This window comes from Neobacillus niacini (genome assembly GCF_031456445.1).
Lineage (GTDB): Bacteria > Bacillota > Bacilli > Bacillales > Cytobacillaceae > Neobacillus > Neobacillus niacini_I.
This window is the reverse complement of record NZ_JAVDUQ010000033.1, coordinates 1-57,671: the sequence shown is the minus strand read 5'-3', so window position 1 is coordinate 57,671 and position 57,671 is coordinate 1. Positions and strand designations below refer to the sequence as shown.

Here is a 57,671-nt window from a genome sequence, read left to right as displayed (position 1 = left end):
AATGTAAACAATTTGCTTGCAAGAGGGACGGGTCCTTATTTTTACCTTCCAAAGCTTGAAAGCCATTTAGAAGCCCGCCTTTGGAATGATGTCTTTGTCTTCACACAAGATAAACTTGGTATCCCGCAAGGAACGATTAAAGCAACGGTTTTAATCGAAACCATCTTGGCGGCATTTGAAATGAATGAAATTTTGTATGAATTAAAGGAACACTCTGCCGGCTTAAACTGTGGCAGATGGGACTATATCTTCAGTTATTTGAAAAAGCTGCGTAACCAGAAGGAGGTTATTCTTCCGGACCGCTCTCAAGTAACAATGACGGTTCCATTTATGAGGTCGTACTCCCTATTGACCATCCAAACCTGTCATCGACGCAAGGCGCCGGCAATGGGAGGAATGGCTGCACAAATTCCAATTCGCAATAACCCGCAAGCGAATGAAGAAGCTTTTGCGAAGGTTCGTGCCGATAAGGAACGGGAAGCACGGGATGGTCATGACGGGACATGGGTTGCCCACCCGGGACTGGTCCCAGTTGCATTAGAAGTGTTTAACCGTGAAATGCCTACTTCTAACCAAATCAATACTGCAAAACAACAGCACATTACGGTTACAGCTAAAGACTTACTTGAAGCACCAAATGGAACCATTACCGAAGAAGGCGTCCGCGTCAACATTAATGTTGGCATACAATATGTTTCGTCATGGTTAGATGGAAGGGGAGCTGCTCCAATCCACAACCTTATGGAGGATGCAGCAACGGCTGAGATTTCGCGGGCACAGCTTTGGCAGTGGATTCGCCACCCGAAAGGTGTGTTAACGGACGGTCGTAAATTAACGGTAGAAATGTATCAAGCCTTCAAGGTGGAAGAATTAGAAAAAATCAAACAGGAAATTGGCACTGAAGCTTATGAGAATGGGCGGTTTGCTGAAGCTTCAGAACTATTTGACCAAATGATTCAAAATGATGAGTTTGCTGAGTTTCTAACCTTACCAGGTTACGAGCTTTTATAGAAAGTTTGATAAAAAATATTTTAATAAATTAATAGGGAGGAATTTAAGATGACAAATGAAAGAGCTGCAAGATTACAAGAAAGCTGGGAAATGGATAGCCGTTGGAAGGGAATTACAAGACCGTATACGGCAGAAGACGTAATTAAGCTTCGCGGTTCGATTGATATCGAACATACATTAGCGAAAAAAGGCTCAGAAAAGCTTTGGAAGCTATTAAATGAAGAAGAGTACATCAATGCCCTTGGTGCGCTGACGGGAAATCAAGCAGTTCAACAGGTTAAAGCTGGACTTAAAGCCATCTACCTAAGCGGCTGGCAGGTTGCAGCAGATGCCAACCTTTCCGGACATATGTACCCGGACCAAAGTTTGTACCCTGCAAACAGTGTACCAAGTGTGGTAAAACGAATTAACCAAGCGCTTCAGCGTGCCGACCAAATCACACATTCTGAGGGTGATGATTCGATCGATTGGTTTGCCCCAATTGTAGCCGATGCGGAAGCAGGCTTTGGAGGACAACTGAACTGCTTCGAATTGATGAAAGGCATGATTGAAGCAGGAGCTGCCGGTGTACACTTTGAGGACCAGCTTTCTTCTGAGAAAAAATGTGGTCATTTGGGCGGAAAAGTGTTGCTGCCAACTCAAACTGCTGTTCGCAACTTGATTGCAGCACGGCTGGCTGCGGATGTAATGGGTGTTCCAACTGTGCTTGTTGCCCGTACTGATGCAAATGCTGCCGATTTAATTACTAGTGATATCGACATGAACGATGCCGCATTTATTACTGGTGAACGGACTCCTGAGGGGTTTTTCCGGACAAAAGCTGGAATTGATCAAGCAATTGCCCGCGGCTTGTCGTATGCACCATATGCTGACCTGATCTGGTGTGAAACTTCTGAACCAAATATAGAGGAAGCAAGAAGGTTTGCGGAAGCCATCCAAGAACAGTTCCCTGGCAAACTACTAGCCTATAACTGCTCACCTTCCTTCAACTGGAAGAAGAAACTTGACCCAGAAACGATTGCAAAATTCCAACAAGAGCTTGGGAAAATGGGCTACAAGTTCCAATTCGTTACGCTTGCCGGCTTCCATGCCTTGAACCACAGCATGTTCGAACTTGCCCGCGGCTACAAAGAGCGCGGTATGGCAGCTTACTCCGAATTGCAGCAGGCTGAGTTTGCGAGTGAGCAATACGGTTATACGGCTACACGCCACCAACGTGAGGTTGGTACTGGTTACTTTGACCAAGTATCCATGGTTATCACGGGCGGAACCTCTTCAACAACAGCATTGAAAGGGTCAACAGAAGAAGAGCAATTTAGTTCTTCGCAAAAATAAAGAGCGGTCCTTCTCCCCGTGTGTGGGGGGAGGGATTTTTTGTTTGGCTGAGAGGATTATTTGTATGACTAATTGGGATTGGAAGGTATTTTGGGTAAAGTGGAAGATAAAGGGACGGAACCGGAATGTAAATGCTCAAAAGTGGAGGGTAAAGTGAGAAAACTGGAAGGTAAAGCGAAATTGGAATTAAATGGAGTCGAGGGGTGCGGCGTTTTTTACTGAAAATGGTAATTCCCCTTTGAAAAAGGTATTGAATGACAAAGGATAGTAGGGTTTCAGGTAGATTAAATGAGAAGTGGAAGGTATTTTTCACAAAGTGGAAGATAAAAGGTTGGAACCGGAATGTAAATGCTCAAATGTGGAAGGTAAACCTGGAATCTGCTGATATAAGGGACTAGTGGATGAAAGTTTAGTGGGGAACCTTTTTTCTCGTCCCGTCATAAAGATAAGTAGCCCTTGTAATGGAGTTGATTAGTTTTGAAAAAGCCGACTGTTGACGAGGTATTGCAACAGGGAATCTACGGCCCCCTGGAAACTAAGCCGGAAGAAAGGCGGAAATTTTTAGGAACTTTACGTGAGCGGATTATTATTGCCCTTAAGAAAGGCCAGGTAGGCGAAAGTAAAGTCCATCCCCAAGTAGAGCAGGAAATGAAAAAGTATCCAAAAGCGCATTTATTATTGAACGGTACGATGAACTATAGTCAATTATCGAAGTATGTAAAACTGGCAGCAAAATATAAAATCGAGCATACCATTGTGACCAATAAGGATCATGATACAGAGATTGGTTTAGTATTAGCTTTGGACCATGCGATTGACAAAGAAGAGATCTATATTACAAAAAAAGCACCAATACAGTTAGACATGAAAAAGAAAAAGAGCCTTTTTGCAAAGCTCTTTAAGCGGAAATAGCGCTTGGATGATGCCAAGTGCTTTTTACTATTTATGACCTACCTCGACAGGATCAGACAAGTTCCTTGTTTAACCAAACGTTTGATTAAAATGGCAGAAAAGACTCTTATTAAAGGGTTGTTTCATATTTTTTTATGAAAAAGTTGTCGGATGGGAGTAGTAATTAAATTACTGCTCCTATTCATCAGATGCTTTTTCCACCAGTGCCCGCAATTCCAACTCAACATTTCCCTTAATTGCACGGCTAATCATGCATGAGGTTTCAGCTTTTTTCGCGAGCTTTTGCGCAAGTGCAAGGTCCTTTTCAGAGGCATCATTTTTTAACACAATATGTGGACGATGAATAATTTTTTTATAGGTAAAAACTCCATTCGTCACATCGACAATAGCCTCTGAATCCATGGTTAAGCTTACTTTGTCCAAATGGCTGCGCTCCATCATTGCTGCTAGAGTGATAATGTAACAAGTTGCCGCTGCACCGAGTAGCATTTCATCAGGATTGGTGCCAACCCCTGGTCCATCCATTTCTGGAGGAATTGAGATTTTGGTTTTTAAATTCCCAACCTCAATTTCCCCCACATCATTGCGTAATCCGGGCCAGTTGGCTTTTAAAAGAAATCGATGTTCCGCCATGATGAACCTCCCTAATTTTAAAAATTAAACGATTTTTGGCTTCCGGAAGCCGGAACGCTTTCTGCCAATGATTGAATATTTTTTGATACCTTCGTACTATACGTATAATCACCATAACAATATGGGTAACGGAAATTAAATTTGTTACCGCCACAATTATAAATGGTTGGATTTCTTTTAACTTGCTGTAAAGAGAATTTTTTCGCTAGTTCCTCACTGTGCTTGCCGCCGTGCTCAGCGACATAGTCGATATACCCTGTCCCCATGTTATATGCTTGAATGATGGTTGGAAAATCTACTTTTCTTTGGTTTCCATAAATAACAGCCCGACGAAAATGTTTTACCCCGGCACGGATACTTTCCTTAGGATCTTGAATCGTATTTCGCGCTAATCCTGCCGACTCAGAGGCTTGCATTGGATCCCCGCCCTTGCCGTGACTTTCCTGCTGCATTAAAGCAACGAGGACGGGAGTGTACTTTTCCATTTTATATTGTTTTAATTCATCGTGAATTAATGGTTCATATTTTTTAACATTCGTAAAGGACTTGTTTAGATTTAGAATATCAGGGGGATTGCCTTCCACCAATTTACTGATGAGAATAATGGAAAAACAAAGCATAAACAGGAGGGTAATTACGCGGGATTTCTTTTTCCGTCTTCGTTTCATTCACTTACTCTCCCATTTGAATTTCTACCTGACTATTATAACGTAATCTTAAATAGTAAGGAAATATCAGAGGCGCATAAATAGAGGGATTTATTGGAATTATCTAGAATATAGTATTTGGATTTTAGTTAAAAACAGTGAATATACTTCCTTCGACTTTGTATGACAGATTTCGTTTTTAATCAAACGTTCAATTAAAATTCCTACTCTTGCCTATTTAATAGCTTTATTATTTCAAAACTAGTAAAAAGATTGTCAGATTAGGAGAGTGAATCTATGAATAAATCATTATTAGCAGCTTCCATCATTTTGTCCTTGGGAATCGTCATTGGATGTTCAATTATTACTTTCAAGCCTTTTCAGGAACATTCTGTTTCAAAAGTGGCAATGAATGCGGATCAAGTAGCCGTTATGATGAATATCAACGAAGCTTCTAAATTACTAGGATTAAAAACAGACGAATTAAAAATGATTATTTCAGCTGAACGCCATAGCTTGATGGAATCCGGTGAATTTAATGGCACAATGATTCCTTATATTGTTGTGAACGGAAAACAATACTTCGAACGAACAAGTCTGCTAAAATGGGCCGTTGAAAGTTCAGCCGAGCATCGGGGATATAATAATGGGAACCGGTTTCAATAACTAATTAAGCAGGTGTGGTATGGTGATTAAAGGATTAAATCATTTACTTTTTTCAGTTTCCAATTTGGAGAAATCAATAGAATTTTACCAAAATGTATTTGGTGCCAAGCTGTTAGTGAAAGGTAGAAGTACGGCTTATTTTGATTTAAATGGTATGTGGCTGGCATTAAATGTTGAGGAGAATATCCCTCGTAATGAAATAAGCGAGTCCTATACTCATATTGCTTTTTCAATCGAAGAGGAAGATTATATTAAAATATATAATAAACTGGAAGATTTGCAGGTTACTATTCTTTCAGGCAGGTCAAGGGATGAAAAGGATAAAAAATCTATCTACTTCACCGACCCGGATGGTCATAAGTTTGAATTTCATACAGGGACATTACAGGACAGATTGGATTATTATAGGCAGGAGAAACAGCATATGGAATTTTATGATGAATAGAAATGGGAACTATGGGGCCCATGATAGTGCCCGAACTCGATAAAAAATCGGAGGCGTGGGAACTATGCCCCCCTGATAGTGCCCGAACTCGTGAAAATACAGGAGGCGCGGGAACTATGCCCCCCTGATAGTGCCCGAACTCGATAAAAAATCGGAGCCGCGGGAACTAAGGAGCTCTGATAGTGCCCGAACTCGTGAAAATATCGGAGGCGCGGGAACTAAGGAGCTCTGATAGTGCCCGAACTCGTGAAAATACCGGAGGCGTGGGAACTATGCCCCCCTGATAGTGCCCGAACTCGTGAAAATACAGGAGGCGCGGGAACTAAGGAGCCCTGGTAGTGCCCGAACTCGATAAAATATCGGAGGCGCGGGAACTATGCCCCCCTGATAGTGCCCGAACTCGATAAAAAATCGGAACCACGGGAACTATGCCACTGGATTAGTACCTAAACATATGTTATTTCAATAATACGGTCACTATAATCAACTAAAATTGCCTCCGCCAGCAGGCAAACCCAGACTCCCCAAAAAATCCCCCTATCCCCAAAATTACCATTATAAGGAAAAATAATTTTATTTTTCAAAAAATATGAAATTAAAGTTAAAACTCTTGCCAATACTGATGAGGAATCATTGCGGTAAAGCAGAAAAGTTTGGTATCATCAATATTAAAATAACATTGTTAAACATAAGCAGGAGGTCCAAAGTATATGTCACGAATTTCAAGTGAGCAGGTAAAGCATGTTGCGAACCTGGCACGGCTTGCCATCACGGAAGAAGAAGCAGAAAAATTTACAAAACAGCTTGATGCGATTATTACCTTTGCAGAACAATTAAATGAGCTGGACACCGAAAATGTGAAACCAACTTATCATGTTTTGGATATGAAAAATGTGTTGCGGGAAGATATTCCGCAAAAAGGGCTGCCGCGTGAAGAGGTACTAAAAAATGCGCCGGAGCATAAGGATGGCCAAATTAAAGTACCATCAATTTTGGGAGAGTAAGGAGTGCAAGAATAGTGGGTTTATTTGATTATAAAGTTTCTGATCTTCAAGAGCTTTTACATAAAAAAGAACTGAAAGTCTCAGACCTGGTAGATGAATCGTATAAACGCATCAGCGAGGTAGAGGACAAAGTACAGGCATTTTTAACATTAGACGAAGAGAGGGCCCGTCAAACAGCCAAAGCTCTTGATGAGAAGTTAAACGCAGACACGTCAGAGGGTCTGCTATTTGGAATGCCTATCGGTGTGAAGGACAATATTGTCACAAAAGGATTAAGGACAACCTGTGCAAGTAAAATTCTCGAAAACTTTGACCCTATTTACGATGCAACCGTTGTACAAAAGCTGCAAAAAGCGGAGACTGTAACAATTGGAAAATTAAATATGGACGAGTTCGCCATGGGTTCTTCGAATGAAAATTCTGCATACAAAAAAACACGCAACCCTTGGAATTTGGAAACCGTGCCTGGCGGTTCTTCAGGTGGTTCCGCAGCCTCTGTTGCTGCTGGAGAAGTTTTGTTTTCACTGGGCTCTGATACAGGCGGTTCCATCCGTCAACCTGCATCATTTTGTGGCGTTGTTGGCTTGAAGCCAACTTACGGCCGTGTCTCACGCTTTGGGCTAGTGGCTTTTGCGTCATCACTTGATCAAATTGGTCCGATTACAAGAACGGTAGAAGACAATGCCTATCTATTACAGGCAATTTCCGGTCTTGACCCAATGGACTCCACTTCTGCGACTGTAAGTGTTCCAAATTTCACGCAAGCATTAACAGGTGATGTAAAAGGCTTACGAATTGCTGTGCCAAAAGAATACCTTGGTGAAGGTGTTAGTGAAACCGTTCGTCAATCTGTTTTAGATGCTCTAAAGGTTCTTGAAGGTTTAGGTGCTGTTTGGGAAGAGGTATCATTGCCGCATTCCAAATATGCACTTGCAACCTATTATTTGCTTTCTTCATCTGAAGCATCAGCGAACCTCTCCCGTTTTGACGGGGTTCGTTACGGATACAGGACACCGGATGCTGAAAACTTATTGGATTTATATAAAAAGACAAGAGCGGAAGGCTTCGGTGATGAAGTGAAACGCCGGATTATGCTTGGAACCTTTGCGTTAAGCTCAGGTTATTACGATGCCTATTATAAAAAGGCGCAACAGGCTCGGACATTGATTAAGAAAGACTTTGAAGATGTTTTTGAAAAATATGATGTGATTGTCGGTCCAACCACTCCAACGCCAGCATTTAAAATTGGGGAGAAAATCGACGATCCGTTAACGATGTATGTAAATGATATTTTAACGATTCCTGTGAACTTAGCAGGGGTACCTGGTATTTCTGTACCGTGCGGATTTGATGGCGGTCTGCCGCTTGGCTTGCAAATCATTGGAAAGCACTTTGATGAAGCAACGGTTTATCGTGTAGCGCATGCATTTGAGCAAGCAACAGACTTTCATAAACAGAAGCCAGGACTGTAGGGGGTGAAGAGAATGGAATTTGAAACAGTAATCGGACTTGAGGTCCATGTAGAATTAAAAACCGATTCAAAAATCTTTTCGGCAAGTCCAAACCATTTTGGTGCTGAGCCGAATACAAATACAAGTGTAATTGACCTTGGTTATCCGGGAGTTCTTCCAGTTCTTAATAAAAAGGCAGTGGAATTCGGAATGAAGGCAGCCATGGCCTTGAACTGTGAGGTTGCGACCCACACGAAATTTGACCGTAAAAACTATTTTTATCCGGACAATCCAAAGGCCTATCAAATTTCGCAATTTGACCAGCCGATTGGCGAGCATGGCTGGATTGAAATTGAAGTAAACGGATATACGAAAAAAATTGGAATTACCCGAATCCATCTTGAAGAGGATGCAGGTAAGCTAAACCATGAAAAAGGCTACTCCTTATGTGATTACAACCGTCAGGGAACACCGCTTGTTGAAATCGTCTCTGAGCCGGATATTCGTACACCGGACGAAGCCTATGCCTATCTTGAAAAATTAAAATCAATTATTCAATACACAGGCGTTTCTGATTGTAAAATGGAGGAAGGCTCGCTTCGTTGTGATGCCAATATTTCGATTCGTCCGGTTGGACAAGAGGAATTTGGTACAAAAGCGGAATTGAAAAACCTTAACTCGTTTAACTTTGTCCGTAAAGGTCTTGAATATGAAGAAAAGCGCCAAAGAGAGGTTGTTTCGGGTGGCGGAAAAATTGATCAGGAAACACGCCGCTTTGATGAGGCGAGTGGTGCAACCCTTTTAATGCGTGTGAAGGAAGGTTCGGATGATTACCGTTACTTCCCAGAACCGGACCTGCTTGAGCTTTACATTGACGATGAATGGAAAGCACGTATCCGTTCGGAAATCCCTGAACTTCCGGATCAACGCCAAAAACGTTATGTTGAAGAGCTTGGGTTACCGGTTTATGACGCCAAGGTGCTCACGGTAATAAAAGAAACGGCTGATTTCTTTGAAGCAACTGTGAATGCCGGTGCAGATGCCAAAATGGCTTCCAACTGGATTATGGGCGAGGTTTCAGGCTATTTGAATGCTGAGGGAAAAGAACTGCACGAGGTAGCCTTAACTTCAGAAGGCTTGGCAAGCATGATTAAACTAATTGAAAATGGCACGATTTCTTCTAAAATTGCTAAGACTGTTTTCAAGGAGTTAATTGAAAATGGCGGCGATGCGGAGAAGATCGTTAAGGAAAAAGGCCTTGTGCAAATTTCCGATGAGGGAACATTGCTAAAAGTCATTGCAGAAGTTCTTGATGCAAATCCACAGTCAATTGAGGACTTCAAGAATGGTAAACAGAAAGCAGTTGGCTTCCTGGTTGGTCAATTGATGAAGGCTACGAAAGGGCAAGCCAACCCTCAATTGGTCAATAAATTATTGCAACAGGAATTACAAAAAAGATAATGATTTAAGCTGGCAGTCCTCTAACTGCCAGCTATTTTTTTAGAAAATTGTCGAAGCAATGATCGACATTCTTTTTATCATTTCCCAGGAAAGAAGCCAGAAGCGAAAAGGATTATTTGGGATTTAATCAAACGTTTGGTTGATAGGAGAAAGTAAAGGATATTGTCGAGGGATGTAGAAACGGTGTTCTTTTGACATTGTTTGGCAGCGTTTTACATAATACCCTAAGGTCCATTTTAAAAATTGACAATCTTTTTAGACACCTTTTAAGAGAAGCTCTTATTTTAAAGTGTTTATAGCATTTTTAATCAAACGATTGATTGGAAAGAATGTAAGGAGAATTAGGTCGAAGTATGATGAAAAGAGGGTCGCTATGAGGGAACAAATTCAAGGGGTTCTGAAGACCTTGGAAATGAATAAAGATATGAAGGTCCTTTATGCATGTGAGTCAGGGAGCAGGGCATGGGGGCTTTCATCTGAGGCTAGCGATTATGATGTAAGATTTATTTATGTTCATAACAGGGAATGGTATTTATCCATTGACCAAGGGAAAGATGTCCTGGAGGTTCCCGGATCGGCATTGCCTTCTGGTGATTCAATTTTGGATATGAGCGGTTGGGAATTAACAAAGGCATTAAGGTTATTTCGGAAATCGAATCCTTCACTTTTGGAATGGCTGCATTCCAGTATCGTTTATACAGAGCCATTTTCAACAATAGAACGGATGAGGGAGTTAGAAAAGAAAATCTTCTCTCCTATTTCCTGCATGTATCATTATCTAAAAATGGCTAAAGGAAACTTTTGGGACATCTGTCAGGGGAAAAACATAAATGTTAAAAAGTATTTGAATGTAATCCGCCCCCTTTTGATTACAAAGTGGATTGAAATAAACCATACTTTTCCGCCTATAGAGCTTCACCTCTTAGTTGAGAGGCTTCTCCCTTCCGGAATTCTGAAAGAGGAAATCGAAGCACTCTTAAATAGAAAAATGGCTGGGGAAGAGTTAAAAGTTGAGTCAAAAATGGATCGAATTAATGAATATGTTGAGAAAGAGATTGAACATCTTGAAATTTATATAAGAGGTTTAAAGAATGAGGTCCCAAATCCAACAGAATCTCTTAATCAACTTTTTAGAGAAGCTTTGAATGAGGTTTGGGGAAAATAGGTCTATGTTCTGTAAAGTGAGGTTATGGAATGGTTTATATTGCCTTATTACGTGGAATTAATGTCGGTGGTCATAATAAGATTAAGATGGCGGATTTAAAGAATCTGTTGGAGTCGATGGGATTTAAAAAAGTAAAAACTTATATTCAAAGTGGAAATGTTGTCTTTGATTCGGAAGAGGTTGCTGGGGAACTGACTCGAAAAATAGAGGAGGCAATCCAGAAAGAGTTCGGATTTCCTGTCACAGTTGTCCTTAGGACGGCTTCGGAATTGGTCCAGATAATCCAGAAATGTCCCTACTCTCCTGAAAATCTATCAGAAGGAGAAAGTGTCCATGTGGCCTTTTTAGCAGGGGTGCCTACTGATGAAGGGATTAACTATCTTCAAAACTTTAATAAGGGCAATGATGAATATAAGATTGAAGGGCAGAATGTATACTTATTCTTCCGTCAAAGTATTCGGGATTCAAAGCTGGCGGCACAGCTACCGAAGTTAGGGGTTCAAGCCACTGTTCGGAACTGGAAAACGGTAATGAAACTGGATTCAATGGTTAAAGAAATGGAAAAATAGAAGTCTAGGAAGGCGAATCTGAGTATTAAAACTAAAATACCTTTTTCAAAAGATCGATGAAGACCAAAACTCAGTAAGAAGGCCAAAGAAATGTCCTTCATAAGGTAGATGAAGGACAAAACTGGCAAGAAAGCCAAAGAAATGTCATTCATAAGGTCGATGAAGGACAAAACTGGGCAAGAAGGCCAAAGAAATGTCCTTCATAAGGTAGATAAAGGACAAAACTGGGCAAGAAGGATAAAGAAATGTCCTTCATAAGGTAGATGAAGGACAAAACTGGGCAAGAAGGATAAAGAAATGTCCTTTATAAGGTCGATGAAGGACAAAACTGAGTAAGAAATCCAAAGAAATGTCCTTCATAAGGTAGATGAAGGACAAAACTAGGCAAGAAAGCCAAAGAAAAGTCCTTCATAAGGTAGATGAAGGACAAAACTGGGCAAGAAAGCCAAAAAAATGTCCTTCATAAGGTCGATGAAGGACAAAACTGGCAAGAAATCCAAAGAAAAGTCCTTCATAAGGTCGATGAAGGACAAAACTGGCAAGAAGGCCAAAGAAATGTCCTTCTTAAGGTAGATAAAGGACAAAACTGGGCAAGAAGGATAAAGAAATGTCCTTCATAAGGTAGATGAAGGACAAAACTGGCAAGAAATCCAAAGAAATGTCCTTCATAAGGTCGATGAAGGACAAAACTGGCAAGAAATCCAAAGAAATGTCCTTCATAAGGTCGATGAAGGACAAAACTGGCAAGAAATCCAAAGAAAAGTCCTTCATAAGGTCGATGAAGGACAAAACTGACAAGAAATCCAAAGAAAAGTCCTTCATAAGGTAGATGAAGGACAAAACTGGCAAGAAATCCAAAGAAAAGTCCTTCATGAGGTAGATGAAGGACAAAACGGGGCAAGAAAGCCAAAGAAATGTCCTTCATAACGCGCCTAGAAACCCCCTTACCAAAATAAAACCCGCCCGGATCAATTCCGAGCGGGTTGAACGATTAGGCCCCGGTTTTTAACAACCGGACACTTTCGTCAAATTCTTTTTCAATTTGATCGTTTTTCTTATGTGTAGCTAAGCTGATAATAACAGAAACGATAAAGTTAAAGACGAAGCCTGGTACGATTTCATAAAGGTTGTCACCAAGACCAACGTTTTTCCAAACGATAACTGTAACTGCACCAACAATCATGCCGAATAGGGCGCCCCAGTTGTTCATTTTTTTCCAGAATAAGCTTAATAGAATGATTGGGCCGAAAGAAGCTCCAAATCCTGCCCATGCATAGGCAACAAGGCTTAAAATGGTACTATTTTGTTTGAAGGCGAGAGCAGATGCAACAATAGCAACAAGGAGCACTGCCATTCTTCCTAAGAAAACAAGTTCTTTGTCTTTAGCATCTTTACGTACGACCACTTTGTATAAGTCCTCAATTAATGCACTGGAGGTAACGATTAATTGGGAAGAAATCGTACTCATGATTGCCGCAAGAATGGCGGCTAATGCAAAACCAGCGAATAACGGATGGAAAAAGATTTGGCTTAATGAAATAAATACTGCTTCTGGATTTTTCAAAGTATGTGCAGCATTATGATAGAAATAAGCTTTACCAATTAAACCGGTGAAAATTGTCCCAATTAATGAGATAATCATCCAGCTCATGCCGATACGGCGGGCACTTTTTGTTTCTTTGATCGTACTAATCGCCATAAAGCGAACAACGATATGAGGTTGGCCGAAGTAACCAAGACCCCAAGCCATAGCTGAGATAATCCCAATAAAAGAAGTTCCTTTAAACCAATCAAGTAATGTCGGGTCAATGTGGCGGATGGTTTCAAATGTTTCCGCAGGGCCGCCTGTTTTGAAAATTCCAAGAAGTGGAACAAATAACAAGGCAAGCAACATCATTAATCCTTGAATAAAGTCGGTATAACTTACGGCAAGGAAGCCGCCGAACAAAGTGTAGGCAACAACAACGCCGCCAACAATATAAAGACCAGTATGGTAGCTTGTCCCAAAGGAGCTTTGGAAAAAGACTGCACCGGAAACCATTCCGGATGATACATAAAAAGTAAAGAAAATAAGAATAACAATACCTGAAACAATCCGGAGTAATTTTGTGTTATCTTTAAAACGATTTTCTAAGAAGCTTGGAATGGTGATGGAATCATTTGCTACTTGTGTATATGAACGCAAGCGTGGTGCAACTAGTTTCCAGTTTAGGTAAGCACCAATTGTTAACCCGATGGCAATCCATGCGCTTGCTAAACCGGTTACATAAATACCGCCAGGCAGACCCATCAGTAACCATCCGCTCATATCTGCAGCACCGGCACTTAAGGCGGTTACAGCTGGACCCAAAGAACGGCCGCCAAGCATGTAATCCGTGAGGTTGCTGGTTTTGCGATATGCATACCAACCGATTAACAGCATCCCGGCTAGGTAAATCCCGATCGAAACTAGTTGTAAAGTTTGATTGGACATACAGTTTCCCCCTTTGTTATATTGGAAACAATTTAAAATAATATTTCCTTTATAGAAAATATTCTATCAACTTTGTATAAATATGACTAGCCTCTAATAATTATTTTTTTAGAATAGGAATATATAATTGTAAAATAATGTTAAAGGATAACGTAAGCATCTGCATTGTAATGCATTTTGTAATTGATTATCATTGAAGAAAATGGAAGGGGCGATATGAAAAATGAACTTAAATGAATGGTTTTTAAAAGGAATGAATACAGACGAATACATGAATTCAATGACCCGAAATAAAGAGGAAATGATTTCTATTTATGAGGGATATCGAGTGAGTGAAGCGGACCAAACAAAGGTCAAACCTGTAAAAGAGAAGGGTCTGCGGGCAATTGTCCTTACAGAGGATTGGTGTGGGGATGCATTATTAAACAATCCAATCTTGTTAAGAATTTCAGAGGCAGCAGACATGGATGTTCGTTTTGTTCTTCGTGATCAGAATCTTGAGCTAATGGATCAATACTTAACCAATGGGACTTCCCGTGCGATTCCGATTTTTATTTTTATTGACCAAGAGGGAAACGAAGTGGGCGTTTGGGGACCAAGGGCACCGGAAATACAGGCGCTTGTGGAAAAAGGGCGTGCAGAATTGCCGGATAAGGAGGCTCCGGACTTCCAGGAGAAACAACTGGCATTGTATAAACGATTGGCGAAATCATACCAAACAGATTCAACGATTTGGCAGACAGTGGCAAATAGCATTTTAGCAACTCTTTTAAAATAAATTGGGAAATCTCCGGCTGGAACAGTCGGAGATTTTCATTTTTTTATTGGTGGAATGCGGTCGCTTTTTATGTTTTTATCATTTATCTTTGGTTCAATTCCGAGAAGGATATTACGGATATTTGATCGGTGAAGGTAAATTAAAAAAATAGAGAATAACAGAAAGATCAGTTCAGACTCCAGCTTCGGAGACAGGAACGAATAGGTGAACATACTAAGGCCCACTGAGATGGAGCCGAAGAATACGTATTTGGTTAAAAAGATAACAGAAACGAAAGTAACATAAGCAATCAGAAATAAGGGGAAATTGGCAACCAATAACGCACCGGCAGTAGTGGCAATCGCTTTTCCACCTCTAAATCCGGCGAAAATCGGGAAGCAATGCCCTACAACGGCAGCAAACCCAAAGAAAAGAGGTTCATGGTCAAGATGAAAGTATATCGGCAGATAGGAAGCAGCCGCCCCCTTGCCGGTATCAATCAGAAGTACGAAAATGGCTGATTTTTTTCCAAGAACCCTTAGGGTATTGGTAGCTCCGGGATTTTTACTTCCATGCTCACGAATATCTACGCCGAAGATTAGCCTGCCTACAATTAAGGCGGTAGGAATACTTCCTATTAAGTAGGAAGCAGCTAGCAGCAACCAGAACAATTACATCATTCCCTTGTCAAAGTATTTATAGCATTCTATCATGATAGAGTGGTATGATTTTGATGAAATCGCAGTTTTTGGAAAAAATCAGAGCGTAATTATGAAACCAATTAATTTTGGTCAAGTTGCTAATAGCTATGCAAGGTCAAGGGAAGATATTCCGTAAATTTTAAGTTTTAAGATTAGGTTGAGTAAGACGTGTGGGGACGCCGCACGTTTTTTTTATCCAAAAAATTTTTGAAAAAAGTGTAGGGTTTGTAAAAGTCTATTTTGTTTATTAATATGTGAGACAAAAAGAAGGGGGGAGAGTATGATTGGTGATTCCGTTTTAATTGAAAAAGTACTCGAAGGCAATGACCATGCCTTTCGCCTTTTGGTTGAGAAATACCACCTCAGTCGGGGAATGGAAAACACCAAATTGATATTGCTAATTCTTATGAAGTCAGCCTAAATATGAATTAATCGGCTTTTTTTTGCAAAACAATAAAAAAGCGTTATGATAGTAGACGGAAGTTTAAGGATACAATAGTCATTATGGCTATCGATAATGATTGTAAGGCAGGATGTTAATTGGTAGAATATAGAAGACGAAACGAGACATCCGAAAAAGCCAATCGTTGATTTTATAAAATAGGATGATGATGGAATGAAAAGAGCTAGACTAATTTATAATCCTACATCAGGGCGTGAGATATTAAAACGTAATCTTCCGGAAATTCTTGCAAAATTAGAGATGGCCGGGTATGAGGCTTCTTGTCACGCAACTACCGGTGCAGGGGATGCGACTGAAGCAGCGCGGATTGCCGTAAAGCGTCGGTATGATGTGGTGATTGCAGCAGGCGGTGACGGGACGATTCATGAAGTGGTCAACGGTCTTGCTGAACAGGAATTTCGGCCAAAATTAGGAATTATTCCTGCCGGTACGACCAATGATTTTGCACGCGCCCTGCATATTCCCCGTGATATTGGCGGAGCTGTCGATATCATTACAAAAGGGGATTTAATTCCTGTTGATATTGGCCGTATCAATGATAAGTATTTCATTAATATTGCAGGTGGCGGAAGAATTACGGAGCTTACATACGAAGTGCCGAGCAAGTTAAAAACGATGCTTGGTCAGCTGGCTTATTATTTAAAAGGGATGGAAATGCTGCCGTCCATTAAAGCCTCTGAGGTTAAGATTGAATATGATGGAAAGCTTTTTGAAGGAGAAGCCATGCTGTTTCTAGTCGGGCTCACTAACTCAATTGGCGGGTTTGAGAAGCTTGCTCCCGACTCATCGATTAATGACGGCCTTTTTTCATTGTTAATTTTGAAAAAAATTAACCTTGCCGAATTTATCAGAGTTGCCACTTTGGCCATCCGCGGTGAACATGTCAATGACGCAAATGTTATTTACACGCAGGCTAACCGGGTTAAGGTTTATTCAAATGAAAAGGTTCAATTGAATTTAGATGGGGAATTCGGCGGATTGCTTCCGGCTGAATTTGAAAATCTGTATCGTCATTTAGAAGTGTTTGTACCACTTGATGATATCCGCCCGCTTGACCGCCCAACTGATTGGGTTCCGGGAAAAAGATATAGTTAAAAGATCCGTTCCTTTGGGAGCGGATTTTTTAGTGAGATAAGGTAGAATTTTGTGTATAATGGATGAAAGACATTAGTCAAGACAGGATTGTGAAGGAGTGAACGAAATTTGCCAAAAAAAGCATTAATCAATATCGATTACACCTATGATTTTGTAGCGGATAACGGTGCCCTGACCTGCGGAGAGCCTGGGCAGGCGATTGAAGGAAGAATCATCGCTTTAACCAAAGAATTTATTGCTAACGGTGATTATGTTGTTTTTGCCAATGATGTTCACGACAAAGGGGACCAAGGGGCTTTGGGACATTTTGAACAATCGCTTGGCGCTATGGTTAAATAGTCATTAAAATGGTAGAATAATTAAAATGTTGAAAATGCTCTTGCGGCAATTCGGAGGTCTATGATGAAACACATTTATCATGATGATAGCTTAACTCTGCATACGGATCTTTACCAGATTAATATGACAGAGACGTATTGGAGAGACGGGATACATAATAAACGTGCAGTCTTCGAATTATTTTTCCGAAAGCTTCCGTTTGGGAATGGCTATGCTGTTTTTGCAGGATTGGAAAAAGTGATTCAATATATTCAAGGCTTCCGTTTTAGTGAAGAGGATTTGGCGTATTTAAAAAATGAAGTTGGCTATAAGGATGATTTTTTAAATTATCTTAAGGATTTAAGATTTACAGGAACCATTCGTTCAATGAAAGAAGGGGAACTTGTCTTTGGCAATGAGCCGATTCTCCGCGTCGATGCCCCACTAGGGGAAGCGCAACTAATTGAAACCGCTTTGCTTAACATTGTGAATTACCAAACATTGATTGCGACAAAAGCATCAAGGATTAAGCAAGTAGTCGGCGATGAAGTGGCGATGGAATTTGGGACAAGACGGGCACAGGAAATGGATGCTGCCATCTGGGGAACAAGAGCTGCTTATTTAGCAGGTTTTGAGGCAACCAGTAATGTCCGTGCGGGAAAAATGTTTGGAATTCCGGTGTCGGGTACCCATGCCCATTCAATGGTCCAAGCCTATAAGGATGAATACACGGCCTTTCACAAATATGCCGAAACACACAAGGATTGTGTTTTTTTGGTCGATACCTATGATACGATCCGTCTGGGTGTGCCGAATGCTATCAAAGTGGCAAAGGAATTAGGCGATAAAATTAATTTCGTCGGAATTCGCCTTGATAGCGGTGACTTGGCCTATTTGTCAAAGGAAGCGCGTAAAATGCTTGATGAGGCAGGCTTTGAAAAGGCGAAGATTTTTGCATCGAGCGATTTGGACGAGTATACGATTATTAACTTAAAAGCCCAGGGTGCAAAAATTGAAAGCTGGGGAATTGGGACGAAGCTAATTACCGCATACGACCAGGCTGCACTTGGTGCCGTGTACAAAATTGTCTCGATTGAAAATGAGCAAGGAGAAATGGAGGATACGATTAAAATTTCCTCTAATCCGGATAAAGTGACGACACCAGGCATGAAGAAAATTTACCGAATTATTAATAATCAGAACAATCATGCTGAAGGGGATTATATCGCGATGGAGGATGAGAAGCTGCCGGAAAAACGGTTGAAAATGTTCCATCCAACCCATACGTATATCAATAAGGTGGTTACGAACTATACGGCAAAAGAGCTTCATGAAGATATTTTTGTGAAGGGTGAGCTTGTTTATGAAATTCCATGTCTGGAAGATTCGCGGGAATATCTGAAACAAAATCTTAATGCCCTTTGGCCGGAGTACAAGCGTACCATGAACCCGGAAGATTACCCAGTCGATCTAAGCCAGAAATGCTGGGATAACAAGATGAAAAATATTGAAGAAGTAAAAGAAAAAGTTGTGGCCATGCAGGAATAAAAGACAAAAAGGCGTCCCTTTGGTAAGGGGCGTTTTTTTGGTAAAAAAACAGGAACCGGGGTGCAGTTCCTGTTCTTTCCTTGCAGGGGTGGAAATTAAAATCCATAAAGGGGAAGTCCTTTGCTATATCCTAAAAGTATTATTGAATACTTGAGGACCCAACTAATGATTCGGGTGCATAACCCAGTACTATGAGACTAATTTTAGAGTACCCGATCGATTTAAAATCGGTAAATAGTTGCTTTAATACCTCACTATCAGTATCAGCTAATAATTTTTGTAACTCTCTTTTATAGAGTCTAAGGACAGAACCGTAAACAAATTTAGGTGTATGTTCGCCTGGGTCTTCTCCCATAATTAAGCATCCCATATAATGATATTTAAATTGAAATGCTCGGGTAAGATTGATCATATCTTGGAGCTTTTCAAAAAGGACAGGATATTCCACTTTTAGCGTTTCAAGTACTTCTTTTACTTCGGTTAATTCATCAAGACTTGATAAAGTAATCATTATTTTTCCTCCTCTTTCGTGTCCCAAGGTTTTTTAAGTGATATATAGGCAGCTAATTCTTTGGATTTTTGTCTTCTGATTTTCCGGATTTCAGCACGTTCTTTTGCTGTGTTATAAAGGAATATTTCTTCCTCTGTTTCAGGGATGACACTAGGAACTTCCACAGGACGTTTATTCTCTCCTAAGGCAACAAAGGTCAAGAAGGCTGTTGCCGCGATACGGCGTTCGCCGTTCATAATATCTTCGGCAATGACTTTGCAGAATACTTCCATTGATGTTTTCCCTGTATAGGTAACAAATGATTCGACGCAGACCGAATCGGTTTGGTGGATCGGGCATAAGAAATCGATGGAGTCGGTTGAAGCTGTTACACATTCTTTTACTCGGGAATGTCTGCGTGCAGATAGAGTTGCGGCGTCATCGAGCTTTTTCATTAAAACTCCACCGAATAGTGTATTATAGTTATTTAAATCGCATGATAATACTTGTGCAGTATTCACAATGCGGCTTTCTTTTACTTTTTTTGCTTCCATTTCATTGCTTCCTTTCAAGTTGGAATATAGTCTGTTGAGGGTTGGTTAGTTAACACTATTTCCAAGTTATTAAAGGGCGTTTCTAACTTACTTTAAGTTTACGCCCGGTGGTTTTGGAAGTAAAATGGTTATATTTTATCAGTAGTATAGCTTTTATCTATGTAAATGCTTTCAGTTATGCAAAAACATTTATAGTTGGACATAAAAGGAAAAAAGATGATTCCTAGGGAGGAACCATCTAAATTAATGATAATGTTTTGCAAGTTGTTTTTTCGTGAATTCCAGCCATTCTTTCGCTGCAAAAGAAAGATATTGATTTTTACCCCAGATCAATGCCAAGTGCCAGCTGATGGAAGGGTTAACCACTTTTATCGCTTTTACGTTCTGATTTAAATCTTTGCAGACGCTTTCCGGCAAAAGGGAAACCCCGAGTTTATTGGCAACCATTTCTTCAATAAACGATCGTTGCGAGCTTTCGGAGATAATATGTGGATTAAAGCCCACACTATTACAGGAAAGAATAATTCGATCGTTGAGGGCAAAATCCTTATTAAACAAAATAAACGCTTCATTTTTTAGCTCTTCCAGCTCGACCCCTGCCCGATCAGCGAACGGGTGGGATGGATGAAGGATAAGATTCAAATCCTCCTCCATAAAAGAAAAATGATCAAAGAACTCATTTTTCGTTGGAAGCACTATGATACCGACATCAAGAAGATTGTTCGCCACATCCTCCTCAATTTTCTTAGAACCATCCTCGACTAGTTGAAAGGTAATACCGGGATATTTTTCATGAAAACTGCCAACAATTTTGAGAAAAATAGCTGCATCAAAGATTGGCGGCAATCCTATCCGGATATGTCCTTTTTTAAGTCCCAATAAATTATCCAATTCTGTTTCTAGATTATTAAAAGCTTTATCAATTAATTTGGCTTGCTCTAATATGACACGGCCTGCATCCGTTAAGGTCATTTGCTTGCGGGAGCGGTCGAAAAGCTCTACACCTAATTCGGTTTCAAGGTTTTTTATCATTTTACTGATCGTCGGCTGCGTGATAAATAAATGTTCAGCCGCACGGGAAAAACTATTGAAATTTGTTACCTCTATAAAATATTGTAAATGCTTGATATCCACGTTCGTACACCTGCTTATGATGAATAGTTAAGCTTATTTTACTTCTATTTGGCGCATTCTACCATGAGTACTTCGTAATCCTATCAATAATATGATACAATCTTGCTAGTCAAATCGGAGAAAAGGAAGAATTAGATGAACAGAACAATACCTGTAAGTAAAAATGAATATATAGATGTAGTTTTTGAAGATTTAACCCATGATGGGGCGGGAGTTGCCAAGGTCGAAGGTTATCCGTTGTTCATTCCAAATGGCTTACCTGGAGAAAAAGCAAAGGTCAAAGTGATTAAGGTAAACAAAGGCTATGGTTTTGCCCGCTTAATTGAACTTTATGAGAAAAGCCCATACCGGGTTGAAATTAAGACAAATGAGGCTCATATGTACGGCGGCTGCCAGCTTGAACATATTAGCTATGAAGGACAGCTGAAGTATAAGGAAAATCAGGTTCGCCAGGTGCTTACCCGCATTGGAAAACTCCAGGATGTGAAGGTTCACCCTATTTTGGGAATGGATCAACCATGGCACTATCGCAATAAAGCCCAGGTTCCGGTAGGGGAAAAGGATGGAAAGCTGATTTCCGGCTTTTTTAAGCCAAGAAGCCATGAAATTGTCGATACGAATGAAAGTCTCATTCAGCTTCCGGAAATTAATGAGGCTGTTCAAGTGGTAAAAGAAATCTGCAGTGAGCTACAGATTCCTGCTTACCAGGAAGAAATTCATAAAGGGGTTCTTCGCCATATTATGGCTCGTTATGGTCAGCAAACCGGTGAATTGATGGTCGTGATTATCACTCGAACAGCGGATATTCCGCAGAAAAACAAGCTGGTTGAAGAAATTGTAGCGCGCCTGCCGAAAATTAAATCGATTGTTCATAACGTGAATTCGAAGCGGACAAACGTCATTCTCGGTGAAAAAACAACCGTATTATGGGGGAATGAATTCATTTATGACTATATCGGGGATGTAAAGTTTGCGATTTCGGCGCTTTCCTTTTATCAAGTAAACCCTGTTCAAACAAAGGTGCTTTATGACAAGGCACTCGAATATGCCGGCTTGACCGGTGATGAAAATGTCATTGATGCTTATTGTGGCATCGGAACCATTTCTTTATTTTTAGCACAGAAGGCTAGGAAGGTCTTTGGCGTCGAGGTTGTTCCCGAAGCGATTGAAGACGCTAAACGGAATGCTGCTCTAAATGGTATAACGAATGCTGAATTTGTTGCCGGGGAAGCGGAGGTAGTAATTCCTAAGTGGTATAAGGAAGGCAATACGGCCGATGTATTGGTTGTCGACCCGCCACGAAAAGGCTGCGATGAAGCACTGCTGCAAACGATTATTGAAATGAAACCCAAAAAAGTCGTGTATGTATCCTGTAACCCGGCAACCTTGGCACGCGATTTACGGATCCTCGAAGATGGGGGCTATAAAACGTTGGAAGTCCAGCCGGTAGATATGTTTCCACAGACGACACATGTGGAGTGCGTTTCACAGCTAGTTTTAAAAGAACCAGGAGCCTATTAAGGTTCCTGCATTATTATGTTGTATATATATTATAACGATAACTATAAAATTATCATGCCAGACACAAGGTGAAATCAAATGATGAAAGAAAAGCGCATAAAAGAATTCAAGAATATGTGACTGAACATCAATCGGCCTCATTAGATGAACCCGTGGCCGTTTTTGATGTATCTAAAAATACGATTAGACGTGATGTTCAAGAGTTAGTTGAACGGGGAGAATTGAAAAAAGTTTATGGCGGAGTATCTGTCATTTTATTGTCCATTCTATTCCATTTGAGAACCCGAATGAACCTTATCAAAATTACGCTAAGAAAAATGGCTTACATCTTGCCATCGCCGATTAGCTGATTCTTGCTACATCCCCTTCTTTATTGGCGAACGCCGCTTAAAGAAGGGGATTTTTTTAATAGAATAAGAAATTTTTTAAACTTCCCTGGTCCTGACATAAAATACCTCTTAATTGAGTTTTTGTGTTCCATTCATAATGATCTGGAACTAACAAAGTTAATGATTAGTAACTTTTATATAAACTTAGCCTTGAATTAAAAATTGGCCAATGAATACTACATCTTTTACCTTTTTAATACATGACACGATAATTCTCTACCCGCTTGGTTATTTTATTTTTATCGAAACATTCAAGGATCAACATCGAATATTTCCGGCTTGAGCCGGTCATATCACGAAATTCAGCAAGCGTCATTTTCCCTTTTCCTTTTATAAAATCCGTTACTTTTTGAATAGCTGTATCATAGTAATCTTTGTAAATAACGGTTTCATGATCCAAACGGACAATCGATTTGCCAATAAGTGAATCAATTAATTCTTTCCGTTCTTTAATCGTTCCAATTAGTTCTGCTTCGCTTGGAGGTGTATAACCTGCTTGTTTCAGTTTTTGTTCAATTTCTTCTTTATCTTTCAATTGATATTTATTATATGTGACTTTAAATTCCCTTAAAGAAATCGTTTCATGAATCTTTATCAATTTTTCTTCTTCTGCTATTTGTAAAATTCTATCAAAATCTTTCCCTTTTACATTTGGTGCGATGCGAGAGCGCAACTCTTCTTTGGCAATACCTGTTCTTAGTCTAAACGATTTGTGAAAACGTTGGAGTATGGCAGTCATTTCTTTTTTAAACTGTTCATATTTTAATGTATGCATATATTGTTGATTGATTTTTATAAGTTCATTTCTGCTAATCATATCAGCCATCATTTCGGCAATTTCCTCCTGGGAATTCCCTAAATAGCTGGCTACTTCTTCCATAGAAGTTAATAATTCTACTTTTCTGGCTATAAAGTCAGCAATCATTTCCTGGTATGAACCCTTATCAAGTGTCTTTAACGTTTCAATTATATTTTCATTAAAACGACGATGTTTTTTGGGTACTGCATCTAAAATCACTCCACCACCAATAACATGCATTGGAGAATAAGAGCGCAGAATAAATTTATCTCCTTTTTTTGCAACAATTTCCTCTTCAAGCCGCAGTTGTAAAAATGCTTCTTCTCCTGGTTGTAACTTTTCAATCCCAATAGGGACAACCCTGCAAAGTATTTCTTTTGTTCCAATATAAAGGCGTGACCTATCCCATAATTTAATTGGCATATCGGTGTGAGCTAAAAGACTGGCTTTTACGTCCAGCAACCAGGATTTTTGGACTGAATGAGGTAATGCCAGCGTATCCCCCCTTGAAAGATCCTTCACCTGTGCATTAGCTAGATTTAAAGCAACTCTCATTCCAGCAGAAGCATCCGATACGTTTTGTTCATGAACTTGGATATTCCTAATTTTTACTCGAAGGCCCTTAGGATAAACCATTAATTCATCATTTACTCGTATAGTCCCTTCTATTAGCGTCCCTGTCACAATCGTTCCAAATCCATTGACTGAAAAAACCCGGTCAATATGCATTCGCGGTGGAACAAAAGAGTTCGAACGTTCAATTGTATTACTTATTTCATCCATTTTATCAATCAACTCTTTTATCCCGGTTCCGGATAATGAATCAACTTTGCAAATTGGCGAACCTTCAAGCAGTGTTCCTTGTAATTGCTCTTGAATATCTTCTTCAACTAATTCAAGCAATTCTATATCAACTGTATTTATTTTAGTGATCACAATGATATAATTTTTAATTCCCAGCATTTGAAGGATATCAATATGCTCTTTTGTTTGTGGCATGATTCCTTCTCCGGCATCAATAACTAGGAGTATTAAATGAAGACCGGAAAGACCTGCCATCATGTTTTTAATGAATTTCTCATGACCTGGTACATCAACAATTCCGGCCCGCTTTCCACTTGGCAAATTCATATAAGCAAAACCCAGATTAATAGAAAGGCCACGAGTTTTCTCTTCTATCGTGGTATCTGTTTCTATGCCGGTCATGGCTTTAATTAAAGTTGTTTTCCCGTGGTCGACGTGCCCAGCTGTTCCAATAACAATATGTTCCATTTTGCTACTCCTGCCCATTTTTTCTTTCCATTTTGCCTTTTTAAATAGTTGTTTTAAAATGTTTCAATAGTGTTTTCCTTATTCCTTCAGCAAATGCCTTTCATTGGGTTATACGATAAATTTGCTTTTAAAAAGCCAATATACACATTTTAATTTTTTCTTTCCATTATATAAAGGGAAGACGGCAAACCATCTCCCCCTTGTTTTTTATATTTCTCCTATCACAATGAATTTGGAGGATATAGAAATATTTCGTAAATCCCAAAATTGATGTTTAGTTATGGTCCGGCAGCCAAGATCTTGATCATTTCGATAGTCTATGCACCCTGTTTCATTTCAACCAATGTTGCTGCAGTTTTTCGACAACTTGACTTTATCATAGATATGGATGTATACATTACGACAGCAATAATAACCCATGTTAAAATGGTTAAATCCAGACTGGTTACAAATTTAACAGCCACAATAACGCCAAGGACACCTCCGATTGTTAATCCTATAGCGCCTTTTCTTGAATAACGATCATTTTTAATGAATTCAAGGCTGGCAACGGGCATTAAAGCAGAACAAGAAGTCATCATAATAGGGAATGCAACTAACGGGTTTAAACCTAACATATAGACCATTGCCATACATGGTGCATATAATCCTATACCTGCCGTCATTAGCGCGCCAAGTATAAAATTACCAATAATAGCAATAATCAGGAATGTTCCGGAAAGTCCCATTGCTTTGTTTCCTTGTCCAAGCAAATCCAGTATGTGTAATTGTTTCAGCGTCATGATGATGGCAGTAACAGCCAGCGCTATTCCCATCGCTCTTTGAATCTTTTTCTCGGGAAGTTTTGATACCGTTTTTGCACCCAGCCATGATCCTAACATTGCTGCAATAACCATAGAAGATAAAGTTAGCGCTTCTACTTTAACAACTGTAATAAATAAAAACGCCTCGAGAATTACTGGGATGGTATGACCTGCATTTAATGTTCCGGGCAGCAGATTATCGTTTTTTAAAAATTTGGATACCTTAAAACCAAGTGTTGTCGTTGCAAAACAACCAATCCCGAGAGTATCAAAAAAATCTGTAATAAAGCCAACAATAAGTGCTGTCAAGGTTTTTTCCGGCCCAAGATTTTTTTTATGAGCGATTAAATCTTTTATAAGATAAATAGCAAACGTGCCGCCTAAAACGGTAAGCAAGGTTAAAATCGCTGTAACCATCCACACCATTCCTTTCTAATTTTGAAATGTAATCACTACCCGCTTTGGTTCAAAAAATGAATTCAAGTACTGCGTGTCATGAATAAGAATACTCTGCATTTCTTATTTCAAAATAAATCCATATTTAAGCGGATCTTCAGGATCAATCAAAAAGGTATTATATCCTGTAATGTAGGCTGACCCAGTTATTTCTGGAACTACGGCAGTAAACTCGCCTATTGTTGTTTCTTCCACTATCCGGCCTTTAAATAATGTGCCAAGGATGCTTTCATAAACGAATGGCTCATTTATTCCTAATTCTCCTCGTGCATAGAGGGTTGCAAGTTTAGCACTTGTACCTGTACCGCATGGGGAACGGTCCACTTGTCCTTGTCCAAAAATAACAACATTTTTATAGGTGGCATCTGGATGTATTGGATCATCAAAAATTTCAATTAAGTCTGCCTTATTGATATGCTTTAACGTTGGATGTTGTATTTCAATATTTGCATTGACTGCTTGCAGAACTTTCATTCCAAGGGAGGTTAGTAGTGAAGCATTTTTAGGCTCTACTTTTAATCCGAGCTCTTTTGCAGAAATAATGACAAAGAAGCTGCCGCCAAATGAAATATCAAAGGTTACTTCACCTATTTCCGGTATATACAGTTTTTGGTCTTTCTTATATAAAAATGAAGGAACATTTTTAAAGGAAACTTCTTCAACTTTTCTGCCATCTTTTATGGAAGCATTTGCACGAACCAGTCCTGCAGGGGTATCAAGGACTACTTGAGCAGTTCTTCCATCTCCTGTCTCAACCATTCCTGTTTCAATCGCTACTGTAACGGCTGCAATTGTATTGTGTCCACACATATTTAGATAGCCGCCGCCATCCATGAAAATAATGCCAAAATCAGCGTTTGGATCTGTTGGGGCTGTTAAAAATGCACCAAACATTTCATTATGTCCGCGTGGTTCATGCATTAATGCAGTGCGTAAATGATCATGATGATCAATCAAATATTGCCTTTTTTCAGCCATTGTTTTTCCAGGTATGTTCGGAATTCCTCCTGTAATAATTCTTGCTGCTTCACCTGCTGTATGAGAATCAATAGCCGAAATCATTCTTGTAATCGCAGGGGCACCTGGTAAAATTGCTTGTTCCTCATTGGCTGTTATTGACTCAATATCAGAAATCAATACTGAATTTGTCATTGTTTTACCTCCATATTTTGAAAGCTTATTATCTGGGCCTTTTCTCTTGCATTTGTTTGTCTCGCCTGATTTTTAACTTCAACAACGCAAGTGCTTTTCGCGCATCCATTTCATCTGCATTGTTTTCACCAACAATTTGAGTTTCAATGCCTTCTACCGATTTATTAAAATCAACAACAAAATCTGTGAATTCATTTGTAACCACAAATTTTGCCTGTGTGCCGATAAATTTTAACCCAACAACACTCATTTGACGGTTACTATTTCTTGCATCGTATTTGCAAAATCCACATCACTATTTCCCCAGCCATCTGCTGAAATAATAACGCCTTCTATGCGCATCGCTTCCAGCCAGGCCGCAGTTCGTTTTCCAACCAGATGTTTTCTTTGGTTGTCTTGTGGCGTACCGACAATAATAATGCCTGCCAAGTCCACATCTTGATCGGAACTTACAACATCCAGTAATGGATCTCGAAAATGATGCAAAGTTGTTTCTTTAGTAGAAGGTCCTATCCCCATTCGTCTTCACCAACCTTTAAAGAATGTTAAAAATTTCACATACTTTTCGAAAAATTTTTAGGTAAGTGATCGAAGTGCGCCATCTCGATATTCATTTGGAGTAAGAACGACAGGCATGTTCCCTATATCCATAATTGAAATACCGCCTTCGATCCCGCTCGGCTCGTTTGGGAATAATAGGTTATCATACATCGCACCTTGTCCAGCAACTTGCTTTACGATTGCAATTTTCGTTTTACCTTTTTTCACTTCATCGTAATATACATATTTTTCGTCTACATCTTTGCCATTTTTTATTTTTAGAACGTCTCGAATGGGTTGGATAATGGAATCGCAAATTTGAAACATTAAAAATGCAAGACTTCTAGTAAAAGATAAGCCACTTTTTAACAGGACATCAATGTGGATAATATAGTCATCTTCATTTGGCGTCCCAGCTTTTCCAAGCATCAACTTATCTTTCAATATTCCTTCTGATGAGCCAAATTCATGCATTTGCCTGCCATCTTCATCTCCACCTGTCAGCATTACATATACGCCTGTTAATGTATGTGTAATGCCGTCACCCAGAATCCCTAGTACTTTGGCAGATATAGGCATAATATCCATAATCGTATTTATTTCTATGTCATGTTTTTTGGGCTCAATAATGGATACTGCAAGCTTGGATACTTTATCAAACTTATTCAATAAATCATTATCCAAACTGGGAAGTGTTAAGGCTCCATTATTCAAAGCAACTTTTGTACCAATTACTACATTCCTTACATGGAAACATTTAATGGTTAATCTTCTAAGTTCTCCTTGCAATTCTATCACCCTATATGTTTTTTCATTCTATTACTCACAAATAAACTTAGTTTATTTGTGAGTAATAGTTGCCGATTTTTATGGCGTATAAACATATATCTATTCAAACATTAAATATGGGCGATATATTCGTAAGGCAATGGTACAATTTTTCCAGCGCTTGGAATAAGAATAAGTTGCTCTAGTGTATCTTTTAATATACCCATCTGCATTTCAATGTTATGGGGTTCTCCGGCATTAGCTCCCATAGGAATTAATGGTGCTACAGCTCGGGGGGTACCATTTTGTCGCACGACTGGAGGTAATGCTGCAATAAGAATTGTTGGGATACCAGCTTTTTCAATAGCTCTCTGCACGATCACGGCAGTTCTGTGACACGTACCTCAGCCAGCTGTTAAAACAACAGCATCAACTTTCTCTTCCAATAATTTTTGTGCAATTTCAGGCCCGGTTTTTTCGGTGAATACTTCTTGATTTCCGCCGCCGCCCATAAATCCATAATGAAATGGAGCGACTTCCTTAATAAATCCTTCTTCCTGTAACTCCCTTAAGCGATCAATAGGGAACATGCAATTTATATCACGATTCACATCAGCGTTATCATAGCCTCCGTGTGAGACCATTAATTCATCGCTTGGAGTATCTCCTGGAATTGCTCTATAAGTTGTATCACCCGCTAAATTAAAACGTTTATCTGATTTTAAATGAACACCAGCTGCTGTACATAAAGCAACACGCATTTCTTTTAATTCTTTCGTTACTGGAGTGAATACTGGTTTTGGTGTGACTGGAACGAAAATTTCGGATTGCAGGCCTTTTACTACAGTAAGTCCCATTTTTCTATCTCCTTTCATTATTCGTTTGTTTTATCCGTTCTTGAATTTCTTTTCTCCGGCACTGGGATTCTTGAATGGCATAGACATATTTTTCATTTGGTGCTTCCTCAAGAACTTCCGGGTAACTCATCATAAAGCCGACTTCTTGACCTATTTGAACTTTATGTTCAGAAATGAGCATTCTTCGTGGAATTTTTAATTGACCCAGCCGGCCTTTTATATCGATGGTCACACTTGCATCTGTTACTTCAACGATAATTCCTTCATACATTCTCTCAGTCGAAATATACATTAATCGTTCTAATCTATCCATAAGTCACCTTTAGTATGATGTAGATAATTCAGGTTCTTGTTCATATATTTCCATACGTTTTTTGCTCTTAGGCAGTACTTGTTCATTGTCAACTAGTTTGATTTTTTTACCAGTAGCTTCTTCAATGGCCTCAATATTATTTTGTTTTACATTTGGATTCCATTTTCTTTCTGCTGGTTTTATTTTCTCTCCGCCAAGGACTGTTTTTAACATGGCAAGTGCTCTAATGGCATCCTCTTCACAAAGTGTATTGTTTGCGAGGATTTCATTTTCAATGCCTTGCTTGGATTTATTGTTATCAATCATGTTGTTCATATATTTATTTCCGACAACGAGAGCCCCTTGGACGGCAGAGTAGGTCATACCAACTACTTCGACACCGCGGCTGCCAATTTCTTCAATATGTGACGCAAAATCAATATGGTTATTACCAAAACCTTCTGTGGTTACGATTGCTCCATCAATATCCATTGCCTCAACCATCATGCCCAGCCGTTTGGAAACATAAAATTTTTCCGAGTTGGCTTGTGGTGAACCAACAAAAACAACCCCAACTAAATCAATTTCTTCATCTTCCATGGCTGCTTTTACTAATGGTTCTCTGAAATAATGGCGCGAACATTCTTTGGATGCTGGACCGATACATGTAAGTGCGTGAATTCCTCCGTCAAGCACTTCAGTAGGCGCTAAAACTACAGGCAGGTTACCTAAATCTACATTTGGTTTTGCACCAAGTGTTCCGACCGGTTCAACCGGCATGATTAAGTTGTCATGCATGGCTCCTTGACCCATAATTTCTTTAACAATAAGCACTTTCTTATTGCCAAGACGGCGATTCTGCACAAATTCTTCAGTGTGTACGACCAGTGAATCATCCGCTTCTTTAAGCGCTTTGCGAATTTCTTCTGTAATAAAGTCTGCTGCTTTATGGGCTGCCAGAGGACCACTGCGCTCCATGTTCGTACCAGCTTTAATCGTTACTTGCACTTTGATAAAAATTTCACCTTTATCAGGAGCACCAGGACGTCCCCACATAATATTTTTTTCAAGTTCACCTTCGGATGACCCAAATTCACCAATTTGCACTCCGTTTGCATCTGTACCAGTAAGAACGACAACCGCACCATTCATCACACGTGTAATGCCATGGCCAATTTCGCCTTCTTCTTTTGTGGCAATGGGTTGGACATCCATTATGGTTTCACTGTATGCATCATACATGTCAGGTGTAATAATTTTCAAATTCATATCTTCTACAATTTCTTCCAATTTCACAGCATCCATACAAATCTCTTCAGCGTTACGAAGATAAAGTGTTGTGCCGTCTATTTTTGTTTCATTATCAAATACTACCTTATCAATTTGAAAATACTTTCTTGTAAGACTGCGGATTTTCTTTACTTCTACGGCGTCATCTTCAGGTACGTCCACCTGACTTACTGCAGATTCTACTGCTTGTTTTCCTTTTTCGGCCGGGGCAACAGTATTATATCTTTCTACTGATAAAGGAATTTCAAGACTAATTCCTTTTCCTTCTGCAATTGTAAGTTTAATTGTTTGCAATGTTCCTGCTGTTTCATTTGAAAAAACTGCAGCAGGCTGAACTTCTTTTTCTGTTTTTTCTTCAACAGCTTCATCTTTTCTTTCTGCTTTAACACCATCTAATACATCAGGCGTTAATGGGATAAGTGCGTCCAATGTTTTTATCAGTTTTGTACCGATAACTTGTTCGATTGTAAGATAATTTGCTGGCATGGTAAGCAGCCCGGAATCCTCTAAATCTGCAAAAAGTGCCGGATCTTCAAGATTATCAGGTTGAATGATTGTTCCCGCTTCTGCTCTGCAGCATAATACGGCAGGGTCTTTGGCATGGTCCTTCGCTGTTTCTACAGTAATTGACATTTGTAAACCTCCTAGTGATTTTTTTCCTTCTTGTTAACAGTAAGAAACGAATGCAATCATTTATCGGTGGCTAATCTCCTGTATAGCTTATGACCTGCCGCACGTAATACGTGATCTGTACTATGATAAACCGGAACTCCTAACCTAGGAGCTACACCCATGACGGTGTTTGTTCAATCCTGGCACGTTCCAGTGAGTACAACTTCTGCCCCTGCTTTTTTCATTTTGAGGACCTTTTCAGCTTGTCCAGGGCAAATTCCCGGCAAGCCACATCTATACCTTCCATTTACTTCTACCAACCGTTTGCATCTCTCTGCTATAACAACCTCTGCACCCATTCCTGCGGCGATTTCGTTTAACCTTTCTTCACTTCCGCCGCATTCGCAAATAAGAATACCCACTTTACGGCTCTCCTGTGGAAAAGGCATCGCAACAAGAATTCCACCTGTTGTTTTTGTAATGGGTGTATTTTCATCTCCATGTCTGCCGGTAAATGGTCCGCCAATCACGATTTCCCCGTGTGGATGGATGTATCCGCCGCATTGATCGATATAGTATTTTGCTGGCATACCAATTGGTTGATTTAAAAAGATATTATTTCCGGATTGAACACGACCAGACACGGTTAAATCTTTTTCAATAAATGGTTTACGTAATTCAATCGCTTCAACGGCATGTTTAATCGATTCAACATTCGAGACGATTACATTCGCAGTAATCGGCAATTGCCCTGGTTCAAGTGTAATACCCAGCAATTCTCTGATAATGACACGTTCATCACCGGATGGATACATGTCGGGCAGGAATTTTAGCTCAATATCTGCCTCATTTTTACATGCTTTACCTAAAGCTGCCACTGCTTTATGATATTTTGTTTTTATGGCAATATAAGCTTTTTTAGCTTTTGTTATTTCCATTAAATATTTTAAGCCGCGGACAATAATCTCCGGCTGATCTTCCATTAACTTAACGTTATGACCAAGCAATGGTTCGCATTCTGCAGCATTCGCAATTATGTAACCATTTTCAACGTTTGTGCAGTATTTCACATACATGGGGAAACCAGCCCCGCCAGCACCAACAATTCCTGCTTCTTTAATGGCTTCCAAGTAACTGCTTGTTTCTGGAATTGGCACAAACTCACTTGGCTGATTTTGGGCCATATCAATGGTAATTTCACTTTCTGTAATCTCTTTTACTATTCCTGAGACACTGGCATGAATATTTGCACCCAAGCCTTGCGGAATTGCAATTAGTTGTCCTTTTAAAACTGTTTCACCTATATTGACAATTGGCTGACAAGGAGCGCCAACGTGTTGTTTTAGTAGAATATGAATTTTTGTCATTTTCTCACCTCCTTCATTTCTGGCTTCATCATAGCATCACTTATTTAAAAAAAATATAGATGTTTTTACAATTGATGTCGTATTCATAATTTATTCAAAAACTATTGAACAACTATTGAACAAAAAAACCAAGATATTGAACACCTTTTGAACAAATTTGAACAGCTAAACGATATGAAAAGGATGGATAAACAAGCCTCAACCATCGTATTCGAAGCAGCTATGGTATATTTACGACAATAGAAGGTGCATAAAAAATAGTTTACAAGTATAATAATTAAATTGACCGGCCCCATTTCATGTGCTACTATTCTCTTGGGAGTGGATGGGTTCTGGTGTTCCCTCTAGTCTTCAAAACTAGCATGAGGAGTTAATAGCTTCTTAGGTGGGTTCGATTCCCACACATTCCCGCCACTTATAAAAATCACAGATTGTACCATTTTGTACGGTTGTACTATAGAAACTTGAAGGAAGAGCAGTCTATCCCTTTTGTGCAAATAGTTTGGAATCATCCAAAACTGTCTGTACAAAAGGGATTTTTTTATGGCAATAAAGAACGAGGTTTGTGAAGTATCCTGCGATCAGGAATATTTACGTGGTAAAGGAGATAAAGCTTTAGCAATCTTCAAAAATATATTTGAATCATCCTTCATGAAATATTCAATAAGGTTTGAACATTTTTCGAACTATCCGGAGATTATCTCCAAACGAAAATAAATTATCTATAATAACAACCAAGTTGATAATAGTCGTGACCATTCAGTAATTTTTCTTTTAATTTAATTCAAAAATAGGCATTTGTGAAATTGTGAGCAAACTTATTATTTATTTTTTATGGAGGTTTTTAAAAATGGCTCAAATAAATAGTTCTGTTATAACTCCTAAGCAAGCTTCGAAGATGACAATAGTGTATACCATGATATTTTTGTTAATTGCCATTGCCGGCTTAGCATATGTAAAGTGGCTTCCCTATTATCAAAAGTCCATTTTGGCTGCAACAAGCCATTCCATCGGAACATCAATCCTGGGTGATAAACCAAATCTTCCATCTGCATCATGGGACAATGCTTGGTCGTATTCATTAGCTTACTTTAATTCTGTATGGAAAGCAGCTGTACTTGGTATTTTACTTGGTTCTTTACTCCAGGTATTGCTGCCAGCAAATTGGCTTCTAAAAGTACTTGGTAAAACTAATTTTCGCAGTACCGCTGCTGCCGGAATTGCAGCACTTCCAGGTATGATGTGCACCTGCTGTTCGGCTCCAATTGCTGTGGGTTTACGTAAAAAAAATGCTTCCGTTGGTTCAGCCCTGGCATTTTGGCTGGGGAACCCAGCGCTTAATCCAGCCACATTAATTTTCATGACATTCGTTTTATCTTGGAAATTCACAATGCTTCGACTTGTTTTTGGTGTTATCTTAACATTTGGAATAAGTTATTTGGCCAATCGCTTTGCACCAACTGTGGAGACTGCAGATATCAATCATTTCATTAAAAAAGCCGAAAAAGAAGGTTCTCAATCTTTTTCTATAAGATGGTTGAAGACAATGAAAAGTATGATTTTATATATCGTACCATCCTATATTCTTTCAGTCCTTCTGATGGGGGCTGTTCGTGTGTGGTTATTCCCGCATATAAGCGAAGCAGCAGCCAACAGCTTAATGACAGTGATTATTTTTGCTATTACAGGGATGCTATTCGTCATTCCCACCGCTGCTGAAATTCCCATTATCCAAACACTCATGTCATTTGGTCTTGGAGGCGGTCCGGCAGCAGCGCTATTGATTGTACTTCCATCCATCAGCCTTCCGTCCATGTTACTTGTTTGGGGGTCCTTTCCTAAAAAAGTACTATTTTTCGTAGCGGGGGCAGTTGTCATGTTAGGTGTATTAAGTGGAATTATAGGGATGTTCATACTTTAAAGTCATCAAATATACTTGTATTTATTTTTATCCCCACCAAGCAGGTTCATAAATTAATCATATCTGAAAATTGGTGATGCTGTTTTTGGGGGTAAAAAAGAAAAGCGAAGGGGTTTTGAAAAACGTGAGAGACTGGCTGCACCATATCCCAGCTGTTCATGAACTACAAGGTCATGAACAGTTTCCAATCCTTATGGAAGAAATGGACGTTGATTTTACAAAGTTGACACAACAAATAAAAGATGCATTGAATCTAGCAAGAGCTTCTATTTTAAATGGAAGTTGGCACGGTGCTATTCCAGGGTCTGATGAGTTTATTTATGAAATTTTTCAGCTAGTAAAGTCAAGTACCGCAAAGCAATTGGATTATACGTTGAAAAGAGTCATCAATGCCACCGGTACAATCCTGCATACAAATCTTGGAAGAGCACGGCTGAGTGATAAAGCAGTTTTACATGTTTTGGAAATCGCTCAAAATTACTCTAATTTGGAGTATAAGCTCCTTGAGGGGGAACGAGGATCCAGGCATAGCCATGTCGAATCATTAATTAAAGAATTGACAGGTGCTGAAGCTGCAATGGTAGTTAACAATAATGCTGCCGCGGTTTATCTTGTGTTAAGGGCGCTTGCTTCGGGTAAAGAAGTGATTGTGTCAAGGGGACAGCTTGTCGAGATCGGCGGTTCCTTTCGTATTTCTTCCATCATGGAAGAAAGCGGGGCAAGGCTTGTTGAAGTGGGAACAACCAATAAGACCCATCTATATGATTATGAACAGGCGATGAGTCAGGAAACAGCAATCGTAATGAAGGTCCACACCAGCAATTTTAAAATGATTGGATTTACAGAATCAATCAATACTCATGAGCTTATTCAATTTACACAAAGGTTTGAAAATGTGATTTTTTATGAAGATCTTGGAAGCGGTGCCTTATACGATCTTCAAAAAGTTGGAATTGGAGAAGAACCTGTTGTAAGAGACATCATCGATGCAGGTGCTGATATTGTTACGTTTAGCGGAGATAAACTGCTCGGCGGGCCGCAAGCCGGGATTATAGCAGGGAAAAAGAAACTCATTGATTGTTTAAAAAAACATCAATTGGCAAGGGTAGTTCGAGTCGACAAAATGACTTTAGCTGCTCTCGAAGGTACGTTGATCGATTATGTGCGCGGAGAACAAGGCGTAAAAAGCATCCCAGCCATTAGGGACTTGTGTCAATCGGTTGATGTGCTAGAAAGTCGTTCTGCCCATTTCATCGGTAAATTATTAGGGTTGTCAAGCGATTATCAGGCTAGAACGGTAAGCGGGACAAGTCAGGTTGGCGGAGGGACCATGCCTGAAGTGGAAATTCCGACAGTCATTATTGCTTTAAAACACCGCCTTTTTACGGCTGAACAATTAGCCAAAAAATTACGAGCGGACACTCAGCCTGCAATAGTAGCCAGAATTCAAAAAGATGAATATCTTATTGACCTAAGAACGGTTTCAATCGAAGAAGAGGATTTATTGTTAAAAGCTTTATTACAACTATAAGATAACAGAGTGTCGCTAGTGAGGACTGGTAGCCCATTGGCTGGAACTAAATATCCTCATAAGTAGCTAAAATATTATGAATTAATGGTCGAAGGGTTAACCTTGCCTAAAATAGCAGAAGCCCTAAAAATACACATTTCTACTGCTTTTTATTGGCGGCACAAGATTTTGTTTGCAATTCGTTCCCTTGGTCATCAAACCTTAAAAGGTATCATTGAAAGCGATGAAACTTTCTTCTTGGAAAGTGAAAAAGGCAAGAAGAACATTACCCATAGAAAACCAAGGAAAAGTGGTGGAGTAGCCAAAAAGCGAGGCATTTCCAAAGAACAAATTTGTGTCGTTGTGGCACACGATAGAAATGGACAAATCATATCCCAAATGGCAGGCAAAGGACGAATCACTGCCATCGAGTTGGATAAGGTGTTAGGAAGTTATATTTACACCTCTGCTTTGTTATGCACAGATACTGCCACTAACTATAAGAAATTCGCCCAAAAGAAAGGTCTTCAGCACGAACCTATCAATGTAAGTAAAAAGGTTTATGTAAGGAAGGGAATTTACCACATCCAGCACGTTAATGGCTACCATAAACGTCTCAAAGATTGGATTGACCGTTTTCAAGGAGTGGCTACTAAATACCTTGATAATTACCTTTTCTGGCATCGTTTTCTTGAGCTAAATAAGAAATTGCCATCACAGGATAGAATGAAAGATTTGTTATTAAGCTCTTGTAATCTTGTGAATTTCACAACCGTAGATGCAATCAGAGCCAGTGCATAAAAAACTCAACTATAAGAGCCGAGTTGGAAAATCTATCGTTTTGTTTTGATACTTTGTCCAATTTTTCCTCTGCTACCATTTTAAATCACTATTTTTCGTAGATACGTAACATATCATTCAGATATGATTTTGACCATAAATTAATACCCAACCACCAAAAATAATAACAATTAAAGAAAAGTAAATTCCAAATGTTATGCCAGTAGGTCCTGCACCCAATAAAAACCCGAATAAATTATCTAAAATCAAACTAATCAATGTTTCATTTTTTTGTTTTTTATATTCTGCGTAGGTGTAATAAATCGAAATGAGCATAATAAATATACCCAAAATTAATATCAACAAACCAGAAAATATATGATTATAAAATAAATGACTCATTAAAATTTAATTCTCCTTTTCTTTTATAAGTTAATTTTTAACTTTAATGAGTATACCAGAATTCCCAAGATTTTCAATCGTATTTAACAAAATGCCACATTGAAACCATTTATCAACATAGGAGTTTAACATAGTTTTTCCAATAGCAACAATCTTTTAGAAAAGAGCCAATAACAAAGATATTATTGGGGGAGGGAGGTTCTAAATCATGAAATTTAAGTTAGGTAGCATGTTCCTACTGACATTGTTGCTAGTGTTACTTTCATCTTGTTCTAGCCAAAATTCAAATGAGGAAAATAAAAAGCCGATTGATCACAAATTATCATTTGCTGTAGAAGATAGTCTGAGAAATTCAGTACGTGAATCTCCCCTATATGTATCTATTAATAAAAAAAAGTTAGACCTTACTCAAACAGAAATAAATGGGATCAAATCTAAGGCTGACGCTCTTTTGGTAACTCTTCTTCCAACGCATGAATTAAGTAAATTACCTTTAAAGGATTATTTCACGCTTTCTTATCAATACGCAGATAAAACTATAGAAATATTCATTCAGAATAATAAAAGTAATAATCCCCAAAATCATATTTATATGAAAAGTATCGATAACTCCAGACCAGGATATTACCTTTTAAAAGGTGGAGAAAAAGAAACAATAGAATTAATTGATTTGATAATTAAAATAAGAGATACAGGACAAAATTAATATTCAATTGAAATTCTTTTGCGTAATTGTATAAGCCTTATGTGGTAACGCATGTGGAGTGCTGTGCGTTGATAAAATTAATTAAATAATAAGCAGACGGGTCCGAGAATCGGTAAAAGATTCTCGGACTTCCATCTTCTTTGATTTCAATACGTTGAATTAATTTGTGAAGGATTTCTTCATCAAGTGTTGGTTTTTTCATAAAGTCTTCCAACTGTTTAATTACTTTGAATTAAGTGGTAGTACAAAAGATAATCTAACTTTGAAGATAATGGATCGAAAGTTGAAAACACTGCTTATTGAATATGAAGTGCATTCAGATAGCAAAGAAAGACGACAAGGGGAGTAACATTTTGTTAAAGAGTAATATATTTGTGAATTCTATAGAATCAGTAGAAGAACTACGTTCAATAGTTGGTTTTCCAAGTGAATTAGTAAAAAATAAAGTGATTACATACTTAGATCACAATTGTATTGATTTTATTTCACAATCACCATTCTTAGTGATGTCTACATCTGACGACTTTGGATATTGTGATGCTTCTCCGAGAGGGGACAAACCAGGTTTTGTACTTGTATTAAATGAAAAACAGCTAATTATACCAGAAAGGCCAGGTAATAAAAGAATTGATTCATTAAGAAATATCTTGTTAAATCCAAGGATTGGGCTTCTCTTTTTTATCCCTGGACTTGGTGAAACTCTTAGAGTTAATGGCACTGCAACAATAGTAAAAGATGAAGAATTGCTAATGAAAATGGCTGTAGGAGACAAAATGCCACTTTTAGGTATCGGTATAGAAGTAGAAGAATGTTTTATTCATTGTGCAAAAGCATTTAAACGTTCAGGTTTATGGGAACCTAATACTTGGGCAGATAAAAAAGTATTACCTTCCGCTTCAAAAATACTATTTGAACATGCTAAGCCATCTAACAGTAGTGTAGAAACTATTCAAAAAAGACTTGAAGAAGGCTATACAAAAAGACTTTATTAAATTAGTTGATTAATTGACTTAAAAAGAGATCTCATTATACACTTCTAATAAATTTGACCAATTTTACTCACCAATTGAGAACTATATTTATATTGCACCAGTATTTGTAGGGTATGTTGATGAAGAACAGGATGTAATATTAAACTATGAACATAGTGAATATAAATGGTTGAATTTTAATGAGGCGATTGAACATGTTGCCTTTCCAGGAAACGATGAAGTCCTTACTTTTATAGAAAAGCATTTTGTAAGGAAGAAACCTATAGAAGCGTTGCGGGTGGGCAAGTAATTTTTTATTTCTGTATTCATAGAAGTTTGTATGCTGAAAATTAGTTTGATGCTTCGTTACAAAAATCCCAAAATTATGAAGGTGTCCCGAGTGTATGGCTTTGGGGCACCTTTTCTTATATAAAAATATAAATTTTGACTTCGAGAATTGTCCAGCTCCATAGGAAGGACTTTCGCTTTTTTGTGAAACAAAAAAACAGTCATCCTTTCAATTCTTACTAGTAGTAAAAAAACTCATGAAGGAGTTTTTTAAGAAAGATGGAATATTATACTAAGTATAATTTTTAGTTAAGGCAGGTATAACCCGATGGATAAAGGTACTTTTCAATCAACACTAAGTAAAGAACATTTCTATATGAATGGACTGCTTCAGTCCCTGGTTGAAACCACGACTGACGCTATTTCTCTTAGAGACATGCAGGGAAATATCCTTTTTGTAAATAGTGCCTTTGAAGAAATTTATGGCTGGACATTCCAAGAACTTATAAATGAACCTTACTGCTTGGTCCCTGAAAATTTAATAAACGAAACGAAAAAAATATGCCGGCAGATTAAATTCTATAAGAAGAACATTTCGGGATATGAGACCTTTCGTAAACGAAAAGACGGTACAATGGTTCATGTATGTCTAACTGTTTCCCCTATACATGATGCAAAGGGAGAGATCGTTGGGACTGCTTTTATCGCCAGAGACATTACAGAACGTAAAACGGCTGAAGAGGCATTGTTAAAAAGTGAAGCTAAATACAGGATACTAGTGGAAAATACGAACGATATTATTAGCAACTATGATTTAAACATGAAAAAAATATTTGTATCTCCTTCCGTAGAGCTTCACTTGGGATACACACAGAATGAATACCTTCAGAAGGATATATTTGATTTAATCCATCCCGATGACGTAAAAACAATGATGGACCTTCCACAATTAATTGCTGTTTATAAAAAAAATGTTCAAATTGAGTTCAGAATCAAACATAAAAATGGGGCGTGGGTATATATGGAGTCCCGCTGTGTACCGATCTTATCGGAGAACTCCAAGATCGAGAGCTACCTGTTTGTTTCACGCAACATTACAGAACGAAAGCAATCAGAAGAAGCTTTGAGAAAGAGCGAGGAATATTACAGGTTCATAGCTGAAAATACAGCAGACTTCATTTCTGTAATTGATAAAGATGGAAATGTAACGTACAGTTCTCCTTCACATGTGAAAAAGTTAGGCACCGAGAGAATTTGTTTTGAAAATATTCATCCTGACGATGCTTCACTTGTCTGTGAACGGTTTTCATCCATGCTTCAATCGAAAACCCCTATTAATTGTGAATATCGTTATAAACTTGAAAATGGAAAGTGGATTTATCTGGAATCAAAGGGGATGCCTTTCTACACGGATGGCGAAAATCATTACTTTTTCAACGTTACCCGTGATATTACAGAGAGGAAACAAAACGAGGAACTTCTCCTTAAAGCGGAAAAGCTGTCGGTCATCGGAGAATTAGCTGCAAGTATTGCGCACGAAATAAGAAATCCTCTTACATCATTAAAGGGCTTTATTCAGTATTTACAACCGATGATTTCAGAGAATTCTGTTTTTACTAATATTATGTTGGCTGAGCTGGATCGAATCAACTTTATCGTAAGCGAGCTGCTTGTCTTGGCAAGGCCTCAAAATCTTCATGTGAAACCGATTATTTTGCACAGTATCATTGATGATGTTATAAAGTTGCTAGAATCGGAAGCCAATTTAAAAAATATTAAAATCGTAAAAAAATTAGCGGACATGTCTGTTAGGATTAACGGTGAGGAAAATCAGATAAAACAAGTATTTATCAACATAATGAAGAATTCCCTCGATGCCATCGAGGCAAATGGCGAAATCAGGATTCAAACAAACCGATTAAATGATCATCAAGTGCTTATTCGTTTTTCTGATAACGGCTGCGGTATTTCAAAGGAGCTACTTCCGAGGCTCGGAGAACCTTTTTATACAACAAGAGAGAAGGGAACAGGACTAGGTTTACTTGTTAGCAACAAAATTATTAAAGATCATCAAGGCAGTATCCACATTACAAGTGAAATCAACAAAGGTACCATCGTAGATATCACGTTGCCTATTTCCAAATGAGGCCTTCAATCAAGAGTGTTGGAAGACGTTGCTTACTGCCAGGATTTCAATCATACAAGAAATGGGTGTCCCAAAAGGGCCTAACCACTCGATCAACACTCGATTTAGCCGCTTTTTAAGCAGGAAATAAGCCGCTCTATTACAGGTTGAGGGCTGACAACCGTTGATATGGGACACCCAATTATGTCCTGGCCAATCTGATAAAGCTTTCGTTAAAAATAAAGATAACTTAATCAGAAGGAGGGGCTAAGTATTAAATAATCTGCCATTTAATGCATCAATATACCTTTCAGCCGATCTATGCACCGCCATTTTTGCATCTTCTTTGACGATGCGATGAAAAGCATTATACAATCGATCAAATTTAAAGTCTTTTACGATAGTAGCAATCTCCCGTACTTTAGCTGCAGGCAACGGAATAAGATTTGGATAACTATACATAAAACTAACCCACTTTGTGTCGGCTACAACCTGAATGATATCGCCTGAAAGCAAAATTCCTTTTTGTTCATTTCCTTCTTTCCATTCTAAAACACACCCGCCTTTAAAATGTCCTCCTAAACGGTGTATAATCATCCCCTTATGCAATTCAAGAGATTCACCTGACCAAAAAATAATCTTATCGCTCGGTCTCATCACCCATTCTTTGTCATCTTCATGGATATATATTGGCACATTGAAGGCCTCTGCCCATTCAACTTGTGCAGAATAATAATGCGGATGAGATAGGGCTATTGCTTGGAGTCCACCCAATTCCTTTATCCGTTTAATTGTTTTTTCATCAAGATAAGTGATACAATCCCATAACAAATTGAAGCTATCACTTTGGACAATGTACGCAGTTTGGCCAATTCCAAATTCCGGAGTCGTTTTCATACTAAATAACCCTTTTTCTTCTAAATGAATGTGGCTATGATAACCATCCTTTATCATTTTCTCCAATGTTGTCCAAGACTGCCCGTTTGGATTTACATACTGCCTTTCTTCGTTACAAATCTTGCATTCTTCCGGTTTTTCTATCGAATTTTCATACTGAACCCCGCATGTTTCGCAAATATAATAATTCAAAATTTCCCCCACCCTCCCAAAAGGTAATATATTCCTATAGTAACAAATTTACTTTACAATTGTTAGAAAAATGTCATTAGTGACTAAAAAATAGCCCATATGAGTCATAGGAAATATCTGTGAAATCCATTACATTTTTATTGTTTGGATAGCGCAATCCCTTGGACTACTTTAAAAAAATGTTTTCTTAGGAAGGAAATCAGTCTGAATGAAATTTTTAATGAAAATCATTTTAGTTATGGGGATTATTTGTTTATTTAGGGGGGAGGAGGCTGCAGCAGAAAGATCCCTTCAGTCACAAATCAATCGAATTCCGGAAGGCGGAACCTTAAGGCTTAAGGAAGGGATCTATAATGAAGCGATTGTTTTAAAAAAACCGATCGTTATCGAAGGGGAGAAAGGGGCTGTCTTTCGAGTTTGTTCTCGAAAACCGGCAATTTCGATAACAGGAAAGAAAGTGACACTCAAAAGAATCAAGATAGTGGGGTGTAAAAAACAATTAAGTCCTGCTGCCATATATGTTACAGGAACGCATCATCACCTTGAAGATTTAACGATTCATTATGGGAAAGCAGGATTAACCTTGGAGAATGTGAAAAATACAAGCTTTCGAAATATCAAAATATCAGGGGCAGGAAAGGAAAACGGTTGCAATCTTTGGGAATCATATTATAACACCTTTACAAAGATCCAAATGGATCATGTCCAAGATGGATTTTATATGGAAAATAGCCACTATAATAAGTTTGAAAAAAATGTTATTTATGATTCGCGGTATGGATTACATGTCATGTTTTCCAACCATATTACTATTAAAAGAAATAAATTGAAGCGGAATTTTACTGGTGCAATGATGATGGGAACCAGCCAATCGGTTATAGAAGGAAATCAGTTGATGGACAATAATCAAAATGTGAACGCACAAGGACTGCTTCTATATCATGTTTATCACTCAACGATAAAGGATAATCGTATATCAGGCAATCGGGTTGGAATGTTTATGGAGGAATCAAACAGCAATGAAATAAAAAACAATGTATTTTCCACCAATTTTATCGGAGCCCAAATTAATAATATTAAGAAAAATGTTATCGAGGGAAATTCATTTATTCGTAATGTAAATGAATTTCAAGCAAATGGAGGTCATGGCAATCGGATTCAATTTAATTATTGGGATGCGGCTATAAACCTTGATACAGATGGGGATGGAAAGAGCAATCTCCCATATAAAGCAGACCCATACTTTCTGAATCTAGTAAAGGAAACCCCTTCCTATCAGCTATTCTTTCAGCATCCGGGACTTGTTTTGCTGAAAAAAATGCTTAAAAGTCCGGAGGATTTGCTTGTAACGGATGAAAAACCATTAATGAATCTTAAGGAAAAGAATATTCGGAAGGAGCCACATATGGCAGCTACCTGGCTCATCAGTCTTTTCATGATTTTTGGCAGTTTATTGATAATCCATTGCGGGAGGAAAAAAGTATGAAACAGCAAAAATTAAAACGTTTTTTTATCATCATGATTAGCTTAATCGCCATCTCAGGATGTGGAAAAAAAGATTATCAACCGGTTGCCGTTAAAGAAAAAACGGATAAATGTGAAATCTGCCATATGGCAGTCAAAAATAATCAATTCCCCGTTGAATTAATTCTTGAAAATGGAAAATCGATGGTATTTGATGATATTGGCTGTATGTATAAATGGATGAAAGAAAATAAGGATAAAAAAATTTCTAATTCATACGTAAAAGACTATTATTCTAAGGAATGGATTGATATGGAAAAGGCTACCTTTGTATATGATAAAGCGATCAAAACCCCAATGGCATACAATGTAATCTCTTTTTCAGATAAAAAAGCTGCGCAAAAATTTGTTTCAGCTCATGGGGGCCATCTGTTAAGTTATGAAAAACTTCAACAACATTCATGGGAAAGAAATGAGGAAATGGTGAAGAAAATGAGGAAAATGAAGAAAATGAAAATGGATGGTGGAAAAGATAAAATGCAGATGGAGGGATCCAAACGCCACCAATGATGCGGTCCTTGGAAGATCAGAGAAAGGAAGCAAACGATGAAAAATCTTTGGTTTTATGAATGGAAGACAATGACAAGGCAAGGTTCTTATTATTCTTCTTTAATACTCTGGGTGATCGTTTTTTCCCTTCTATTCTTACTGGCGCGAAGTAATGATGCTATTTCCGGGTTTACAAATATAACGGGTACGATTGTAAACATCATTTTGTATTTATTGCCACTTTTTATGCTGATTTTCGGATCCTTTTCGATTACAAATGAAATGGAGAGTGGACAGTGGAACCTTCTATGCACGTATCCGGTAAGTATCCCGTCTTATTTATCCGGGAAATTTTTGGGGGTATTTACAGCCCAAGCATTGGTTTTTTCGCTCAGCTTTGGATTAAGTATGGCGATTGGCCTATTAGCGAAAATCCAGTTATCCGTACAATGGGTGCTTGCCATTTACCTGTTTTCTCTTTTTCTTATCTATTTCTTTTTAATTCTTGGCATATTTGTTGGGACTTTGGTAAAAACAAGGTGGAAGGCATTAATGATTTCAGTTGCAGTCTGGTTTTTCTTGATTATGATTTGGCCAACCGCTTTAATTTCCATTTTGGGACTGGTTCCATTTCCCATGATTGACCGATTGATGAAAATAGCCCTGATCCTAAATCCAGCGGAGTTTTTACGGATATTTTTAATTGTTCAATGGGATAGTGGCTCTATTTTCGGCCAGTCGTATGATTCGATTGTATATTTATTTCAATCCAGAGCCGGTTGGATGATTTTGATTGTTTATATGCTTGCCTATTTATTGATTCTTTTTTCCCTTGCCGGCCTTTGTCTAAAACGGAGGAGGGCATTATGACAAACTGTCTTGAGGTTAGAAATATTTCAAAAATAATAAAAGGGAAAACAGCACTTTATCCTTTTTCCATGACGGCTGAAGCAGGTGAGTGCATTGCCCTTTGCGGAGGAAATGGGGCAGGGAAAAGTACTTTACTTCAACTTATTGCGGGTATTTCCAAACCAGTTGATGGAACGGTATTCATTAATCAAGTTGATATAAAAATAAATCGAAAGAAGTATGTATCTTTTATTGGTTATATGCCAGATGAGTTTTTTGCCCAAGAAACGATAACCGTTTTTGAGTTTTTAACGTTTTATGGGGCTTTTAGGAAAATACCGAAGACCCGGATAATGGAAGTAATCAACATTCTAGGGTTGGAAGATAAGAAAAATGAACAGATCAAAAACTTATCCAAAGGGATGAAGCAAAGGCTATTATTTGGGCAGGCATTAATTGCCGATCCAGTTGTTTTAATTCTTGATGAACCAACAAATGGTCTGGATCCATATTGGATAGATGTCTTTATCGATTTATTAAAAAAAATAAAATCCAAAGGGACAATCGTTATATTTTCCACCCATATGATGGATGTTGCAGCAGAAGCAGCAGACAAAATCATCTTTATGGATAATGGAAAGCAGACTGAAATAATAAAAAATGAACACTGCAATTCTAAAAAATTTATGGTTGATTTGCTAAAGCGTTATCGTCAAAAGGATAGAAGGAATCTTATATTTTAATAGATATACGGCGAGGGGGGATAGAATGTCCTATCGAACATTAAAAATACTTTCCTTTTTAATTCCCACTCTTCTGATCGGGGGGTTTGAATTACTTCGTCATAGTGTTTTTGTTCATTATATGTCGATGAGTGTTGGAAATGTTTTAATTATCATTTTAACCTTTGCCATTTTTTACGTTTTTTCTACTTGGATGTTTAAGATGATTGAAGAAAAAAATCAACGTCTTACATCCGAAAGAGAAATGCGGGCAATTTATGAAGAAAGAGAAAGACTTGCAAAAGAATTGCACGACAATATTGCGCAAACTTTATTTTTATTAAAGGTGAATTTAAAAAAGGGGAAAATGGATGAAGCAAAGGGACTGGTAAATTCAATCGACTCCAATGTAAGGCAGGCGATTTATAATTTACGAATCAACCCTTCCGAAATGATTTCTTTTCCAAAGCGAGTTGAGAAATGGGTTGAGGAATGGAGTACGGTTACCGGTATTGACACAAATGTTTCCCTGAAATTAAAAGAGGATTATTTCAGTCCTTCGGAAGAGGTTCAGATTTTTGGAATGATTCAGGAAGCATTTGCGAACATTCGAAAACATTCTGGTGCAAAAAATGTATCGTTATCTCTAAAGGCTGCGCCCAAGGGATGGGAAATGATCATTCAAGATAATGGCAGGGGATTCTCCGTGAAAAATAGGAAAATGAATCAGTATGGCCTTGTCATGTTAAAGGAGCGGGCGGAGAAAATTGAGGCTGTAATGGATATCTTCTCTGAGATTCATCATGGGACTAAAATTATTGTACGAGGAAGTGGAAAAAATGGTGCCATATAGAGTAATCATTGCAGATGATCATCCCCATGCCCGCCAAGCGATTATCGAATTGCTTGAAGAGGATAGTCATTTTACCATTGTGGGTCAGGCGAAAAATGGTAAAGAGGCTATACAACTGTGTGAAGAGCATCTCCCCGATCTATTAATCATTGATATTGAAATGCCCTATCTGGATGGCTTGGAAGCAACGAAAATCATAAAAGAAAAATTTCCTTTTATCAAAGTAATTATTCTAAGTGTCTCAGATAATGTTGGCGATTTGTTTACAGCCATTCAATATGGTGCGCAAGGGTATTTATTAAAGAATATGGATCCGGACGATTGGCTGCAATACCTTCACTCGATTGTAGATGGAACGAATGCTGCGACAAGGGATATGGCAGGCAAGCTTTTATATCAATTTAGAGAGCGTGATTTACAAAATACACCCGTGATCAGCTCGTTAACACCAAGAGAAAAAGAAATTCTTCTGCTCGTTTCAGAAGGTTTAACCAATAAACAAATTGCCGAAGCTTTGTTTATTGCGGAAAACACGGTAAAAAACCACATTAAAAATTTATTAGAAAAATTGAGACTGGAAAATAGGGTTCAGCTTGCCTCTTATGTGGTTAAATATCTCGCAAAATAAAAATGTTCATGCATAAAAATATGTGAAAGAATGAACATATGGAGGGATTCATATTTATAAAAAACAGGAACGGATCCTGATTTGGCTGACATTTATTGTTGCCCTTATCCTAGGATTATCCATAATCGGAAGGATATTATAAATAATATAAGCTAGGAAAGGTGGAAGGAGTAGAAAATGGCAAATCAAGAAGCAGTACTTTTTAGCCGGATTCTTACCGAATTGACATTAACTTTCCACATCATTTATGCAACCATTGGAGTGGGAATTCCATTAATGATTATGATGGCGCAATGGATTGGGATCAAAAAACAGGATGAATATTATATTCTAATGGCAAGACGTTGGGCCCGGGGGTTTGTCATTACCGTTGCAATTGGGGTCGTAACCGGTACAGCTATTGGTTTACAGTTATCGCTTTTATGGCCAAAGTTTATGGAGGTAGCCGGAAACGTGATTGCATTGCCCTTGTTTATGGAGACATTTGCCTTTTTCTTTGAAGCCATATTTTTAGGAATTTACCTTTATACATGGGACCGGTTTAAGAATCAGAAAAAGCATTTACTTTTACTGATACCCGTTGCTTTAGGAGCGTCTTTTTCTGCTATTTTTATCACAATTGTCAATGCCTTTATGAATTCACCGCAGGGATTCAATATTGTGAAGGGGGAGCTAGTGAACGTAAGCCCGGTTTTGGCAATGTTTAACCCTGCCATGCCAACGAAAGTAGCTCATGTTTTGGTATCCGCCTATATGACTTCAGCCTTTTTGCTGGCTTCTATTGCAGCCTTTCGTATGCTGAAAGGTTCTCAGCATGTTTACCATAAAAAAGCGCTATATTTTACCATGAAGCTGGGACTTATTTTTTCAATTGCGACTGCAATTATCGGAGATTTTTCAGGAAAGTATTTGGCCGAATATCAGCCGGAAAAATTAGCTGCTGCAGAGTGGCACTTTGAAACTGAAAAAGGAGCACCGCTGATAATGTACGGTGTCCTTGAGAATAAGGAAGTAAAGTATGCAATAAAAATACCCGTCGGCCTCAGTATTTTAGCACATAGCGCTCCGAATGCCGAAGTGATTGGATTAGACCGATTTCCAAAGGATGAAATCCCGCCGCTATATATCCATTACATGTTTGATTTAATGGTTACAATCGGTGTTTGGCTGTCTGTCCTATCTTTTGTTTATGTTATCGGTACCTGGAAAAAGCTGCGTTTTATTTTATCAAAATGGTTTAAGTGGCTGATTGTACTCGGCGGTCCTCTTGCAGTCATTGGGATTGAAATGGGATGGTGGATGACCGAAGTTGGCCGGTATCCGTGGATTTTACGGGGGATTATGCGAATCAATCAAGCGGCAACAAACAGCGGGCATATCGATACGATGTTACTGCTATTTGCTGGATTGTATCTCATTCTGGGGATTGGCAGTGTTGTGGTCTTATCAAGAATGTTCCGGAAGAATACGGTCGAACAGGAATTGGCTGATCGTGCAGCAATGAAAGCAGGTGTTGGGAAATGACACTGGAAATCGTCGGTATTACCGTATTAGGGGTTTTTCTTTTCGGATATATTATTGTTGCTTCAATTGATTTTGGCGCAGGTTTTTTCAACGCATACAGTACTGTAACAGGTAAGCAGGATGTTTTGGCGAAAATCATCCAGCGTTATTTATCGCCTGTCTGGGAAGTCACAAATGTGTTTTTAATCTTTTTCTTTGTCGGGATTGTAGGATTTTTCCCGAAAACAGCGTATTACTTTGGTTCATCATTGCTGGTCCCTGCCAGCATTGCAACCCTTTTGCTTGCCGTTCGCGGGGCGTATTATGCTTTTACTACTTACGGGGGACTTAAACATAAAAGGTATACCCTCTTGTACGGTCTTACAGGATTATTTATTCCTGCTTCTTTATCAATTGTCTTGACCATTTCTGAGGGAGGATTTGTTACATTAGGAGAATCAGGGCCATTGCTTGATTATTGGGCCTTGTTTACAAGCCCGTTATCATGGAGTATTGTTGTACTCAGTCTGACTGCCGTCTTATATATATCTGCTGTATTTTTGACTTGGTATGCACATCAAGCAAACGATGATCAGGCAACAAGCCTGCTTCGAAAATATTCACTATTTTGGGCGGGGCCGGCCATTATCACTGCTACGGGGATTATTGTTGAAATGAGGACTCATAATCCGGAGCATTATCAGAGATTATTAAATGTATGGTGGTTATTCGCGCTTTCAGTCGTTCTCTTTATTGGAACTGTCTATCTGATTTGGAAACAGCGGGCATATGGAGTGGCCTTTGGATTACTAGTGGGACAATTTGCTCTCGCGTTTTTGGCCTATGGTTTATCCCATTATCCTTATTTAATGTATCCCTATCTCACCATCTATGATAGTTTTACAAATAAATCCATGGCCATTTCCCTGGTTATTGCGTTTATAGCGGGGCTTGGATTACTTCTTCCATCGTTATATCTTCTGCTCAAACTATTTTTATTTAACAAAGATTATATACGGGGAAAGCAAAATGATCATGTGTGAGGAGGTTTAAACATGTTAGAAGATTTCTTTATGTTTTATGCACCTTTTCTTGTGGTAATCTTGTCCGTTGCGATGGGGTTCTGGCTTGTTTTAAAAGATGATGCAGTTGAAAAATGAGCATAGATGTGAGATATGTTAACCTGTACACAATATGTGTTGTTATATTTTCAAGGCAACAGCCCTAAAGGCGTTGCCTTTTTATTTTTACAAATAATTTAATCGGAATATTAAAATAATAAAAAACAATCTCCTATTTACATACAAAAGAAATCAATTATTGAAATAGACTTTTATGTTTATTAACTAAATGGAATATATATACCAAAAAATGATGCTTTTTAATGTTTAATACATGTGCTATATTAATAAAGTATTGTTTTTGTTCTATTAAAAATAATCAAAAAATAGGGGTGATTTGAGTGAAAAGATTTGGTTTATTTAGTTTATTTTTAATTCTTACCATCTTTATCGCAGCTTGCGGAAGCAAGGAAACATCAGGAGACAAAGCAAATAATGAAAAGGTATACAAAGTTGGTGTGGATACCACTTACCCTCCATTTGAATATAAAGATGGAAATGTGTATAAGGGGATCGATATTGATTTGATCAATGCAATTGCCAAAAATCAGGGCTTTAAAATTGAACTGAATCCAATGGATTTTGGTGGAATTATTCCAGCTATGCAAGCCAATCAGCTTGATGTAGCGATTGCTGGAATGAGTATTACAGATGAAAGAAAAAAGGTTGTAGATTTCTCAACTCCATATTTTAATGCCGGTTTAACAGTTGTTGTTAAAGAAGATAATTCAAGTATTAAATCCGTTAATGACATTAAAGGAAAAACCGTTGCCGTTAAAAAAGGAACAACAGGTGCTAAATATGCCCAAGATAATGCATCGAAACTAGGAATTAAAGTCGTTCAATTTAATGATAGTCCAGCAATGTTCCAGGAAGTTTCTAACGGAAATGCAGATGCACTTATTGAAGACTACCCTGTAATCTCCTACGCTATTGCCCAAAAGGACCTTGGCTTGAAAATTGTCGGTGATCGATTAAATGGCGACCAATATGGAATTGCTGTTTTGAAAGGCCAAAACAAGGATTTAATAGAAAAAATTAATAAAGGTCTTGCTGAACTTAAAAAAGATGGAACATATGATAAAATTGTAAAATCTTATCTTGGTAAATAATTATAGATTCAAAAGGCGCGCATAAAGCGCGCTTTCTTTCTTGAAAGGGGATGAAACAGTGGACGTAATTACTGCATCTTTACCGATATTATTAAAAGGACTTCAAGTCACCATTTATATATTTGTTATTGCTATTATTCTAGGTTTTTTAATTGGTTTAGTAATGGCCTTGTTCCGGCTTGCGCCTATTAAAATCTTGAATTGGATTGCCAAGGTGTATGTGGATGCCATTCGGGGAACACCATTTATCGTACAGCTATTTTTTATTTATTTTGGAGTGAATTCCTTACATTTGATTTCCTTGAACAGTACAACGGCTGGTATTATCACCGTTGCAATTAACGCAGGGGCCTATTTTGCCGAGATTATCAGAGCAGGTATTCAATCGATTGATAAGGGACAAACAGAAGCCGCTAGATCGATTGGTTTTACGGGAGCGCAAACCATGCGCTACGTTGTCCTGCCTCAAGCTTTTAGAAGAATGCTTCCTACCATTACGAACCAATCCATCATTAGTTTAAAAGACACTTCTCTATTATCCGTTATTGGTATTGCTGACTTAACACAGCAGGGACAAATTCAGGCTTCAGCGACGTTTGAAGCATTTAAAATTTGGCTAGCTGTAGGCGTGATTTACTTTATCATCATTTATTTGTTAACCCTTCTTGCTAATTTTGTTGAAAGGAGGATTCAGGTTCGATGAGCATTATAACAGTGAAAAACTTAAGAAAATCATTCGGAGACCTAGAGGTCTTAAAAGATATTAATGCTGAAGTGAAAGAAAAAGAAGTAATATGTGTAATAGGCCCTTCTGGTTCAGGAAAGAGTACATTCCTTCGCTGCCTAAATCGCCTGGAAGAAATCTCAGGTGGTGAGGTAGAGATTAACGGACATAATATAACTGACCCAAAAATTAATATAAATAAAGTTAGACAAGAAGTTGGAATGGTATTCCAACAATTTAATCTGTTTCCTCATAAAACTGTTTTAGAAAATATCACTTTAGGACCTATTAAAATTCTTTCTATTGATAAAGCGGAAGCTGAAAAAATCGCTCTTGAGTTACTTCATAAGGTTGGGCTTAAAGAAAAAGCTAACAGTTACCCGGGAGAACTATCCGGCGGACAAAAACAGCGGGTTGCCATTGCAAGAGCGCTGGCAATGAATCCTAAAATCATGCTCTTTGACGAACCGACTTCTGCACTTGACCCGGAAATGGTCGGGGATGTTTTAGAGGTTATGAAGCAGCTTGCTAAAGAAGGCATGACTATGGTAGTTGTAACACATGAAATGGGATTTGCCCGTGAAGTTGGAGATCGTGTTATTTTCATGGATGGCGGGTATATTGTAGAAGAAAATGAACCGAATGAGTTATTCGGTAACCCACAGCATGGGCGAACGAAGGCTTTCTTAAGTAAGGTGCTATAAAAATAGTATAGTAATTTTTAAACTTTAAAGTATTAAAAAATTTTAGAACCGGGCGGTTTTTGCCCGGTTTTTCTTAAAGGATAAGAATAAATATATTAAAACTATTTTCAGATTTAGACTGCAGACCATTTAAACGGTTCGACGTTATATTTACCTTTGGATTCAAATCCATGCCTTTTTTAAGAGCTCGACACCAAGCTCAATTTCATCACAAGAAAGATGACTAAATCCAAGTTTAAGGATTGGGTTATCGGTATTATTTTTAATAAAGTAGAGTGAGGTGGGACACACTTTTACACCATAAGAAGAAGCGCGCCCAATTAACCATTCTTCTGAACGGTTCAGGTGTAATTTGATTAATAAGTACAAACCAGATTGCTCGCCAATAATAGAAATATTTTGGCCGAATTGCTTTCTTAATTCTGAAACTAAGTGTAGCATTTTTCTTTTATAAACAAGACGCATTCGTTTAACGTGACGATTCCATTCCCCCAATTCCATAAATTTCGCCATTGTGAGTTGGCTGAAAAGCGAAGTGGGACACTCAAAATGAGAAAAATGCTTTTTATAACGATTTAAAACTGGCTCTGGTAACACCATATAAGTTAAACGGATTCCTGGAAGAAATGATTTTGAGAAATTCCCTAAATAGATGACTCTTGCTGAATCAATGGAGGCAAGAGCAGGAAATGGTTTTTGTGTATAGCGAAATTCACTATCGTAATCGTCTTCAATAATATATCCACGCATCTTGTTAACCCAATGAATAAGCATTTGCCGTTGTTGAATAGACATGCTCACTCCAATTGGGCTTTGATGGGAAGGGGTTACATAGATTAATCGTGATTTCATTTGTTCTAATTGTGAAAGATCGGCACCTGTTTCATAAACCGGCAAAGTTTCAAACATAAAACGATGGAATTGAAAGGCTTCCCTAGCACCATCGTAACCAGGGTCTTCAACTATAATACTCTGGAATTCATCCTTCAGTATATGTCCAAGGTATACAAGCATTTGTTGGGTACTGCTTCCGATAATAATCGCATTTGGATCTGTTTTCACTCCGCGAGATTGGAATAAATATGTGGAGATTTGTTCGCGCAAGGCTTCTTCCCCAAATGGTTCTCCGTATCGAAAGCTATCCTGTAATGTTAATACTTGATTGGCAATTCTCCTCCAAATTTTCAGTGGGAAATGTGTTTGATCAACGGCATCTGCCCTGAAATTAACTATTGGCGGTTTCTTGGACTCTGTTTGCTTTTTATTATGAGAGATTAATGCGTCCTGAAATAATAGGGGTTCTAACTCATTTACCAAATATCCTTTTCGGCCCTCTCCACGAATATACCCTTCAGCAACAAGTTGTTCATATGCCATTAATGTTGTATTACGGCTTACATGTAAGGAATCTGCAAGTTGACGAATGGATGGCATTTGCTCATTCGCCAAAATGTCACCTTGTTCAATGAATGATTTAAATTTCTCGTAGATTTGTTTGTATTTTGGGGAGTTATCTTTAAAAGTAAAAACGGTATTATTCATTTGTATTCCCTCTGACATGTATATTTGTTTATTATTGTACCTTTTTTTATGTCAGTTTGTATTATATTATTTTTTTATTGGAAATTAATTTATTAAATTCATTTACAAGTTGAAAGGATGATTATTGTGTACATTCCTAAGTATTATCGTATGGATCATGATGAGGCAGTTAAAATGATGAAGTCTAATCCGTTTGCATTATTAGTTACGGTCGATGAACATCGTCCCATCGCTACACATATTCCCTTAGAGATTCGCGAAGAAGACGGGAAGATCTATGCCACGGGGCACATTGCATACGGAAATATGCAAAAAAAGACCTTGGACAACAATAGTGATGTGCTGCTTATTTTTCAAGGGCCGCACGCTTATATTTCGTCAAGTTGGTATAAGTGCGCGGAAGAGGTTCCTACATGGGACTATCTAGCTGTACATGCGTATGGAACTGCACGTATCCAAACAAAAGATGAGTTGATATCGGCTTTAAATGCTATGCTTAACCATTATGAATCGCATCGTGAAAACGGGCGGCTGATGTCTACGTTTGATTCTGAGCTGCTTGAGAGCGAAATGAAAGGAATAGTAGGGGTTGAAATTGAAATCACTTCTATTCAAGCTGCAGCTAAAATGAGTCAGAATCGTAATGATACTGATTACAAATCAATTGTTACAGAGCTTGAAAAATCAGATGAACACGAGGAAACCCAGGTTGCCGAGTGGATGCGTGAGCAACGGAAGGAGCTGTTTGAATGACTGGTTTAATTATAACGGCTTGTGTTCTTGGATTTGTTTACAGTGCAGCCCCTGGAGCGGTCAACACAGAAGCGTTACGAAGGGGATTAAAACGAGGATTTATGCCAGCCTTCTCCGTGGAGATTGGAGCTTTAGTAGGTGATTTGCTCTGGGCTGTTGTCGGGCTAACAGGTGTGGCACTTGTTTTTCACTTTTTGGCAGTACAAATCATTTTGGGGATTGTTGGTGCTGCTTTTTTAATCCGAATGGCATGGATGTCATTTTTAGACGCTCGTAAACCCATTGATTTGACCCAATCAGAAACGAAAGAACAACGGGATTTTTTGACGGGGATTGTGTTTTCAATTGCCAATCCGTTTGGTATTGCGTTTTGGGGCGGGATTGGCGGAGGATTTGCAGCCCGTATTACAGGGATGCCGTTAATGGATAAGCTGGTGATTTTGTTTGTTGGCTTTGCTGCTGGTGCTATTGCGTGGTGTATTGGCATATCTGCGTTGGTCGCTTGGTCGCGGAAATTTATTGGAGAGAAGCTTTTGCGTGGGATCTTTACATTATCGAGTTTGGCGATGGCGTATTTTGCTTTGGAAATGTTATGGAGTTTGATTCACAGTACGATTTATCCGATGTTTTCAACTCGAACACGATTGAAGATAAGTGAGTAAGAACCTTGTTAAATCCTATCAGGAAACGCGGTGAATACCTGAACCGCGTTTCTTCTTCATTAAAGGCTATTTTCGCATAGATTGTTGTTTTTCGTATAAGTTCATCAACCCGTATAACTATATGCTTCGTGGCATCTTTTCGTATGAATATTTGCGAAAATTGCCTACAAACTTAGTAAATGAACCTTATTAAGCCTTAAAAGCAACAAAGTTAACGAAAAGAGCCTTATTAAAAGACAATAAGTAAAATGAAATGGAGGATATTTATGACTAGATTTATCATTGAAGATGATTTTTGGTCGTTATTCCCTCATGCAAAAATAGGCACCGTTATTTGCCAGGGGATTGATAATTCAATAAGGGACGTTGAAATCTACGAGAAGCTGCTGCAGGAGGCAGAGGAAGAAGCACATAAATTCTTTAGTCGGGAGGAATTTAGTAGTAATCCAGTCATATTCGTTTGGCGAGAAGCTTTTCAGAAATTCAAGACAAAGAAAGGGGCAAGGTGTTCCATTGAAGCTTTATTAAAAAGAGTGAAAAATGGCAATCATATCGGAACAATAAACCCGCTTGTTGACATTTATAATTCCATTTCATTGCGTTATGGGTTTCCGTGTGGTGGAGAAGATATCGATACTTTTGTAGGTGATATTCGGCTAACGCAGTCAAATGGTAACGAACCGTTTATCCAGTTGGGTAATAATGGAAATTCTTCTCCGTATGAAGGTGAAATTGTTTATAAAGATGATGACGGTGCAATATGCAGATGCTGGAATTGGCGTGAAGCTCAGAGGACGATGCTAACAGAAAATACGAAAAATGCATTCCTCTGTATTGAATTAATAGATGAAACAAGAAGCGATGAGTTTCATATAGAGCTTAAAGAATTGTCTGATTTAGTGACGCATCATCTTGGTGGTTTCGTAAAGATTGAAGTGTTAGATATTCATAATAGGGAAATGACAATCTAGTTTTTCTTAATTAGGGAGGGGTTTAAATATGTATATTCCAAAATATTTTCAACTCGATGATGAAGAAATGATTTATGATTTTATCGAAAAATACAGCTTCGCAACGGTTTTTGCTCAGCACAATGGAGAACCATACGCAACCCATCTTCCACTTACACTAAATAAAAGTGAAAGTGCTTTATATGGTCATTTTGCTCGTCCGAACGAACAATGGAAGGATGCTGAAAATCAACAAGTTCTTGTGGTTTTCCAAGGTCCACACTGTTATATTTCACCTTCTTGGTACGAAACAATGAAAGCAGTGCCTACTTGGAATTATGTGTCTATCCATTTATATGGGAAGATGGAGATTATCGAAGATGAAAAAGTGATATTCGATTCTTTAAATGACTTAGTAAATAAATATGAAAGTCCAGATAGTCCATACAATTTAAATGTTGTAGAACCGAGTTTTATCGAAGGAATGAGTAAAGGAATTGTAGCGTTCAGAATAAAAATCACAAAAATTGAAGCAAAAGCTAAATTAAGCCAAAATCACCCTGTGGAACGACAAGAGTTAATTATTAAGAACCTAGAAAACACTTCTATACAGGATAACATACAAGTGGCATCTCTTATGAAGAAAAATCTACAAAAATAAAAGTTATTCGACTTTGTCTTGTTCAACTAACGGTGGTGCGCGACAAGTTCTGTTATAAGTGCTACCGCGCGAAATGCAGGAAGTTTATTAAATTAACTTCAACTTTACAATGGAGGATAGGAATGATGAAAC

Annotated in this window: 61 protein-coding genes, 1 tRNA gene and 3 pseudogenes (1 of these 65 running past the window's edge); 43 read left to right on the top strand and 22 right to left on the bottom strand. The window is 38.4% G+C overall.

What is annotated here, in order from left to right; translation table 11 throughout:
* The 3 genes from aceB to J2Y67_RS21845 all read left to right on the top strand — a co-directional run.
* A protein-coding gene (gene aceB / locus J2Y67_RS21855; RefSeq protein ID WP_310177477.1) for a malate synthase A crosses the window boundary here: on the top strand, positions 1–1,011 show its 3' portion. It extends 582 nt beyond the left edge of the window; the window shows 1,011 of its 1,593 coding nt (coding positions 583–1,593); the start codon falls outside the window, past its left edge; it ends in the stop codon at positions 1,009–1,011.
* Between the two features lie 48 nt (positions 1,012–1,059).
* Positions 1,060–2,346 carry an isocitrate lyase gene (gene aceA / locus J2Y67_RS21850; protein ID WP_310177475.1) on the top strand — a complete coding sequence of 429 codons (1,287 nt, stop codon included), beginning with the start codon at positions 1,060–1,062 and terminating at the stop codon, positions 2,344–2,346.
* Between the two features lie 477 nt (positions 2,347–2,823).
* On the top strand, positions 2,824–3,258 hold the full coding sequence (locus J2Y67_RS21845) for a YueI family protein (protein ID WP_310177473.1): 435 nt from the start codon (positions 2,824–2,826) through the stop codon (positions 3,256–3,258).
* A 177-nt stretch (positions 3,259–3,435) separates the two neighbouring features.
* Here J2Y67_RS21845 and J2Y67_RS21840 read toward each other — a convergent pair whose 3' ends face one another.
* Both J2Y67_RS21840 and J2Y67_RS21835 read right to left on the bottom strand, forming a co-directional pair.
* A complete protein-coding gene (locus J2Y67_RS21840; RefSeq protein ID WP_310177472.1) occupies positions 3,436–3,891 on the bottom strand; it encodes an OsmC family protein in 456 nt (151 codons plus the stop codon).
* A 17-nt stretch (positions 3,892–3,908) separates the two neighbouring features.
* Positions 3,909–4,559, bottom strand: coding sequence for a lysozyme family protein (locus tag J2Y67_RS21835; RefSeq protein WP_310177471.1), 651 nt, complete (start codon positions 4,557–4,559; stop codon positions 3,909–3,911).
* Between the two features lie 276 nt (positions 4,560–4,835).
* Here J2Y67_RS21835 and J2Y67_RS21830 point away from each other — a divergent pair, with 276 nt between their 5' ends.
* The gene (locus J2Y67_RS21830) at positions 4,836–5,204 is read left to right on the top strand and encodes a hypothetical protein (RefSeq protein WP_310177470.1); all 369 of its coding nucleotides are present in this window, start codon (positions 4,836–4,838) and stop codon (positions 5,202–5,204) included.
* 22 nt (positions 5,205–5,226) lie between these two features.
* Positions 5,227–5,649, top strand: a complete 423-nt coding sequence (gene fosM / locus J2Y67_RS21825; protein ID WP_396954120.1) for a FosM family fosfomycin resistance protein — start codon at positions 5,227–5,229, stop codon at positions 5,647–5,649.
* A 446-nt stretch (positions 5,650–6,095) separates the two neighbouring features.
* On the opposite strand, the gene J2Y67_RS21820 is transcribed toward fosM, so the two are convergent.
* Complete coding sequence (locus J2Y67_RS21820) at positions 6,096–6,266, bottom strand: hypothetical protein (protein WP_310177467.1); 171 nt, start codon at positions 6,264–6,266, stop codon at positions 6,096–6,098.
* 93 nt (positions 6,267–6,359) lie between these two features.
* Here J2Y67_RS21820 and gatC point away from each other — a divergent pair, with 93 nt between their 5' ends.
* The 7 genes from gatC (at position 6,360) to J2Y67_RS21785 (ending at position 12,128) form a co-directional block, all read left to right on the top strand.
* Complete coding sequence (gene gatC, locus J2Y67_RS21815) at positions 6,360–6,653, top strand: Asp-tRNA(Asn)/Glu-tRNA(Gln) amidotransferase subunit GatC (RefSeq protein ID WP_310177464.1); 294 nt, start codon at positions 6,360–6,362, stop codon at positions 6,651–6,653.
* 14 nt (positions 6,654–6,667) lie between these two features.
* On the top strand, positions 6,668–8,125 hold the full coding sequence (gene gatA, locus J2Y67_RS21810) for an Asp-tRNA(Asn)/Glu-tRNA(Gln) amidotransferase subunit GatA (protein ID WP_310177462.1): 1,458 nt from the start codon (positions 6,668–6,670) through the stop codon (positions 8,123–8,125).
* Between the two features lie 12 nt (positions 8,126–8,137).
* The gene (gatB, locus tag J2Y67_RS21805; RefSeq protein ID WP_310177460.1) at positions 8,138–9,565 is read left to right on the top strand and encodes an Asp-tRNA(Asn)/Glu-tRNA(Gln) amidotransferase subunit GatB; all 1,428 of its coding nucleotides are present in this window, start codon (positions 8,138–8,140) and stop codon (positions 9,563–9,565) included.
* A 373-nt stretch (positions 9,566–9,938) separates the two neighbouring features.
* Positions 9,939–10,730, top strand: coding sequence for a nucleotidyltransferase domain-containing protein (locus J2Y67_RS21800; RefSeq protein WP_310177458.1), 792 nt, complete (start codon positions 9,939–9,941; stop codon positions 10,728–10,730).
* A 29-nt stretch (positions 10,731–10,759) separates the two neighbouring features.
* The gene (locus tag J2Y67_RS21795; protein ID WP_310177456.1) at positions 10,760–11,299 is read left to right on the top strand and encodes a DUF1697 domain-containing protein; all 540 of its coding nucleotides are present in this window, start codon (positions 10,760–10,762) and stop codon (positions 11,297–11,299) included.
* Positions 11,300–11,718: 419 nt separating this feature from the next.
* Complete coding sequence (locus J2Y67_RS21790; protein WP_310177453.1) at positions 11,719–11,919, top strand: hypothetical protein; 201 nt, start codon at positions 11,719–11,721, stop codon at positions 11,917–11,919.
* A 5-nt stretch (positions 11,920–11,924) separates the two neighbouring features.
* Complete coding sequence (locus tag J2Y67_RS21785) at positions 11,925–12,128, top strand: hypothetical protein (protein WP_310177450.1); 204 nt, start codon at positions 11,925–11,927, stop codon at positions 12,126–12,128.
* A 162-nt stretch (positions 12,129–12,290) separates the two neighbouring features.
* Here J2Y67_RS21785 and putP read toward each other — a convergent pair whose 3' ends face one another.
* Positions 12,291–13,772 carry a sodium/proline symporter PutP gene (putP, locus tag J2Y67_RS21780; RefSeq protein ID WP_310177448.1) on the bottom strand — a complete coding sequence of 494 codons (1,482 nt, stop codon included), beginning with the start codon at positions 13,770–13,772 and terminating at the stop codon, positions 12,291–12,293.
* A gap of 223 nt (positions 13,773–13,995) precedes the next feature.
* On the opposite strand from putP, the gene J2Y67_RS21775 reads away from it, so the two are divergent.
* Positions 13,996–14,550, top strand: a complete 555-nt coding sequence (locus J2Y67_RS21775) for a thioredoxin family protein (RefSeq protein WP_310177446.1) — start codon at positions 13,996–13,998, stop codon at positions 14,548–14,550.
* 35 nt (positions 14,551–14,585) lie between these two features.
* On the opposite strand, the gene plsY is transcribed toward J2Y67_RS21775, so the two are convergent.
* A complete protein-coding gene (gene plsY, locus J2Y67_RS21770) occupies positions 14,586–15,200 on the bottom strand; it encodes a glycerol-3-phosphate 1-O-acyltransferase PlsY (protein ID WP_310177444.1) in 615 nt (204 codons plus the stop codon).
* A 40-nt stretch (positions 15,201–15,240) separates the two neighbouring features.
* Between plsY and J2Y67_RS21765 the strand changes: the two genes are divergently transcribed.
* The 5 genes and pseudogenes from J2Y67_RS21765 to J2Y67_RS21745 all read left to right on the top strand — a co-directional run bounded on the left by J2Y67_RS21765 (position 15,241) and on the right by J2Y67_RS21745 (position 18,654).
* Entirely contained in the window at positions 15,241–15,366 is a 126-nt protein-coding gene (locus J2Y67_RS21765; RefSeq protein ID WP_310177442.1) for a hypothetical protein, read from the top strand.
* A gap of 144 nt (positions 15,367–15,510) precedes the next feature.
* On the top strand, positions 15,511–15,651 hold the full coding sequence (locus J2Y67_RS21760) for a hypothetical protein (protein ID WP_310177441.1): 141 nt from the start codon (positions 15,511–15,513) through the stop codon (positions 15,649–15,651).
* Positions 15,652–15,846: 195 nt separating this feature from the next.
* Positions 15,847–16,788 (top strand): diacylglycerol kinase, encoded by a 942-nt coding sequence (locus J2Y67_RS21755; protein WP_310177439.1) that lies wholly within the window; start codon positions 15,847–15,849, stop codon positions 16,786–16,788.
* Positions 16,789–16,896: 108 nt separating this feature from the next.
* Positions 16,897–17,079 (top strand): annotated as a pseudogene (locus tag J2Y67_RS21750) (cysteine hydrolase family protein); the annotation flags it as partial.
* Positions 17,080–17,190: 111 nt separating this feature from the next.
* Entirely contained in the window at positions 17,191–18,654 is a 1,464-nt protein-coding gene (locus tag J2Y67_RS21745; protein ID WP_310177436.1) for a nicotinate phosphoribosyltransferase, read from the top strand.
* Positions 18,655–18,793: 139 nt separating this feature from the next.
* Here the strand turns inward: J2Y67_RS21745 and J2Y67_RS21740 are convergent, their stop codons facing one another.
* The 3 genes from J2Y67_RS21740 to cidR form a co-directional block, all read right to left on the bottom strand.
* Positions 18,794–19,165, bottom strand: a complete 372-nt coding sequence (locus J2Y67_RS21740; protein ID WP_310177433.1) for a hypothetical protein — start codon at positions 19,163–19,165, stop codon at positions 18,794–18,796.
* Positions 19,165–19,698 carry an acyl-CoA thioesterase gene (locus tag J2Y67_RS21735; RefSeq protein ID WP_310177431.1) on the bottom strand — a complete coding sequence of 178 codons (534 nt, stop codon included), beginning with the start codon at positions 19,696–19,698 and terminating at the stop codon, positions 19,165–19,167. The genes J2Y67_RS21740 and J2Y67_RS21735 overlap by 1 nt, the downstream gene beginning before the upstream one ends.
* A gap of 243 nt (positions 19,699–19,941) precedes the next feature.
* On the bottom strand, positions 19,942–20,832 hold the full coding sequence (gene cidR, locus J2Y67_RS21730) for a cidABC operon transcriptional activator CidR (protein WP_310177430.1): 891 nt from the start codon (positions 20,830–20,832) through the stop codon (positions 19,942–19,944).
* A 135-nt stretch (positions 20,833–20,967) separates the two neighbouring features.
* Between cidR and rlmD the strand changes: the two genes are divergently transcribed.
* A complete protein-coding gene (rlmD, locus tag J2Y67_RS21725; protein WP_310177428.1) occupies positions 20,968–22,353 on the top strand; it encodes a 23S rRNA (uracil(1939)-C(5))-methyltransferase RlmD in 1,386 nt (461 codons plus the stop codon).
* A 78-nt stretch (positions 22,354–22,431) separates the two neighbouring features.
* A pseudogene (locus J2Y67_RS21720) lies at positions 22,432–22,604 on the top strand (DeoR family transcriptional regulator); the annotation flags it as partial.
* Between the two features lie 331 nt (positions 22,605–22,935).
* On the opposite strand, the gene selB reads toward J2Y67_RS21720, so the two are convergent.
* From selB to prdC, 10 genes are all read right to left on the bottom strand, one after another.
* Positions 22,936–24,813 (bottom strand): selenocysteine-specific translation elongation factor, encoded by a 1,878-nt coding sequence (selB, locus tag J2Y67_RS21715; protein WP_310177426.1) that lies wholly within the window; start codon positions 24,811–24,813, stop codon positions 22,936–22,938.
* 317 nt (positions 24,814–25,130) lie between these two features.
* Positions 25,131–26,033: a sulfite exporter TauE/SafE family protein gene (locus J2Y67_RS21710; RefSeq protein WP_310177422.1), complete on the bottom strand. Its 903-nt coding sequence runs from the start codon at positions 26,031–26,033 to the stop codon at positions 25,131–25,133.
* Positions 26,034–26,135: 102 nt separating this feature from the next.
* Complete coding sequence (locus J2Y67_RS21705; RefSeq protein WP_310177420.1) at positions 26,136–27,224, bottom strand: proline racemase family protein; 1,089 nt, start codon at positions 27,222–27,224, stop codon at positions 26,136–26,138.
* Between the two features lie 28 nt (positions 27,225–27,252).
* The gene (locus tag J2Y67_RS21700; protein WP_310177418.1) at positions 27,253–27,474 is read right to left on the bottom strand and encodes a hypothetical protein; all 222 of its coding nucleotides are present in this window, start codon (positions 27,472–27,474) and stop codon (positions 27,253–27,255) included.
* On the bottom strand, positions 27,471–27,743 hold the full coding sequence (locus J2Y67_RS21695) for a glycine/sarcosine/betaine reductase component B subunit (protein WP_310177416.1): 273 nt from the start codon (positions 27,741–27,743) through the stop codon (positions 27,471–27,473). Before J2Y67_RS21695 ends, J2Y67_RS21700 begins: the two co-directional genes overlap by 4 nt.
* Positions 27,744–27,800: 57 nt before the next feature.
* On the bottom strand, positions 27,801–28,553 hold the full coding sequence (gene prdD, locus J2Y67_RS21690) for a proline reductase cluster protein PrdD (protein ID WP_310177414.1): 753 nt from the start codon (positions 28,551–28,553) through the stop codon (positions 27,801–27,803).
* A gap of 110 nt (positions 28,554–28,663) precedes the next feature.
* The gene (gene prdB / locus J2Y67_RS21685) at positions 28,664–29,389 is read right to left on the bottom strand and encodes a D-proline reductase (dithiol) protein PrdB (RefSeq protein ID WP_310177413.1); all 726 of its coding nucleotides are present in this window, start codon (positions 29,387–29,389) and stop codon (positions 28,664–28,666) included.
* A 4-nt stretch (positions 29,390–29,393) separates the two neighbouring features.
* Positions 29,394–29,702, bottom strand: coding sequence for a CBO2463/CBO2479 domain-containing protein (locus tag J2Y67_RS21680; protein ID WP_310177411.1), 309 nt, complete (start codon positions 29,700–29,702; stop codon positions 29,394–29,396).
* Between the two features lie 9 nt (positions 29,703–29,711).
* Positions 29,712–31,604 (bottom strand): D-proline reductase (dithiol) proprotein PrdA, encoded by a 1,893-nt coding sequence (gene prdA / locus J2Y67_RS21675; protein ID WP_310177410.1) that lies wholly within the window; start codon positions 31,602–31,604, stop codon positions 29,712–29,714.
* Positions 31,605–31,660: 56 nt separating this feature from the next.
* Positions 31,661–32,950, bottom strand: coding sequence for a proline reductase-associated electron transfer protein PrdC (gene prdC / locus J2Y67_RS21670; protein ID WP_310177409.1), 1,290 nt, complete (start codon positions 32,948–32,950; stop codon positions 31,661–31,663).
* 317 nt (positions 32,951–33,267) lie between these two features.
* Between prdC and J2Y67_RS21665 the strand changes: the two genes are divergently transcribed.
* The 4 genes and pseudogenes from J2Y67_RS21665 to J2Y67_RS21650 all read left to right on the top strand — a co-directional run.
* A tRNA-Sec gene (locus J2Y67_RS21665) sits at positions 33,268–33,364 on the top strand.
* Between the two features lie 436 nt (positions 33,365–33,800).
* Positions 33,801–34,871 (top strand): permease, encoded by a 1,071-nt coding sequence (locus J2Y67_RS21660; RefSeq protein ID WP_310177408.1) that lies wholly within the window; start codon positions 33,801–33,803, stop codon positions 34,869–34,871.
* A gap of 124 nt (positions 34,872–34,995) precedes the next feature.
* The gene (gene selA, locus J2Y67_RS21655; RefSeq protein ID WP_310177406.1) at positions 34,996–36,402 is read left to right on the top strand and encodes an L-seryl-tRNA(Sec) selenium transferase; all 1,407 of its coding nucleotides are present in this window, start codon (positions 34,996–34,998) and stop codon (positions 36,400–36,402) included.
* 24 nt (positions 36,403–36,426) lie between these two features.
* A pseudogene (locus J2Y67_RS21650) lies at positions 36,427–37,182 on the top strand (IS1595 family transposase); the annotation flags it as partial.
* A 117-nt stretch (positions 37,183–37,299) separates the two neighbouring features.
* Here the strand turns inward: J2Y67_RS21650 and J2Y67_RS21645 are convergent.
* Positions 37,300–37,563 (bottom strand): hypothetical protein, encoded by a 264-nt coding sequence (locus tag J2Y67_RS21645; protein WP_310177404.1) that lies wholly within the window; start codon positions 37,561–37,563, stop codon positions 37,300–37,302.
* A 208-nt stretch (positions 37,564–37,771) separates the two neighbouring features.
* On the opposite strand from J2Y67_RS21645, the gene J2Y67_RS21640 reads away from it, so the two are divergent.
* Positions 37,772–38,269 carry a hypothetical protein gene (locus J2Y67_RS21640; RefSeq protein WP_310177403.1) on the top strand — a complete coding sequence of 166 codons (498 nt, stop codon included), beginning with the start codon at positions 37,772–37,774 and terminating at the stop codon, positions 38,267–38,269.
* 37 nt (positions 38,270–38,306) lie between these two features.
* Here the strand turns inward: J2Y67_RS21640 and J2Y67_RS21635 are convergent, their stop codons facing one another.
* Positions 38,307–38,471, bottom strand: coding sequence for a hypothetical protein (locus J2Y67_RS21635; RefSeq protein WP_310177402.1), 165 nt, complete (start codon positions 38,469–38,471; stop codon positions 38,307–38,309).
* 151 nt (positions 38,472–38,622) lie between these two features.
* Between J2Y67_RS21635 and J2Y67_RS21630 the strand changes: the two genes are divergently transcribed.
* Positions 38,623–39,261 (top strand): pyridoxamine 5'-phosphate oxidase family protein, encoded by a 639-nt coding sequence (locus J2Y67_RS21630; RefSeq protein ID WP_396954119.1) that lies wholly within the window; start codon positions 38,623–38,625, stop codon positions 39,259–39,261.
* A 595-nt stretch (positions 39,262–39,856) separates the two neighbouring features.
* Complete coding sequence (locus J2Y67_RS21625) at positions 39,857–41,674, top strand: PAS domain S-box protein (protein ID WP_310177401.1); 1,818 nt, start codon at positions 39,857–39,859, stop codon at positions 41,672–41,674.
* Positions 41,675–41,920: 246 nt separating this feature from the next.
* Here the strand turns inward: J2Y67_RS21625 and J2Y67_RS21620 are convergent, their stop codons facing one another.
* The gene (locus tag J2Y67_RS21620; protein ID WP_396954118.1) at positions 41,921–42,742 is read right to left on the bottom strand and encodes a hypothetical protein; all 822 of its coding nucleotides are present in this window, start codon (positions 42,740–42,742) and stop codon (positions 41,921–41,923) included.
* A gap of 208 nt (positions 42,743–42,950) precedes the next feature.
* Between J2Y67_RS21620 and J2Y67_RS21615 the strand changes: the two genes are divergently transcribed.
* From J2Y67_RS21615 to J2Y67_RS21565, 12 genes are all read left to right on the top strand, one after another.
* Entirely contained in the window at positions 42,951–44,228 is a 1,278-nt protein-coding gene (locus tag J2Y67_RS21615) for a right-handed parallel beta-helix repeat-containing protein (protein ID WP_310177399.1), read from the top strand.
* Positions 44,225–44,776 (top strand): nitrous oxide reductase accessory protein NosL, encoded by a 552-nt coding sequence (locus tag J2Y67_RS21610; RefSeq protein ID WP_310177397.1) that lies wholly within the window; start codon positions 44,225–44,227, stop codon positions 44,774–44,776. Before J2Y67_RS21615 ends, J2Y67_RS21610 begins: the two co-directional genes overlap by 4 nt.
* A gap of 36 nt (positions 44,777–44,812) precedes the next feature.
* Complete coding sequence (locus J2Y67_RS21605; RefSeq protein ID WP_310177395.1) at positions 44,813–45,625, top strand: ABC transporter permease; 813 nt, start codon at positions 44,813–44,815, stop codon at positions 45,623–45,625.
* Between the two features lie 68 nt (positions 45,626–45,693).
* Positions 45,694–46,347: an ABC transporter ATP-binding protein gene (locus J2Y67_RS21600; protein ID WP_463675869.1), complete on the top strand. Its 654-nt coding sequence runs from the start codon at positions 45,694–45,696 to the stop codon at positions 46,345–46,347.
* A gap of 25 nt (positions 46,348–46,372) precedes the next feature.
* Entirely contained in the window at positions 46,373–47,179 is an 807-nt protein-coding gene (locus J2Y67_RS21595) for a sensor histidine kinase (protein WP_310177390.1), read from the top strand.
* Entirely contained in the window at positions 47,166–47,807 is a 642-nt protein-coding gene (locus J2Y67_RS21590; protein WP_310177388.1) for a response regulator transcription factor, read from the top strand. Before J2Y67_RS21595 ends, J2Y67_RS21590 begins: the two co-directional genes overlap by 14 nt.
* A 177-nt stretch (positions 47,808–47,984) precedes the next feature.
* The gene (locus tag J2Y67_RS21585) at positions 47,985–49,331 is read left to right on the top strand and encodes a cytochrome ubiquinol oxidase subunit I (protein ID WP_310177386.1); all 1,347 of its coding nucleotides are present in this window, start codon (positions 47,985–47,987) and stop codon (positions 49,329–49,331) included.
* Positions 49,328–50,353, top strand: a complete 1,026-nt coding sequence (locus tag J2Y67_RS21580) for a cytochrome d ubiquinol oxidase subunit II (protein ID WP_310177385.1) — start codon at positions 49,328–49,330, stop codon at positions 50,351–50,353. Before J2Y67_RS21585 ends, J2Y67_RS21580 begins: the two co-directional genes overlap by 4 nt.
* 12 nt (positions 50,354–50,365) lie before the next feature.
* Positions 50,366–50,470, top strand: coding sequence for a cytochrome bd oxidase small subunit CydS family protein (cydS, locus tag J2Y67_RS28085; RefSeq protein ID WP_396954117.1), 105 nt, complete (start codon positions 50,366–50,368; stop codon positions 50,468–50,470).
* A gap of 302 nt (positions 50,471–50,772) precedes the next feature.
* On the top strand, positions 50,773–51,543 hold the full coding sequence (locus tag J2Y67_RS21575) for a transporter substrate-binding domain-containing protein (protein WP_310177384.1): 771 nt from the start codon (positions 50,773–50,775) through the stop codon (positions 51,541–51,543).
* A 58-nt stretch (positions 51,544–51,601) separates the two neighbouring features.
* Positions 51,602–52,246 carry an amino acid ABC transporter permease gene (locus tag J2Y67_RS21570; protein ID WP_026573918.1) on the top strand — a complete coding sequence of 215 codons (645 nt, stop codon included), beginning with the start codon at positions 51,602–51,604 and terminating at the stop codon, positions 52,244–52,246.
* Positions 52,243–52,971 (top strand): amino acid ABC transporter ATP-binding protein, encoded by a 729-nt coding sequence (locus J2Y67_RS21565; protein WP_310177381.1) that lies wholly within the window; start codon positions 52,243–52,245, stop codon positions 52,969–52,971. Before J2Y67_RS21570 ends, J2Y67_RS21565 begins: the two co-directional genes overlap by 4 nt.
* 162 nt (positions 52,972–53,133) lie before the next feature.
* Here the strand turns inward: J2Y67_RS21565 and pdxR are convergent, their stop codons facing one another.
* The gene (pdxR, locus tag J2Y67_RS21560; RefSeq protein WP_310177380.1) at positions 53,134–54,513 is read right to left on the bottom strand and encodes a MocR-like pyridoxine biosynthesis transcription factor PdxR; all 1,380 of its coding nucleotides are present in this window, start codon (positions 54,511–54,513) and stop codon (positions 53,134–53,136) included.
* Between the two features lie 126 nt (positions 54,514–54,639).
* On the opposite strand from pdxR, the gene J2Y67_RS21555 reads away from it, so the two are divergent.
* The 4 genes from J2Y67_RS21555 to J2Y67_RS21540 all read left to right on the top strand — a co-directional run bounded on the left by J2Y67_RS21555 (position 54,640) and on the right by J2Y67_RS21540 (position 57,539).
* Complete coding sequence (locus J2Y67_RS21555) at positions 54,640–55,266, top strand: FMN-binding negative transcriptional regulator (RefSeq protein WP_396954121.1); 627 nt, start codon at positions 54,640–54,642, stop codon at positions 55,264–55,266.
* Positions 55,263–55,928 (top strand): LysE family transporter, encoded by a 666-nt coding sequence (locus J2Y67_RS21550; protein ID WP_310177377.1) that lies wholly within the window; start codon positions 55,263–55,265, stop codon positions 55,926–55,928. The genes J2Y67_RS21555 and J2Y67_RS21550 overlap by 4 nt, the downstream gene beginning before the upstream one ends.
* Before the next feature lie 266 nt (positions 55,929–56,194).
* Positions 56,195–56,899: a B3/B4 domain-containing protein gene (locus tag J2Y67_RS21545; RefSeq protein WP_310177375.1), complete on the top strand. Its 705-nt coding sequence runs from the start codon at positions 56,195–56,197 to the stop codon at positions 56,897–56,899.
* 28 nt (positions 56,900–56,927) lie between these two features.
* The gene (locus J2Y67_RS21540) at positions 56,928–57,539 is read left to right on the top strand and encodes an FMN-binding negative transcriptional regulator (RefSeq protein ID WP_310177373.1); all 612 of its coding nucleotides are present in this window, start codon (positions 56,928–56,930) and stop codon (positions 57,537–57,539) included.
* Positions 57,540–57,671 lie beyond the last annotated feature (132 nt).

Bases quoted from the DNA above. Each gene is read 5' to 3' on its own strand.
- aceA (WP_310177475.1), top strand. From the start codon at position 1,060: ATGACAAATGAAAGAGCTGCAAGATTACAAGAAAGCTGGGAAATGGAT.
- J2Y67_RS21840 (WP_310177472.1), bottom strand. From the start codon at position 3,891: ATGGCGGAACATCGATTTCTTTTAAAAGCCAACTGGCCCGGATTACGC.
- J2Y67_RS21835 (WP_310177471.1), bottom strand. From the start codon at position 4,559: ATGAAACGAAGACGGAAAAAGAAATCCCGCGTAATTACCCTCCTGTTT.
- J2Y67_RS21830 (WP_310177470.1), top strand. From the start codon at position 4,836: ATGAATAAATCATTATTAGCAGCTTCCATCATTTTGTCCTTGGGAATC.
- gatC (WP_310177464.1), top strand. From the start codon at position 6,360: ATGTCACGAATTTCAAGTGAGCAGGTAAAGCATGTTGCGAACCTGGCA.
- gatB (WP_310177460.1), top strand. From the start codon at position 8,138: ATGGAATTTGAAACAGTAATCGGACTTGAGGTCCATGTAGAATTAAAA.
- J2Y67_RS21800 (WP_310177458.1), top strand. From the start codon at position 9,939: ATGAGGGAACAAATTCAAGGGGTTCTGAAGACCTTGGAAATGAATAAA.
- J2Y67_RS21795 (WP_310177456.1), top strand. From the start codon at position 10,760: ATGGTTTATATTGCCTTATTACGTGGAATTAATGTCGGTGGTCATAAT.
- J2Y67_RS21790 (WP_310177453.1), top strand. From the start codon at position 11,719: ATGAAGGACAAAACTGGGCAAGAAAGCCAAAAAAATGTCCTTCATAAG.
- J2Y67_RS21785 (WP_310177450.1), top strand. From the start codon at position 11,925: ATGAAGGACAAAACTGGCAAGAAATCCAAAGAAATGTCCTTCATAAGG.
- putP (WP_310177448.1), bottom strand. From the start codon at position 13,772: ATGTCCAATCAAACTTTACAACTAGTTTCGATCGGGATTTACCTAGCC.
- J2Y67_RS21775 (WP_310177446.1), top strand. From the start codon at position 13,996: ATGAACTTAAATGAATGGTTTTTAAAAGGAATGAATACAGACGAATAC.
- J2Y67_RS21765 (WP_310177442.1), top strand. From the start codon at position 15,241: ATGATAGAGTGGTATGATTTTGATGAAATCGCAGTTTTTGGAAAAAAT.
- J2Y67_RS21760 (WP_310177441.1), top strand. From the start codon at position 15,511: ATGATTGGTGATTCCGTTTTAATTGAAAAAGTACTCGAAGGCAATGAC.
- J2Y67_RS21755 (WP_310177439.1), top strand. From the start codon at position 15,847: ATGAAAAGAGCTAGACTAATTTATAATCCTACATCAGGGCGTGAGATA.
- J2Y67_RS21745 (WP_310177436.1), top strand. From the start codon at position 17,191: ATGAAACACATTTATCATGATGATAGCTTAACTCTGCATACGGATCTT.
- J2Y67_RS21740 (WP_310177433.1), bottom strand. From the start codon at position 19,165: ATGATTACTTTATCAAGTCTTGATGAATTAACCGAAGTAAAAGAAGTA.
- J2Y67_RS21735 (WP_310177431.1), bottom strand. From the start codon at position 19,698: ATGGAAGCAAAAAAAGTAAAAGAAAGCCGCATTGTGAATACTGCACAA.
- rlmD (WP_310177428.1), top strand. From the start codon at position 20,968: ATGAACAGAACAATACCTGTAAGTAAAAATGAATATATAGATGTAGTT.
- selB (WP_310177426.1), bottom strand. From the start codon at position 24,813: ATGGAACATATTGTTATTGGAACAGCTGGGCACGTCGACCACGGGAAA.
- J2Y67_RS21710 (WP_310177422.1), bottom strand. From the start codon at position 26,033: ATGGTTACAGCGATTTTAACCTTGCTTACCGTTTTAGGCGGCACGTTT.
- J2Y67_RS21705 (WP_310177420.1), bottom strand. From the start codon at position 27,224: ATGACAAATTCAGTATTGATTTCTGATATTGAGTCAATAACAGCCAAT.
- J2Y67_RS21700 (WP_310177418.1), bottom strand. From the start codon at position 27,474: ATGAGTGTTGTTGGGTTAAAATTTATCGGCACACAGGCAAAATTTGTG.
- J2Y67_RS21695 (WP_310177416.1), bottom strand. From the start codon at position 27,743: ATGGGGATAGGACCTTCTACTAAAGAAACAACTTTGCATCATTTTCGA.
- J2Y67_RS21680 (WP_310177411.1), bottom strand. From the start codon at position 29,702: ATGGATAGATTAGAACGATTAATGTATATTTCGACTGAGAGAATGTAT.
- prdA (WP_310177410.1), bottom strand. From the start codon at position 31,604: ATGTCAATTACTGTAGAAACAGCGAAGGACCATGCCAAAGACCCTGCC.
- J2Y67_RS21660 (WP_310177408.1), top strand. From the start codon at position 33,801: ATGGCTCAAATAAATAGTTCTGTTATAACTCCTAAGCAAGCTTCGAAG.
- J2Y67_RS21645 (WP_310177404.1), bottom strand. From the start codon at position 37,563: ATGAGTCATTTATTTTATAATCATATATTTTCTGGTTTGTTGATATTA.
- J2Y67_RS21640 (WP_310177403.1), top strand. From the start codon at position 37,772: ATGAAATTTAAGTTAGGTAGCATGTTCCTACTGACATTGTTGCTAGTG.
- J2Y67_RS21635 (WP_310177402.1), bottom strand. From the start codon at position 38,471: ATGAAAAAACCAACACTTGATGAAGAAATCCTTCACAAATTAATTCAA.
- J2Y67_RS21625 (WP_310177401.1), top strand. From the start codon at position 39,857: ATGGATAAAGGTACTTTTCAATCAACACTAAGTAAAGAACATTTCTAT.
- J2Y67_RS21615 (WP_310177399.1), top strand. From the start codon at position 42,951: ATGAAATTTTTAATGAAAATCATTTTAGTTATGGGGATTATTTGTTTA.
- J2Y67_RS21610 (WP_310177397.1), top strand. From the start codon at position 44,225: ATGAAACAGCAAAAATTAAAACGTTTTTTTATCATCATGATTAGCTTA.
- J2Y67_RS21605 (WP_310177395.1), top strand. From the start codon at position 44,813: ATGAAAAATCTTTGGTTTTATGAATGGAAGACAATGACAAGGCAAGGT.
- J2Y67_RS21600 (WP_463675869.1), top strand. From the start codon at position 45,694: ATGACGGCTGAAGCAGGTGAGTGCATTGCCCTTTGCGGAGGAAATGGG.
- J2Y67_RS21595 (WP_310177390.1), top strand. From the start codon at position 46,373: ATGTCCTATCGAACATTAAAAATACTTTCCTTTTTAATTCCCACTCTT.
- J2Y67_RS21590 (WP_310177388.1), top strand. From the start codon at position 47,166: ATGGTGCCATATAGAGTAATCATTGCAGATGATCATCCCCATGCCCGC.
- J2Y67_RS21585 (WP_310177386.1), top strand. From the start codon at position 47,985: ATGGCAAATCAAGAAGCAGTACTTTTTAGCCGGATTCTTACCGAATTG.
- J2Y67_RS21580 (WP_310177385.1), top strand. From the start codon at position 49,328: ATGACACTGGAAATCGTCGGTATTACCGTATTAGGGGTTTTTCTTTTC.
- cydS (WP_396954117.1), top strand. From the start codon at position 50,366: ATGTTAGAAGATTTCTTTATGTTTTATGCACCTTTTCTTGTGGTAATC.
- J2Y67_RS21565 (WP_310177381.1), top strand. From the start codon at position 52,243: ATGAGCATTATAACAGTGAAAAACTTAAGAAAATCATTCGGAGACCTA.
- pdxR (WP_310177380.1), bottom strand. From the start codon at position 54,513: ATGAATAATACCGTTTTTACTTTTAAAGATAACTCCCCAAAATACAAA.
- J2Y67_RS21550 (WP_310177377.1), top strand. From the start codon at position 55,263: ATGACTGGTTTAATTATAACGGCTTGTGTTCTTGGATTTGTTTACAGT.
- J2Y67_RS21545 (WP_310177375.1), top strand. From the start codon at position 56,195: ATGACTAGATTTATCATTGAAGATGATTTTTGGTCGTTATTCCCTCAT.
- J2Y67_RS21540 (WP_310177373.1), top strand. From the start codon at position 56,928: ATGTATATTCCAAAATATTTTCAACTCGATGATGAAGAAATGATTTAT.